Here is a 57,671-nt window from a genome sequence, read left to right as displayed (position 1 = left end):
AGCGGCCAGAACTGCCGCGTTCTTAACAATCTGCTCCTGATATTTTTTGAAATCATCGCTAAGGGCTTCCTTAAAACATACTGCTTTGGCAGCGATAACATGCATCAAAGGCCCCCCCTGAATTCCGGGAAATACCGCGCTATCCACCTTCTGGGCCCAATCCTTTCCGCACAAAATGACACCGCCGCGCGGGCCGCGCAGGGTTTTATGCGTGGTGGTGGTTACGAAATGAGCGTAAGGGACGGGAGAGGGGTGCAGACCTGCCGCAACCAGGCCGGCGATGTGAGCCATATCCACAAAAAGAAATGCCCCCACTTCGTCGGCGATTTCGCGGAATTTGGCGAAATCAAGGAAGCGCGGGTACGCACTGGCGCCGGCTACAATCATTTTGGGCTGGCATTCTTTGGCTACATCTCTCACCTGATCATAATCGATGGTCTCAGTTTGCGGAGATACACCGTAATCCACGAAACGGAAATATTTCCCGGAAAGATTGACCGGACTGCCATGGGTCAGATGCCCGCCATGGTTGAGGTTCATACCCATCACCGTGTCTCCGGGTTTTAACGCCGCGAAATAGACGGCGGTGTTGGCCTGTGCTCCTGAATGGGGCTGTACATTGGCGTGCTCACAGCCGAATAGTGTTTTTAGTCTCTCCCTGGCCAGATTCTCAGCTACATCGACAAATTCACATCCCCCATAATATCTCTTGCCGGGGTAACCCTCAGCGTATTTATTTGTCATGACGCAGCCTTGCGCCGCCATAACTGCTCGCGAAACAAAATTCTCAGATGCTATTAACTCCAGTTTCTGATCCTGGCGGTTTTCTTCCAGGGCTATGGCTTCCGCGATCTCAGGGTCGACTTCTCTAACGTACTGCTCGATATAATCCAATTTTAATTAACCCCTCTCTCGACATTTTTTTTCTAGCATCTTTAATTTTTCTACCCGGGCCTGGTGTCTACCTGCTAGAAATTCGGTATACAAAAATGTTTTCACTATTTCCCGGGCGGTTTCTGCTTTCAGCAGACGAGCCCCGATGGATACGATATTAGCGTCATTATGCTCACGAGCCAATCGGGCCATTTCCGGGGTGAGGCAAACAGCGGCCCTTATTCCAGGTATTTTATTGGCGGCAATGGCAATCCCGATCCCGGTTCCGCAAATCAGTATTCCCGGACATTTTAAATCAAGCACTTTGGCGGCTGCCAGCTCGGCAATGTCGGGATAATCCACTGATGCACCGCTGTAAGTGCCGCAGTCATATATTTCAACCCCGCCGGCGCCGAGCATGTCCATCAGATCAGCTTTCAAATCCACTCCGGCGTGGTCGCTGCCTATAACAACCTTCATGACTTCATCTCCTGTAAAATCATTGCTCATCAAGCCTGCTAATCAGCTTATCTGCTACCCTGATCATCAGTCTCTTAATTTCACTGGCACTCTCCACATATTTTACCGCATCCATTCCAAAAGGGTCGAGTATATCCCGGCCGGTTTCTCCGGCCATACCCGCCAGGGTATCAATTTTCCGCATGTGGTCCGGATATTTGTCCAACATGTACTCACGCTGCGTCGCTGTCATTGTCAATATTATATCCGCTTTCTCCACCAGATCCTGATGTAAGGGCTGGGAACGATGCCCGCTGATGTCCAGGCCTTGCAGCTGCATAGCGTATACCGCCCCGGGGGAGGCCGGCCAGCCCGAACCGGCCGCAAGACCAGCGCTGACAATATGGTATTGCTCGAAATCCGCCCCTTTGTCCTGCAGGATTTTGCTCAACATGGCTGCAGCCATAGGGCTTCTGCAGGTATTGCCGGTGCAAACCAAAAGGATTTTCATAGATTGATCACCTCTAGAACCATAACAGTTTCACAGCCAGTGCAATCAACACCAGGCCTCCGATCATCTGCGCGTAACTGCCCACCAGCCGGTTCAACAGGCGGCCTCCCAAGAAGCCGAACCAGGTCAACAAACCGGCTATAGTCCCCATAGTCAATACTGTGACTAAAAGGGGCATCTGAAAAGTACCCAGTCCAAATCCTACCGCCAGAGCATCCATACTCACCGAACAGCTCAAGAGCCAGATATTGTTCAGGGTCTGGGGTCCTGACGCAGCCCGCCGCTGAGCTGCTTCAGCAAATGAATAGCTGCGGGGGCGGATGTCTTTCAAGCCTTTTAACAAAAAGCTAACCCCGATATATATCAGCACAACCGCACCCAGCCGCTGTGCCCATACCCCTAAAAACCTCCCCGACACGACCCCTAGATACAGGCCCATCAAGGGCATAAAAACATGAAATAAGGCGACCAGGCCGGAAAATTTTATTTCATAACGATAGGATACCCCTTTCAGGCCCAATCCAAGAGCCAGAGAAAAGGCATCCATTCCCAGAACGACTGCAATTATAGCTACTGTGACAAATTGTTCACCCATAATGATAAAAGATTCCTTATGTAAAATAATTCAACTGACCCCTGCGGCCCGTCTGATGCGGTCTGCCAGCGACCGGCCCCAACCGGTCAAATCAGCCGGCAGCGGGGCAAAAATCAGTCTCTGCAAACCCTGTGTTTCAGCCTCGCGGATGATTGAGAATAAATCCCCGCCTTGCACCTTTAAGTTCAATGTATATGCTTTAAGACTATCAGCCATACCCGGAGCGGGATGCTCCCCATAATGCACCAGGGCTGCCGTGCCATGCGGACAGGCCGAAAGAGCAGTCAGAAGCTGTCCCCGATCCTCACAGAGTTCAATTCTTAAGTCCCCGGTTTTATAAGCCTGTTTAGGCCTTGTGACGGCTTCCAGGCGACAGCCCAGAATCGCTTCCAATTCCTCTAAAGGCACGCCTCCCTGGCGCAGGATTTCGGGCTTTTCCCGGCTCAGATCCACGATGGTTGACTCCAGGCCGACATCGGTTGGTCCTGCATCCAGTATGGCAGCAATCTGCCCATCCAAATCATCCATTACATGCCCGGCCGATACCGGGCTGGGTCGACCGCTCAGATTGGCGCTGGGGGCCGCTATAGGGCCGGATTTTTCTATCAAGGCCAGGGCTACGGGATGAGCCGGCATTCGCAAGCCCACACTGTCTTTTCCCCCTAAAACAACTTTGGGGACCCGGGGTGAGGCTGGCAAGATCAAAGCCAGGGGACCCGGCCAGAAGCTCTCCATCAACAGCCGGGCCAGGGGTGAAATAACCGTGACCAGCCGATTAACCTGATCGAGATCGCTGACATGCACCAGGAGCGGGCTCCGGGGTATGCGTCCTTTTACCTCGAAAATCCTCTGCACCGCCTCGGGATTATAAACATCAGCCCCCAGGCCGTAAACCGTTTCGGTAGGAAAAGCCACCAGTTCACCGCGCTTCAGCAAGGCTGCGGCCTCTTCGATCAGTTCTTTTTGTGGCTTTTCTCTATCGATCTTCCAGCGGAGGGTACTCATTCTGGCTTTCCTCCCTGATGACAATCAAGCGGTCTTTGCCTGCCAAATCAGACACTAACTGGCTGCAGCCATACGGGCGGGCCATATCCAGAGCGGCCTGGCCCTGCCCGGCCCCGATCTCCAGCAGCAGATGCCCGCCCGGACTGAGCCGTTTCATCGCTTCTGGCAAGAACCTTCGATAAACATCCAGGCCGTCTCCGCCGGCCAGCAGGGCTAGCTCGGGCTCATATCGGCGGATACCCGCATCCAGGGTCTCATACTCTGCCGCCGTTATATACGGCAGGTTGGCTGTGATGAGGTCGTACTCCTGAGCCGGATCGACCTCGGCGAAAAGGTCGCTCTGGCAAAACTCTATCTGCACTCCATGCCGCTCAGCATTGCGCCTGGCAACCTCGATAGCCGGCAGGGATACGTCTACGGCGGTGACCTTTCCCCCGGCTGAATAATAGGCTAAACTGACTGCAATAGCCCCGCTTCCGGTCCCCATATCACAAATGCGGAGTTTCCTGGCAAGACACAAATCCAGAGCCGTCTCTACCAGGAGTTCGGTCTCCGGCCGGGGGATTAATACCTGGGGGCTGACCTCAAAGCTCAGGGACATAAACTCTTTCTCACCGATGATGTAGGCTAACGGCTCCTGCCTGGCCCTTCTCTGGATAAGGCCGCGGAATCTTGCCCTCTCCTGCTGATTAACCGGCTTATCGAAATAAGTATACAAAAAAACCCGGTCTTCCTCCAGGGCATAGGCCAGCATTATCTCCGCCTCCAGGCGAGCTGCGGCGATGCCTCGGTCCTGAAAATACCGGGTCGTCCAAGATATTAATTCCTTTATTGTCCAATCCTGGGCCACTTACTCCACCTGTTTCAAGCGTTCTGCCTGGTCATGAGCGATCAAGGCCTCAATAATCTCTTTAAGCTGTCCTTGCAGAATAACATCCAGCTTATGCAGGGTCAGGTTAATACGATGATCGGTTACCCTGCCCTGGGGGAAATTATAGGTGCGAATACGCTCACTGCGATCCCCGCTTCCCACCTGGTTCTTGCGGGTGCCGGCGTATTCGGCGTTTTTCTCTTCTTCCAGCATTTCTTTCAGTCTGGCCCGCAGGACTCGCAAAGCCTTGGCTTTGTTCTTGTGTTGTGATTTTTCATCCTGACAGGTCACCACCAGCCCGGTGGGAAGATGGGTGAGGCGCACCGCGGATTGGGTGGTGTTGACCGATTGCCCGCCGGGTCCGCTGGAACAATAGACGTCCACTCTGATTTCGGCCGGGTCGATGTTAACCTCAACCTCTTCGGCCTCAGGAAGCACGGCTACAGTAGCGGCCGAAGTATGAATCCGGCCTCCCGATTCGGTGGTGGGAACCCTTTGTACGCGATGCACTCCGGATTCATATTTCAATTTGCTGTAGGCCCCCTGCCCGTCGATGACGAAGATCAATTCTTTGATACCGCCGATGTCGGTATAATGTGAATCCATAATGTCTATCTTCCAGCCCTGCTCCTCAGCGTAGCGGCTGTACATGCGGAAGAGGTCGTTAGCGAATAACGCGGCCTCATCCCCGCCGGTACCGGCGCGGATTTCCATGATAACGCTTTTGTCATCATTGGGGTCCCGGGGCAGGAGCAATACCTTCAATACAGCTTCCAGTTCATCGCGGGCGGCTTTAAGATCCTCCAGTTCAGTCTCGAGCAGAGACTGAAATTCCTGGTCGTGTTCTTCTTTCAATAGCTCCTGAACCTCCTGGAGCTGTGAGTTGATGGTTTTATAGCGCCGGTATTGAGCAACAATCTCGGTTAGATCTGCATGTGCTTTGGCGACCTTTTGATATTTTTGCTGGTCGGAAATGGTCTCCGGGCGGCTCAAAAGCTCGGTCAGCTCATTATATTTGTCTTCCAGGTTGTCCAGCTTGGAAAGCACTGATATCCCTCCTGATTCAATGAAGGCTTGCGTAAATTGTGCGCCGAAATGCAGGCGGCACAGCCGCCTTCCTTACGCATTTCGTGTGCATCGCGCTGCGAGCGTTTTATCAAACGCCCCTTCAGTAGGAGACCCGACTCACTACTGAAGACAATTATGTTTATCCCATCCACCTACAGAGGTCGGGATCTTAGGGGCGTTTGATAAAGCTCTGGGCGGATTATCCGGTGGCCTGCTCGACCTGGGGCTCTGCCGGCGGGTCTTTGGTTTCATCATCCAGGAGGCGCTGCAAGGCCGCAATGGCCACCTCCATTTGATCATGGTCGGGTTCCCGGGTGGTCAAACGCTGCATCCATAATCCGGGGGCTATTAAAAAATTCAGCCAGCCCTTTCCATAGTATCGCCCGCTCAATTTTAAGAATTCATATCCCAATCCTGCTACAATGGGAAGCACAGCCAGGCGGGACCATATCCGATACCACAGGCTGCCTTCACCCAGCAGGGCAAAAACCACAATCGATATAATCATCACTATCAATAAAAAAGAGGTGCCGCACCGGGGGTGCAAGGATGAATGCCGCTTCACATTATCCACAGTGAGCGGTTCGCCCGCTTCATAGGCGAAAATGGTTTTATGTTCGGCCCCATGATACATGAAGACCCGTGCTATATCGGGCATGCGTGAGATTGCGATCACATACAGAAAGAAAAAGGCGATACGAATAAACCCCTCGACCAGGTTCTGCGCCCAGGGCCCGGCCAAAAAGTCCTGCAAGTAGTGTACAATGGCAGTTGGCAGGACCATAAACAACAGTATGGCCAGTCCAAAAGCGACCACCATAGTGATGAGGATTTCCCAAAAACTGAGTTCATCCTCATCCTCATCCAAAGCCAGGTTGGCCGAATGATTGAGCATTTTTATCCCGACCACCAGCGATTCGATTAAGACGAAGGTGCCGCGAATAAATGGCCATTGAAGAAATGGAAATCGCTTGGCCCAGTCATTGTTGGGCTGTTCGTCCACCTGTATGGTGCCGTCGCTTTTCCTTACAGCAATAGAGGTTCTGGCGGGACCGCGCATCATGACACCTTCGATTACCGCCATACCCCCATAAGGGAACTTTTTTTGCATTTTTCACCACCTGGCAATGCCGAGAACAGAATCAGAGCCTGAAAACGGCTCTGATGTTGCATAGAAAAGAGCAGAGACCCCGTCTCTGCTGCTTGTTATTACCCTAAACCATACTTCTTTTTAAATTTATCCACTCTGCCGGTGGTATCAACCACCCGGCTCTTATTGCCAGTATAAAAAGGATGGCACTTGGAGCAAATCTCCACGCGAATGCCGGATTTTGTGGAGCCTACTTCGAATTCATTGCCACAAGCACACCTAGCCGTGGTTTTGGAATACTGGGGATGTATCTTTTCTTTCATGGTTTCACCTCGCTTCGGGTTGCTTCCTGATAATTGCAGCCATAATCGCTGCAGTAACGATTATATCAATTCTGATTGTAAAACACAAGCGGCAACTAAATGCTCATTCCGGCTTGCCGTCAGGGTCGGGCGGCATTTCCTGTCTATAGCGATAAGTGAAGAACTGCTGCTGGTGGAAGCTGTCATAAGGGGTGACATATTGCTCCACATTTTCGGTTTGAGCCATCTTCTCGAAATAGACGAACATCTTGGCGTCCAAGTTATCCATAACGTGCAGCAGGAAGGCTTCCGGGAAAAGCGGTTTGACCGGGGAGCCATATTCCAGGCTGCCATGGTGACTGAGGACGAGGTGCTTGATCATGTTTTCCAGCATAGGCGGAAAATCATAGCCCTCTGCGCGCATCTTTTGAACGGCCTGGTCTACCAGTTGATATCCCATGACGATATGTCCCAGCAGTTTACCCTCCAGGGTATATTCCGGCACCACCTGCAGCTCATACTCTTTCATCTTGCCGATGTCGTGAAGAATAGCGCCGGCAACCAGCAGATCCCGATTCAGTTCTGGATAGAGTTGAGCGGCGTGCTGACACAGCTTGACCACAGCCAGAGTGTGTTCCAACAGTCCGCCCATATAGTTGTGATGGATGCGTTTGGCCGCTGGCGTGGTGCTGAAGTCGGCGATGCATTGCGGGGTTAATATCGTCTGAAGCAAAAAGGATAAATGCGGGTCGGCAATAGATTCCACCGCCTGTTTCAATTCTGCCATCAAGGTTTCACGGGGAACGGGGGCCGCCAAAAGGTAAGCGGAAGGATTCTCATCGAGAATCTTGATGCGTTTGGCGGTAATCTGCTGACGGTTGTTGTACAGGCTGGTATCGGCTTGCATACCGATCACCACTCCTTTATGCAAATCTCCTTGCACCTGGCAATTGTCCCACACCACCACCTCGATCGAGCCCGAGCTGTCCGCCAGCCGCAGGTTGATAATATCCCGGCCGTTTCTGGTTTTACGCTGATTTTTCTCGGCAACCATGTATTTGCCCCAGAACTGCGCTCCGGATGCTAAACTGGCGACCTCTTTGCTGGTATATGGCCCGGGGATGCTCATGCAGTAATCCCTCGCTTTCAATTCCTAATATTTGTCAACCTCATGGGTATAAGATCCCAGCCTTACTGCAGGGGCTTCCCTTTGCAAGGTCGCAATCATAGAGGTTATGCCTATTCCGGCGCTCTTAAACCCCATATGCTGATCGATCACGTCCGGGTCGATATTGAGGTTGCGCATTTGAATCATGTCAACCGGATTCTCCTCCAGAAAACCAAGCAAGGCCTCAACTTCCTGAGGCTGATCGGTAAATCCCGGCAGGACCAAAAGATTAAGCGAAACCTGAATGTTTTGATCCAGGGCGGCTTTAATGGAGTTGAACACCTGCCCCAGTTTATAGTTCTGGGGGCGATGGTAAAGATTATAGTTTTCTTCCACCAGGGAGAATATGGTCACCCTGATGGCATCCAAGCCGGCCTTAAATATCTTCTGGAGCTGTTTATGATTGCCGCCATGTGAATTGATATTAATGGTGCCACCCGGGGTTTGGAGACGCATGCGACCAATGGCCGGGGCTATCAAGTCGGCATTGAGGGAGGGTTCGCCTTCGCACCCCTGCCCAAAGCTGATTATGGCCCGGGGCGCGTTTTTGAGGTGATTGACTCCCAGTTCCACAATCTCATCAACGGTGGGCACAAAACCCAGGCGATGCTGAGGCGAATCGGCCTCACCATGCTGCTCCGATATGCAGCCCAGGCAATTGGCATTGCAGGCCGGGGTGCTCGGAATGCCCGCCTCCCAACGCTGGTAAAACATATTCTGTGCGGTGAAGCATCCGTATTGCAGGGAACATTTGGCCAATTGACGCAGGATGCGATTATGGGGAAATCTCCTCAGCATGCGGTGGATACGCCGGCTGAGCTGTTCGGTGTTATAATACCGCGGGTGCCAGGAATGATGGCGGTCGCTCTGCACTGCCGCCGCATAGACCTTATCACCCCGAAAACCTACGGCAGTATACCCCAGAAGAGGAATGACTCCTCCTTGGGCCCGGGGTATACAGGCCGGCAGCAGGGTGCGGGTAAAGCCTTGCGGGAGCAATGCGGCCACAACGCCCGCTCTTTTCCCGGGGCAGCCGGGATCACTGTTCAGGCACATGGCCTGGTTGTCATTTTCCAGGCCCACCGGGAAATAACCGGGTATATTTACCAGGGATGACCCGGAAGGAAGCGGAATCATTTCACTCTGCTCCGGAATCACCCAGCTGTTTCCGCTCCGCCCTAACATGGCTAAATCAGGATGCTCCATCCATTCCCCATTCTCATTGCTGTACATTACATAATACATATTGGTTGCGAATTTCCTCTCCGGCTGACTATAACTAGTAATAGCCTATCTCAAATCTACCCATAAAAAAAGCCCCCATATGGGGGCGTGATATTTAACGCAGTTAACGCAATTGGCTTAGCGGATTAACCGTTTTTCCGTTAAGTTTAACCTCAAAATGCACATGGGGTCCGGTAGTTCGTCCGGTGGTGCCTACCAGGGCAATAATCTGTCCTTTGCGAACCCTCTGATTTTTATGAACCAGAATACTCTGGGCATGTGCATAGAGGGTCTCCCTGCCATCATTGTGGCTGATAATCACGGTTTTTCCGTAGATGGGTTTGGTGCCGCTGAAGATAACGATTCCATCAGCAGCCGCTTTGATGGGGGTGCCGGTTTCCTGAGCAATATCCACGCCATGATGAAATCCTGATTTTCTCCAACCATAAGCTGAAGTGACCTCACCGCTTACCGGCCATCCAAAAGCGGCAAGATCGATGCTATAGCCCCGGGAGGGAGTACTGCTGGCAGCAATGCTGTCTGCCTCGAAGCCGGGGATAATCAATACATCTCCGACCTCTAGCTGGTAAGGATCTTTGCCCTGGTTGGCCATGGCTAGAGCCTCTACACTCACCTTATACCTGGAGGCCAGCAAAGATAAGGTGTCCCCTTTCTTCACTGTGCAGGTTGAAATCGGTATTTTCAAGGTTCTGCCTACAGTCAGCAAATCATCCTCATCAAGGTTGTTCATCAATAAGAGCGCATCTAAATCAACATGATATTCCCTGGATAATGCCCACAGGGTATCGCCATTTCTTACCACATGATCCCTGCTGCTACTGAGCCCGGTTTCAGGCTCTGCGGTAGCTGCAGACATCCACGGTAGGAAATCCCCCGGACAGAGTGCAGCCGCAACCGGGCCCACTACACTGCCCAGAAAGATAATGCCAACCAGCAGTGAGCTGATCCATTTCCTTTTCATAGTACACCTCGCTTTTGAAGACCAACAGTCAACATATACCATAGTCTCCACATAAGCCAAGGCATTTATTCATCCATATTTGAGAAACAACTACTCAGATGGGATTTTTTCCTTATTTTAGTAGGATTTTCGGGCATGGTCGGTTTTTCCAAAAACCAACGGAGCCGCTCGCAACAAGTCCTTATTGGTCTTGGTTTTTTTCATGGTATCTAATATCATCTGCATGGTTTCAACCGGATTATAATCACTGAACATGTTGCGCAGATTCCACATCAGTTCTAACTCTTCGCCGCTCAGCAAGAGCTCTTCTTTTCTGGTGCCGGATCGTTTGACATCGATGGCCGGGAATATACGCCTTTCGGCCAGCTTTCTTTCCAGTACCAGCTCCATGTTGCCCCGGCCCTTAAATTCCTCAAAAATGACCTCGTCCATCCTCGAACCGGTTTCAACCAGAGCCGTGGCACAGATAGTCAGGCTGCCTCCCTCTTCGATATTGCGCGCCGCCCCGAAGAAGCGTTTGGGTTTATCAAGCGAGGCCGGGTCAATGCCGCCGGATAGTGTCCGGCCGCTGGGAGGCACCACCAGGTTGTGGGCTCGGGCCAGCCTGGTGACACTGTCCATGAGAATAACCACGTCTTTTTTATGTTCCACCAGCCGTTTGGCCCGTTCCAGAACCATGTCGGTTACTTTCACGTGGTTTTCCGGAGGCTCGTCAAAGGTAGAAGACACCACCTCCGCTTTGGTGGAGCGCTGCATATCCGTAACTTCCTCAGGGCGTTCATCTACCAGCAGTATGATCAATACGACATCCGGATGATTTTCGCTGATGCCCTGGGCAATTTTCTGCAGCAGGATGGTCTTGCCGGCTTTAGGCGGAGCCACGATCAGACCGCGCTGTCCCTTGCCGATTGGCGCAATCAGGTCGATGATGCGGGTGGACAGCTCGCGCTGTACGGTCTCCAGGTTCAGCCTTTCGGTCGGATACAGGGGGGTTAAGGCATCAAAATGGATTCTTTTGATAGATTCTTCTGGCGGGAAGCCGTTAACGCCCTCCACCTTGAGCAAGGCAAAAAACCGCTCATTATCCTTGGGAGATCGTACCTGACCACTTACATGGTCGCCGGTACGCAATTCAAATTTCCTTATCTGGGAAGGTGAAACATAAATATCGTCCTGACTGGGCAGGTAACCAAACGGCCTCAGGAATCCATATCCATCCGGCATAATCTCCAGAATTCCCTGAGCCTGCAAGAGCTGATCGGAATGGGTTAAGGCTTTGGTAATCTCGAATACCAATTCCTTCTTACGCAGCTTGGAATATCCGGCCAGGTTCAAATCCCGGGCAATCTGGTATAACTCCAACATATTTTTGTTGTCCAGTTCGGAGATATTCACCTTTTCTTCCCGTTGTCCTCCCTTCATACCAACATCCTTTCATTTACATAATCTACTACTTATCGGTCAACACCAATAATAAGTCCTTAAAAACTCAATTATAGCCATCACAAGTGAATGTTCCGCTCTGATTATCTACAGTTGGACCAACCGACATGATATTATGAGGGTTTGTTCATCAGATTGAAGCCCCAGCACGTCACGCTGGGCGAAGGTTGAGATAGCACTTTTGATAAGCCTCTGCCAGATATTATCCCATAAATTTAAACGGATAATCCAATAAATCGCAAAATTTACCGGCTTAGTCCATCCTCAGCTTAATACGATTATCTCTGAATAATGGTTTTTTATCAAGATGATGCTCGGCAATAATACGGCGAATGGTTCCTGACAGGCTCCTCATCACCAGCGTATCGGTAGTGGCCCGCCGCTTATGGTAGCGCACTCCTTTAAGCAAAAACGATCCGGTGATACCGGTGGCTACAAAAATAACGTCCTCTGATTTGACCAGGTCGTCAATGGTAAACACGGTGTTGATATCCTCTATGCCCATTTCCTTGCAGCGCCGGATCTCTTCAGGCGCTTCAGGGCCTTCAGGCGTTAAGCGGGCCTGAAAATCGCCGCCCAGACACTTAAGCGCGGCCGCGCTGATCACCCCTTCGGGCGCTCCGCCGATGCCCAGCAGAATATCGACTCCGGAATCTTCATAGGCTGCAGCTACAGCCGGCGAAATATCTCCGTCGGTGATCAGGCGAATGCGGGCTCCGGCCTGGCGGACCTGTTCCACGATGTGTTCATGACGGGGACGGTCCAGAATAACCACGGTTACTTCGCTGATCAGTTTATGCAAGGCCCGGGCCACTTCTTTCAGATTCTCCTTGACCGGCGCGTCCAGGTGAACTCGGCCTTTGCATTCCGGTCCCACCGCTATTTTGTCCATATACATGTCAGGGGCATGCAATAGAGATCCCCGGGGAGCAGCCGCCAGGACTGCAATCGCTCCGACGCCGCCTTTGGCTACGATAGTTGTCCCTTCCAGGGGATCAACGGCAATGTCAACTTCAGGAGGCACACCCATTCCTACCCGCTCGCCTATGTACAGCATGGGGGCCTCGTCCATCTCCCCTTCGCCGATCTTGACAATGCCGTCAATAGCAACAGTATCAAACATAACCCGCATGGCAGTTACTGCAGCATCATCAGCGGCTTCTTTATTGCCTTTGCCCACCCAACGGGAAGCTGCCAGAGCGGCAGCCTCGGTGACCCGGGCAAATTCCAATGCTAATTCCCTCTCCACAATCTTTACCCCCTGCCTCAGATTCTAAAAAACCTGCTTCCAATCATTCATAAATTTATCAATACCGGCATCGGTCAGCGGGTGCTTGATCATCTGTTTGATCACCGCATAAGGAACCGTTGCTATATGGCAGCCGGCGCGGGCTGAAGCGGTAACATGCATGGGATGCCTGATACTGGCTGCTATAACCTCGGTGTCTAACATGTATTGATCCAGAATCTCGATCAAGTCCTTCAGCAATGCCATCCCATCATAACTGATATCATCGACCCGCCCTATAAACGGGCTCACATAACTGGCCCCGGCACGAGCCGCCAGTATGGCCTGGTTGCACGAAAAGACCAGGGTGGCGTTGGTGTCAATCCCTTCTTTGTTCAGGCTGGATATGGCCCTGAGCCCAGCTTCAGTGAGAGGAATCTTCACCACCACATTGGGATGTATCTCAGCCAACTGCCGCGCCTCCTGCATCATGCCCGGATAGTCCAAGGCGATGACCTCGGCGCTGATGGAACCATCCACCAGATTACAGATCTCGCTGATCACCTGATGGTAGTCGCGTCCTTCCTTGGCTACCAGGGTTGGATTGGTGGTGACTCCATCAAGAAATCCCAGGGAATGTATTTCGCGTATTTCGGCGATATTCGCTGAATCGATAAATATTCGCACTTGCGCCTCCTTTTTCTAGATCCTGCCACTGCTTCCAAAGACCCTCATTTTATCGCGGATAATGTTTACAGCCGCTTCGCGAGCCGGGCCCAGGATCTGGCGGGGATCGATTTCATCCGGTTTATTTTCGATAACCTCTCTCATCGCCCCTACGAAGGCTTCTCGGATATTGGTATCGATGTTAACCTTGCGCACCCCCAATGAGATGGCCTGGCGCACTGCCTCATCCGGCACCCCGGAAGACCCGTGCAAGACTATGGGGATGTTCACCAGGCCTTGAATGGTGGCCAGGCGCTCAAAATCAAGCTTGGGCTCGCCTTTGTATTGCCCATGAGCGGTGCCGATGGCTATAGCCAGGCTTTTTACGCCGGTCTGTTCTACAAAATAGCGGGCTTCCTCGGGATCGGTGTAGGTGGCTTCACGCATGCTTACATGAATGTCATCCTCGGTTCCGCCTATTTTCCCCAGTTCAGCTTCTACGGATACCCCTATGGGGTTGGCGATCTCCAGTATTTTTTTGGTGGTAGCGATATTATCCTCAAGACTCAACTTGGAGCCGTCATACATCACCGAACTGAACCCGCTGCGGATGCACCTTATCACCTGATCGAAGTCGGTGCCGTGATCAAGGTGCAGGGCTACCGGAACCGGACTCTTCTCTGCGGCAATTTTGACCATTCCGGTAATATAATCCAGGCCGGCATACTTGATGGCGCCCTGGCTGGCCTGCATGATTACCGGAGATCTCTCCAGCTCCGCAGCCTGGATTATGGCTTGAACGATCTCCATGTTATTGGCATTAAAAGCACCTACCGCATAGCCTTCCTTCTGGGCATGCTCCAACAGGGTATCAACCCCCACCAGCGGCATATTAATCACCTCGTTGTAAATTATTGAACCTGTTCTGCACTTACCATTTGCTGCACTACCTGACGTAGATTCATTATGTCAAAAGGCTTGGTAATACACCTTTTTACCCCGGCATCAAGAGCTTTTTTAATAACATCCATCTCCCCGTAGGCGGTCATCATAACGATGGTCAATTCAGGGTGATTTTCAAGGATTTTTTGCGAGGCTTCCAGGCCGTTCATATTAGGCATTTTCATATCCATTAAGATAATATGGGGTGTTATACTGTCAATCTTGGCAATGGCTTCTAACCCATCGGAGGCCGTATGGACAATCCAGTCGTCCTTCTTGAATAGTTCTTCTAATAAGCGGCGCACTCCCTTTTGGTCATCCACAATCAATATTTCATGGCGCATTTCAGCTACCCCTCCCCCTACATGAACATATATTTACAATTCTGCATCGATGATGAACATCCTTCTAAAGCAGAGGTAAAGAACTCAAAGCCAGGCCGCCGATGATCAGCAATAACGCCCCGATCAAGAGAAATGATGCCATCGGCAACAAATATATCAAGACCGCCTGCCCGGTAGTCAAGGTTAAGGCCTCACGCACTGCCAGAACCTGCAATCCTATCACCCATAAACCGGACAGGAGATACAACAAGGCGCCCACGCCGGGCAGGTCCAATAAAATTGCGGCATAATATAAAGCCGGGCCCAAAATGCCGGGAAAAACCGCAAAGCCCAGGCAGCTCAAAACCGCTTTGCCATTGCCGTACCCGTAAATAATCTCTGCCAGCAGGGAAAACAGACCTGCGGAAACAAACCATATCACAACTGCCGTAACGGCCCCCAGGCTCGCCAGCATCCATGAAGCGTATCCTGGCAATCCTAATCCGTTCTGACTGATGGCGCTGCTGGCCTCCTGCAAAAGATAATTGGCGAAATAGACCCCTATAAAAACCAGGAAGCCCGCCAACAAAGGCCGTGTGCGGGCTAATTCCCGCATGGTGCCCTGCGGTTGAAAGATTAATCCGTAAAGCACATCCAATATGGTCAAACCCAGTCCCCCTAGTTAATAATATAACCTGGTAGTTGGCTGATTACCCAGGAAGGTGCTCTCCAGGCTGGTAACCAGGCGTTTCCACATGTCCTGCTGGTTGAGCACCTCAATAGGAACTTCTCCCTGTATACCTGCCATGACTTTGGCCTGCTCGATCGCGTCATAGTAATCTCCCAAACTGTCCACTAACCCCAAATCTCTGGCCTGGGCTCCGGTGAAAATCCTTCCGTCGGCCAGGGGCATCAATTGTTCACGGGTAATTTTGCCCTCGCGGCCTTTCACCACTTGATCAATAAATTGCTGATAGGAGTCCTGTACAATACCCTGTAATATTTGTTGTTCTTCTGGAGAAAGATCGCGGAAAGGAGATCCGATATCCTTATGCTGGCCGCTTTTGATGACCACCTCTTTAACCCCAAGCTTTTCGTACAGTCCTTCGATGTTCTGCATCTGCATAATAACCCCGATGCTGCCTGTTAAAGTGGCGGGGTTGGCCATGATATGGTCCGTGCTGCAGGCGATCCAATAACCGCCAGAGGCGCACACATCCCCCATCGAGGTTATAACCGGTTTTCCGGTCGCCCTGAGCTTATCAAGCTCCACCCCGATTTCTTGTGAGGCTACAGAGGTTCCTCCGGGGCTGTCGACTCTAAGCACTACCGCTTTGATATCCTGACGGGCTGCTGCCTGGCGGATGATAGCCATAATGTCTCGGGCGCTGGCAGTAGTGCCCTGCAGGAGATTTGACGTGCTGGTACCGGTAATGGTGCCGGAAACCTCAATAACCCCGATTTTGCCAATGCTTTTTAAACCGGCCTGGGGCTGGCTGATGCTCTGAACTGCCATAATCAACAGGATAAGCAGAAAAACCAGTATTAATCCTATCACAATCCTCTTCTTCACCGTCAACCTCCTCTTCTCAATGACTGTTGACTGCAGCCTTATACTGTACTCTGCTATGAATGCGTTTAATTGCCGGTGAAACCAGGGATTTTTTGGCCGGCAGGGATACTTCCGTTCCCACCCCGGCTTCCAGATCAGCGGGCAGTTCCACCAGCGTAAGCTGCATGAATACTTTGCCGGCCACCGCACAGGGATGGCCCTGTATATACACCCGGGCGGTAAACCTGGAGAAACGCAGCCAGGCCAACAGCATCTTTATGGCTCTTTTTAAGGCGTCTAGCCCCCCTGCCGGCGGATTGGACACATCTACCGCCACCCCGTCAATGAAACCTGCCGGCAAAACTGCAATGCGGGCCGCTCTCCGTAGGCGATAAGTTCTGAAGTATCCCATATAACTGCCCGCCGGGCGCTCATTGAGGGAAATGATGCGGGTCTTGTACTGAAACGGATCCCGGAGCGTGATCGGTTTAGGCATCTTACCGACTGGATACTGTCCCGAGAGCAGTGTTCCAATGCGCACCGCGTCCAGGTGCATCTCCGGAAACCGCAGTGTCGCCGCACTGTTGGCACAATGCTTTATAGGAATATTATAACCCCTTTCCTCCAGGCTTCTGACGGTTTGCATAAAACACTCATACTGCTTTAAAGTAAAATTAGGGTCGCTGGCACCCGCATGAGCCATGTGAGTATATATCCCTTCAATGTATATGTAGGGATTGCGACTTAATGCCTCACAAACCTTAATGACCTCCTCATAAGAGAGGCCAAAACGGTTCAGACCGGTTTCAAGCTTAAGGTGAACCGACAGCATGATTTGTTCAGTCTGGCTGACCTGAGCGGCCAGGACAGCGTCATCCGGGCCGGAAATCATCACCGTAATCTGTGCCCTGATAGCCTTTTGCAGTGAGGCCTGGTCCGCCAGTGGACTGAGCAGCAATATGGCTTCCTCTAATCCAGCTTCACGCAACTGCAGGGCTTCATCCAAAAAGGTGACCGCAAAATACTCAACCCCGTTATCTGCCAGGAGGCGGGCGGTTTCCACCATGCCATGCCCGTAAGCATTGGCTTTTACCACTGCAATCAGTCTGGTCTGTTCTGACAGCAGCGAGCGCACTCCGGTTAGATTATGGAGTATGGCATCATCATCAATCTCTACCCATTTGTCGTGCATAACTGTATCAGTCGCCCCCCTGGCCTGCAAGACCGCGTCTGCGCCCTAAATAAACCGGCAGCATCCGGGTCCACAGCCAATACCAAACAGGCCGGTAGACGAAATCCCATTCACCTACAAATTCAGTTAATACCCCGTTAAATCCTTTTTTAAAACGATACAGTCCGTATAAGGGGTTCTCTTCATCCAAATCGCCGGATACCCCTCGAAAATCATACACTGTGCATCCTTGCGCTTTGGCCCAGCGGATCATTTCCCACTGCAAAAGGTAATTTGGCATTACATTGCGGTGGCGGTTGCTGGACGCGCCATAAAGATACCAGGCCTTGTCGCCCAGAATAAAGGCCAGGGTTCCGGCCACGATTTCCCCCTGATAATGGGCCAGAAATATGCGGGCATAACCATTGGCGATCATATGATCCCAGATAGATTCGAAATACGAATAGCCTCTTATCAGGAAATGATCCCGTTGGGCAGTCTCCTCCAATATGGAGTAAAAAACCTCTAAATCTGTCCGTTCTTCAGCCTGAGTGACGGTGACTCCTTTTCTTCCCGCCAGTTTGATATTGTAGCGCCATTTTGGGTGCATATCAGCCAGCAGTTCAGCCGGCTCGGGGGTAAGATCGAGGCGCATCACATAGTTGGGCTGCACTCCTTCGAAGTTGAGCCCCGACAGTTGACGCTGAAAACCGCAGGCAGACAGCATTTTGGCATAGTTCTGGTTCTGGGCCGGGATATCGGGGTCGATTTTCACGAAAATTGCCCCCTCGCGGCGGGCAATCTGCCTGGCAGCTGCAAATAACAGCCGGTGCTCTTCGGCATTATCCTGATCGGCCACAGGGCCGCGCGGGGAGTAAAAAATGGCGCGTTTAACCAGCGGGATGGGCAGGGTGCGTTTGAGGATCAGCATAGCTGCCCTGATTTGTCCGTCCTTTTCCAGGACCAGTCTTATCGGTTTCCAGCCGGTCAGATTCTTCACCTGCCCCCATTCCCATAATTGCAGAAAATGCCCTTTGGGATGCTGGGCAATGAAACGATTATAGCTGGCTTTATCCTTGGCCTCGATAATTCTGGTTTTGTACATCTGTTTCCCCTTCAGAGATGCTCAACACTATTCTTGCCAGGATAATTGGCAGGTATCCATCCGGATATGAACAGAGGAATTAGCAAAGCAGACTTTCTCTAGATTGCCGGTATTTGAGGCTGTTTTCTATCAACCCCGTAAACAAAGGATGCGGCCGATTGGGCCTGGATTTGAATTCGGGGTGGAATTGACAGGCCACAAAATAGATGTGGTCGCTTATTTCGATAATCTCAACCAAACGCTTATCAGGAGATAGGCCGCTGATAATCATACCGTGCTTTACCAGTTCATCACGATATTCATTGTTAATCTCATAGCGATGGCGATGCCGTTCCTGAATCACCGACTGCTGATAATGATGATGGGTTGTGGTGCCGGCTGCGATGTGGCAGGGATAAACCCCCAGGCGCATGGTTCCGCCTTTGTCTTCGACATGCTCCTGATCAGGCATCAGATGCACCACCGGGTGCGGACCATTGGGGTCAAATTCACAGCTGTTGGCCCCTTTAAAACCGCACACATTGCGCGCAAATTCAATCACCGCGCATTGCATTCCCAAACAAATACCCAGGAAAGGAATCTGCTTTTCGCGCGCATACCGGGCGGACATGATCTTGCCTTCGATGCCCCGCTCGCCAAAACCACCCGGAATGAGTATGCCGTCCACATCCGCCAGCAATGGTTCCGGGCCTTCCTTCTCCAGCTGTTCAGCATAAATCCACTTGATCTTGACATCGCAGTTAAACTGAAAACCGGCGTGTTTCAATGATTCCACCACGCTCAAATAAGCATCCGGCAGCTCCACATATTTGCCCACCAGACCGATAACGACCTGCTTGTCCATATGAAGGATTTTATCCACCATGGTTTCCCATTCCGCCAGATCGAGCGGACCGCATTCCAAGCCGAGCCGCTTTAGCACCTGGAGGTCAAGCCCCTCTTTGGCCAGCATCAAGGGGACTTCATAAATAGAAGAAGCGTCTATGAGCTGGATGACTGCCTCCCGGTCCACGTCGCAAAACAAGGCGACTTTGGCCTTGAGATCCATGGAAAGCTCCTTCTCAGTGCGGCACACCAGTATGTCGGGTTGAATCCCGATACTCCTCAATTCTTTTACACTGTGCTGGGTGGGCTTGGTTTTTAATTCCCCGGCCGCCTTGATGTGCGGCACCAGGGTAACGTGAATGTATAACACCCGGTCTCTGCCCAGATCGAACTTCAGCTGCCGAATGGCTTCCAGAAAAGGCAGAGACTCGATGTCGCCCACTGTCCCGCCTATTTCGGTTATTACTACATCGGGCCCTACAGCTTTTTCAATCAGCAAGACCCGCTCTTTAATTTCGTTGGTGATATGCGGAATAACTTGAACCGTCTGTCCCAGGTAATCCCCGTGTCTTTCTTTATCTATCACCGCCTGGTAGATGCGTCCGGTAGTACAATTGGAAAGGCGGGTAAGGTTCTCGTCCACAAAGCGCTCATAATGCCCCACATCAAGGTCGGTTTCCGCTCCATCCTCGGTTACGTAAACCTCTCCGTGCTGGTAAGGGCTCATCGTGCCCGGGTCTACATTAATATAGGGGTCAAATTTCTGTAAAGCTACTTTAAGTCCCCTGCTCTTCAACAACCTTCCCAATGATGCAGCCGTGATTCCCTTACCTAGCGAAGAAACAACGCCCCCTGTTATGAATATGTACTTGGTCACTTTCCCGATCCCCGCTTTCCCTGGTGTGGTTCGAACTACCCATTCTTATGAATTGTACACCTCTTTATCATTTAAGGTCAACTGCCGGGATAGTCCAGCACTACAACGCCAGCCGATTCATGGAGGTCCTCGGCGCTGACCTGCAGAGAAGGCCTTTTGACAGTTTTTTCGAATTGGCCGGTAAACCTCTCCAAAGGATCCAGCTCGAAGCTGAGGTGTTTAGTTTTATAATGCATAGGCACGATGATGACAGGGTTTAGTTGTTCCGCCACCACTCTGGCCTCCTGGGCATCTATGGTGTATATGCCCCCTACCGGAAGAAGCAGAATGTCCACATTGCCAATGGCCTCTATCTGCCGGGGCTCAAGGATATGGCCGAGATCGCCCAGGTGTACAATATCCAAGCCCTCCGCAGCGATCTTGTAAATGATATTCCGCCCCCTTTGCTGACCCTTCTTGCGGTCGTGAAAGCTCTCCATGCCTTCAATGCGAATCTGGCCGATTTGGAAAACCCCGGGTTGCGAGATGATGCGGGGATCGCCCTGCAATACCTGTACAGCATTATGATCCCAGTGCTGATGGCTCACCGTGGCGATGTCAACCGGCTGACGATACTCCTGATAACCCAGTTTCTTCTCAAAAGGATCGGTTATAATCCGGCCCAGGGGGCTGTCGATCAAAAACGAAGCATGGCCCAACCAGTTTATCATCATAAGCTATTCCCTCCTGGTGGCCCGATTGACGTGGTAAAACCAGTAGCCTTCACTCTGGTAAATAAGACGGTTGTCAAGATTCAAGCGGGTGTAAATGGAGGTCAGGGTCCCGATGTCAGTCTTTCTCCCCATCTTTTCGGCAATCTCGGTGATCAGCTGCAGATAGTGCATCGGTTCCCCATTGACAGTGAGAATCTCTACAGCCCAATCAGCTTCACTCTTTTTGCGTGTTTTCATGCTATACCTCCTACATGTGCTCCGGGGCTGTCACCCCGATAATGGACAACGAGTTGGCAATAACTATTTGGATGGCTTTCATCAGGTTTAAGCGCGCGGTTTGCAGAGCCGCATTTTCTTGCAGAACCCGGTAGTGGTTATAGTAACTGTGAAATAAAGCAGCCAGATCCAGGGAATAACGCGCGATACGGTGCGGCGCCAGGGTTTTGGCGGCAACCTCCACCTCCATGGGGAACTCGGCGATTTTTCTCAATATAGCGATCTCTTCGGCCTGGTTAAGCACCGCAATATCTGGCGTTTCTCCTTGATCCCATTTTACACCGGCGGCCCCAGCCTGGCGGAATATGCTGCAGATGCGGGCGTGAGCATACTGCACATAATAAACCGGATTTTCCAGGCTCTGCTGTTTGGCCAGTTCCATGTCAAAATCCAGGTGGCTGTCGGGGTTGCGCATCACAAAGGAGAAACGCGCCGCATCCCTGCCGACTTCTTCGATCAGTTCATCCAGTGAAACCGTAGTTCCGGTGCGTTTTGACATGCGCACAATCTGCCCGCCCCGGTACAAGCGCACCAGCTGCATCAAGATCACGTCCAGCTGCGCGGGGTCATATCCCAGTGCGGCCATGGCTCCTTTCATACGGGCCACATGGCCATGATGGTCGGCTCCCCATACATCTATGACCCAATCAAAGCCCCGCTCGAATTTATCTTTATGATAGGCGATATCGGCTGCAAAATAGGTGGGGAGTCCGTTGGCGCGGATGACCACCTCGTCCTTTTCATCACCCAATAGAGTGGTCCTAAACCATTGAGCCCCGTCCTTCTCGTATATGTAGCCTTTTTGCCTCAGTTCCTCGATCACGGCCTTGACCTGTCCGCTCTCATGCAGCGTTTTTTCACTGTACCACAAATCATAGCTGATGCCAAAGCTTTCCAGGGTGTGGCGGATATAAGCCAGCTTCTCTTCCAGGGCCATAGCCACCAGTCTCTGCTGCCGTTCCCGGGAATCTAATTGCAGGAGGCTGTCTCCTTCCCGGGCCCTGATGCTCTTTACCGTATCCACCACGTCCTGGCCGGCATAGCCGTTTTCCGGGAAGGTCACATTTTGCCCGCTAAGCTGCAGGTACCGGGCTTCAAGGGATTCCGCAAATATTTCAATCTGATTGCCGGCATCATTGATGTAAAACTCACGTTCCACGTCATAGCCGGCATAATGGAGCACGTTGGCCAGGGTATCGCCGATAGCTCCGCCGCGGGCATTGCCCATATGCAGGTTTCCAGTGGGATTGGCACTGACGAATTCCACCTGAACCCGTTTACCGTTGCGGGGGGCCGAGCCATAGGCCTCTTTCATCCGCATCACCAGGGCCGGGATCTTATATAGCCAATCGGAGCGCAGGTACATGTTTATAAATCCAGCCCCTGCCACAGCTACCTGGTCGAGATGCGAAAGAGCCTGCCGGTCAAGGTGGTCAACTATAATCTGGGCAATTTCACGGGGCGCCCGGCGGGCCGATTTTGCCATCAGCATGGCCGCATTACAGGCAAAATCCCCATGCCCTTTTTCCCGCGGCACTTCAATCACAAAATCGGGGATAAAATCAAAAACAAGGGCTTGCTCAGCCCGGGCCTGATTCAATGCTGATATGATCATGCTTCGCAAAGCGGATTTGATCTCCTCAATGGGGTTCATGAACGACCTCCTCAGTGCTTTATTTACCACATATATTCTACCTTATCCGGGCACAAACTATAAACAGGTGACTCGGCCAATTTTTGAGCAAATGTCCTGAAATTATTCAAGGAGGCTAAGGAAATGCGCTTAGATAGGGGTAACCGGTCAATTCTGGCCTATTTCCGCGATGAAGGCGAAGCTGCCAAAGCGGCTCAGGTTTTAACTCGACATGGTTTTCAAGACATATCTGTAGATACCATCGTACCGGTTCCGGGCAGAACGGTTTACAGTACCCCGGCAACCAGCTTAACCGCCCTGGTCCTGGGATCAGGACGGGCCCGTCAGGGCCATCATCAAATCCTGCTGGGATCCGATCCGGATGTCAGCGGGATGGCAGGCTCATTTGGTTCTGATCAGGGAGGCTACAACCATATCCTGACCATGACAGCTGACAACGATCAGGCCGATATCGCAACCAGGCTGCTGCGCGAATGCGGAGCCCTGGTGTAATCACAGGGACCATCTGGAAAAAAAGCTGCTCATATCGCGGTGTGCTTCCTGATTGATAACCTGTTTTAAATCCGCTGTTGAAGCCAGCTGGTATTTATATTTGGCCAAATAGCTGCGCAAGATTTTTTGCACCTTGTCATGGCCCAGCTCCTCCTCCAGTGCCCACCAGAATGATTCCCCGCCCTGGTAGGCCACGGAATGGTATTGATCGGGTCCGGAAAATTCAGGCAAAGCCCGATCCAGTTTCATGGCTTGAACGGCCATCGGCGTAGACGAGGTTGTGGCTTGCCGGTAGTTCAGGTACAATGAAGCGCTGTAACTGGCCAGTCCTTCATCCAGCCACGGTTCATCATACTGGTCGTTGCCCACCATTCCATACCACCATTGGTGGGCGATTTCATGAGCCAGCAAATTTCCTAAACCCGGGCTGCTCAGTTGGTTCTCGGCCACATACACCACCCCTGCGTATTCCATACCGGCAAATCCATGCATCGGCGCCACCACCAGGTTTAATTCGCCGTAAGGGTATGAGCCCCACATGCAGTTGAAATACTCCAGAATTCGCCCGGCTTCCGCTAGCATCTGCTTTCCCTCCTCCTTCAGCCGGGGAGGGACATAACAGTTCAAGGTTGTGTTCTGGTGCTGCTGTTGCAGTTTTTCATAACCGGAAACGGCGGTCAGGGAGAAATCCCGCACCATTTCAGCTTTGAAGAGATGGTTTTCCCGGCCGTTATCCAGGGCCAGGCCGGCGATTTTCTCCCCGCTGGTTAACAACTGGTAATGCTGCGGAGCGTTAATGCGTACCAGATAATTAGCCGCGCTCAGACAGAAGGGATCGCCAAAGGGAATATTGGTCGGCAGGCACCAGCCGTCAGCGGTCAAAGTGTTTAAGACCGGATAGATATGTCCCAGCATAAAAATCCCGTCCCGGGTCCCGTAGCGATATCCAACCCGAGGCACCTCGGCCAGCCAGGATATCCTTATATCAATCTCCTGCTCGGGCAATAATTCGCGGAGCAGCATGATCTTCAAGGAGATGTCCTCCATCAGGAACTCGCTGTTCTCTCCGTTGACCTGGATCTGCTTGACCTGCATCCCCCCCCGGGAAAAGCCCTGAGAATAAGCTGCAGCCGGCGCAGGGCTTAAGCCTTTGCTCTGGAAGGCCTGAGGATATACCGTCAGCCACAATTCCCCCAGAACCCCGCCTGAGGAATTGACGGTGCTGATCAAGGATTGGCCATAAACGGTGCGGTTTAAAGTATCCAGATACAGATCCATTTGATAGCTGGTTTTCTCGGCCCGGGGAAAAGTATAAACCGGCTGCTGCTGACTTTTGCCGGGATCCCACAGGTCTGAACGGCTGTTAAAAGGCAAAGCCGCCCCCACCCCTGCCGGCCACAGGTAACATACCGCCAGCAGGCAGAGAAGAGCAATGATTACAATTGTAAAAGTCCGGTTTCTTGTCATCGGTGTTTCACCGCTTTCGTTATAACTACCTTTTGATCAACCCGGCGGCTATTTATAAAGTACGATATTTTCCCGGTAATCCTGTTGCAGATCCCTTTCCAGAAAGCTCAAGAAACGAATCAGCATAGCTGAGGCTTCAGCCCGGGTCATGACCTGATTGGGATGCACCCGATTGCTGCTGTCTCCGGCCAAAAGTCCGATCTGGCGGGCCATGTAAACGCTGTCTTTGGCCCAGGCCGGGATTTCGGCATCATCGCGAAACTGGGTAAAAAATCCCGGGGCGGGAGCATTGTATTCAAATCCCAGACCCCGCACCAGAATGGTAACCGCCTGCGCCCGCGTCAGGGATGAATCAGGCAGGAAATAGCCGCCAACCCCTTGCACCAGTCCCCGGTTAATAGCTTCTTTTACATATTGGTAGTCAGGATTACTGCTCGGCACATCCTTTACCAGCGAAGCCTCGGAGGCGGCCTTGCGGGTCCGTACCAGGCCAGTTTTCTGGGGCTGTTCCGGGCTGATATTACAGGACCTCATTACCGCACGGGTGAAGTCCATACGGGTCATAGGGGCATCTGGCAGGAAGAAGGGCGAGGTCCCCTGAAAAACATTGAGGGAATAAAGCTTTTTGATATCCTCCTCGGCCCAGTGCCCGCCTAAATCGCGGAACTTGGGTAAAATCAAGCGTTCGATATTAGGGAGCATGGCCTGATGCAGATCTATCTCACCGCTTTCCCGCTGGTATTCCCGGGGAACGCCGTCCTTCATTCGTGGCAGGTCATACTGGCAGCTGGACACCATTTCCCGCTTTTCTACCGTCATATGACCACCCGGGAAACTGGACAGAGAAACCTCGTTGGGGGAGTAATCCAGGCTTTTGCGCAAACTGTCGGAGGCGATTACCCGGACTGTGCCCGCCCAGGAGAAGCCGCCCCGCTTTTCTTCATCACCGGGAGAAGGCAGCAGCTCAGACTGCAGATTGTAGTCCAGTATCTGGGTTTCGGTCTTGCCCCAGAAATTGCTGTAGCCCACGGCTCCTCCGCTGATATCCACTATCACTGTGCCTTCATCTTTATTAAGCATATAAACCTTGCGGGCCGCGATGGTCCCCGAAAAGAAATCCGCCGCCGGACGGTTGTCCACCACATCCGAACGGGAGAATTGATAATCCTCCAGGGTGAAACGATCCTCCCCTAAAACCACAGTTTCCCGGTAGCTCTTTATGCCGGTTGCTCCAGTAGTCTGGCCTTGTGGGCTGAAATTGGTGTAAGCCGATTCGTAAGTAACGCGCCGGTCCAGGCTGCCCTTCAAGGCAGGGTCGGCCGGCTTCAGATCAAATTTGTAACTCACTGTACCTTTGACGTCACTTATTTTTTCACTGCTGGTGAAAGAGCCTTTAAATAAGACCGGCTCTCCGGAAAGGAACACCACTTCCTGATATTCATATTCATTATTTACGCCGCCGCAATAATCAGGAGGCGCAGCCCAGACCGGCTGTAGAGGGGTCATTAAAAGCACAACTACCAGTAAAGCTAGCCATCTTTGCATAATACCGCTCCTAAAGAGATTATATTTTAGTTTATCGAGATACGGCCGTGATTACTTGACAACCGCACAACGAACGTAGAAATCATCCCGGACCAGATAGAGACGGTCTCCTGGTTTGAGCTGGTGGGCCGAGACAGGCTGTCCGTTTTTAATGATCAAAGCATCTGCCGTGCTCAGTCTCAGGGACTGACTCTTGAGCATCCACTGCCGGTTATGATTGCTCCAGTCATAGCCGTCTCCCAGAGTGATGCTCCAGCCTATAAGGGGATCATCCACCACCGTCGATATGGTTCCGGTACTGACCCGCAATGAATCCAAATCGCCTTTATCCGGCTCTACAGCCATACCTATGATATGATCACTGTCAGTATAAACATAGCCGTACCAATCCTTGAGGTCATGATCCTCGCTGTACTCGCTTGCTTCATCCACCGCGTAGGAGCCGGCCAGGAGTTCTCCAGTTTCCAGCCAGTTGCCTGTTTCGGTGTCATAAACCCGACTGTCGCTGCCATAATAAAGCTGCACCTCATCTCCGGCATCTGCAAATAAATTATTCTGCAGCTGATATGGATTTTTAAGCCACAAGCTGTCCTCGGTAATCAGGTCGATACGCCCGTAATACAGCCTTTGCTGGCCCAGGCTGGAATTGTTGAGAGCCTGGTCAAGTATGCAGACGATGTTGCTCAAGGACTGCCCCAGCCAGCTGTCAGCAATGACCAGGGCGCTGCTCCCGCTGCTGAGCACGCTTTTATCCTGCAGGCGTCCGTCCTTTATTATGACGGTGCCTTCACCCATCATGAAATTCTTCTGATTTAACTCAAACTCCCCGCTAAAAAAGTTCACCCGGTCAAGGCGGCCATTATAGGTGTACTCGGTATGACCTTTAAGGATCAGCCGCTCGATTTTTTCCTGTCCCATAACCTGTTTGGTCAAAAGGTACACGGTTTTACCGCGGTAGTATTTCAGATTGGCGGTCATGATCCGGTGCCCGCTCAAATATACGGGGAGGTCACCGCTATAGGCAAAAGACCTGGCCGATTGGGCAGGCTGCCAGGTCCCGTTATGGAAGGCTTCCACTTCTGAACAGGACAATATGCCTTCCAGGGGATTAACCAGTTGCAAGGTGGCACGATACAGCTGGCTGACCAGAATGGATTTGCCTTCAATTTCCATGCGGCTGATCAGTGCACTGTCGAGGTCGTCAAAATGGAGTATAACCCGGTCGCCCACATATAAAGCATTTAAAGGCAACGCCACTCCGTTCTTGGTGACGGTGGTAAAAGGAGCTAAAGTATAATGCCCCTGCAGACCGGTATCCTCCATAACCGTGATTTGATCTCGGTCAACAGCAGTAACCAGCCCTATTACGGTCAAGCTTCCCGGAGCTATATATCCCGGATGAGGGGTGGAAAAAGCCTCCAGGCTGATTAATCGCGAACCTTCAGCAGCCACGATCACCTCCAGCCCGGGCTGCAGATCAGACCAGCCAACGGGGATGCCGTCGATGGCAAACGGCGCCGGGTCAGGCACCGACAAGCGGTAGAGAGCCCCGGAATAATCCTCAACCAGGAGGTTGGCGGCCCCGGAATCGGACTGGGGATTCAATTCCATCAAATAACCTTCGATTACAACCACGGTATCTGCCGCCCAGGTTCCTTGAACCCCCCCGGCAGACAGCAGCATCAATGCCATCATAAAGATTGCTATCCGTTTAACCATAACCCCTATCCCCTCTTTCCGAGAATGCCGTATGTTCCCAGGCTATCAAGACTGATCCATCCCCCGGCAACTTCACCCTCCAGCGGTACCCAGGCTCCCTGATAAGTATCCAGACGGCAGGGCATGACCTTTCTTAACTGGCGCAGCTGTGCTTTATACTGATCGTATGACAGCAATAATGCGAAACTGCCGGAGAGATTATCAACCCTACTTTGATTTACACCCTGATAGAATTGAGCTTCAATGCTATACGGCGTCGACAGTAAATTGCTTGATACCGCTCCGGTTTGAGGAGCAGCCGGGGCGATCTTTAAACGAATCCCGGCATCATCCTGCCGGGCGGCCGTCCTGACCTGATGAGTATTAAATACAGCCGGGCTGACGCTGATTTCAAAGTCCCGTCCGCGAATGCGCAGATCGGAACTGCTGTTGCGGCTGATCAAAGCGGCCGGAATAGCTACTTCAACCTCTGTGGCTCCAGCCAGCTGCCCCTGGGTCAGGTCAAGAAACCAGCCTCTGGAATCATCCCTGGTTCCGATGCTATAAAAGACCTGGTTGCCTTTGCGCACCGTCTGGCTGTATTCCCCCGGACTGCCGTCGCTGTCCGGGTTGCCCGCCTGTGATCCGGTACGCACCCGGTTGCTCTTCATGGAGGGCGGCGAAGAGCCGAAGTCTCCAACCGCAGTTACTACGAATTGATAGCTGCGGTTTGGCTTAAGACTCTGATATACGAATGAGGTCAACCGGGTCGAGCCTATGTATTCGCGTTCATTATCGATCAGCACATAGATCTCATACTGGGAAGCATCCTTCACCGGGGTCCAATGAACCTTGATATAGCGGTCACAGTCAGCGTAAGAATCGTGGATTATTTCCGCTGTTACCTCCCCGGGAGACGGTAAGCTGGGGAGATCATAAGGCAATTCCAGAATATCACTGGCCCCCCCGTCAGGATTCTTTACCAGTAAACCGCCGCTGCCGATTGCCCCTCCGGGTGCGGTAACCAGGAGGGTGTCGGGACTTAAAACCTGGGCGGCCACCGCCTGCCCGGACTGCAGGTAAAAAGGCTCGCTTTCCCGGACGTTGCGCCCCTCGACAGTTCGGCCTACAGTACGATAAAGCGGGCTTCCCGCAGCAGCAGAAGCGCTTTCTGCCAACACCGGGTTAAATATCACCACCGCACCCGGTAAAAACCCGCTGCCTTTAATTGTTATCTGTTGTCCCCCCAGGATCGAAAGCTCGGTGATGCGGGTATTTCCCACACTATCCCAAACCGTTGCCGCCTCAGGTTCGCTGATATAAGTATAAGCACCAGCCAGCCAGGCCACGGTTCCGTCCGGATTTTCCAGCTTAACATCAACCGTCCCCGGGCTCCCCGGAACGGTTATCACCCGGCAGGTTTTATAATCCAGGAGGCTGACATCGCCGTCAGGCACCTTTACGGAGCCGAAATAAACCTCCAGGGAATCATCGTAACCATCGATACTGCTGCGGAAATCACTTCCGGCGATAAGCACTGCGGTACCGCCGCTGGCTGGCCCCATGGCCGGGGAAAGTGAAGTCAGGCCGGGGCTGCTCTCACCGCTGGTAAACTGCAAGTAAATGCTCGTTTCCCCGGGTATCTGGTCTGAGGCAGCGGTGCCCCCGTCCTGATTGACAACCACCACCCGGTATAGGTTGCCGACGGCCGTTTCCGCTGCCAGCGGCATAACGAAGCTGAGCTTTCCGGGGAGTTCATAGTCAATGTCCTTAGACTCTATATTGAACAAATCTCCCACCTGAATGCGGGCCCCTTCGCGGAAATCCTGGCCTAAAACACTGATCACCGCCCGGGATCGATAATCCATTTTTAATATGCGCCGGCTTTGACCCCCGATTGTAATGACCTGGGGTTCGTTGCCATCGCGGGTGATGTTCACGATCTGAGGATGACTGTCGGGGTTTTTATACTCGTACTGAGCCTGGGCCTGGCTGCCGTCAGGGTTATAAAGCCTGACCGCCACCACCCCTATGGTATAGTAGCTGGGGGTTTTCACCGCCAGCTGACGACCGGAAAGCATCTCCACCTGCGGGGCATAACCCCGCTCCACTACAAGGCGGCGCTCCTCCACGCTTACTTTGAGCAGCTCATAACCGCCGTATGAAGTATTTTCATCGCCTTGCAGCCGGAGTTGTCCCAAATCGATATAAACCGGAGTGTCATCATAGGGATAAACCTGCTCAAAAACCTGGCCTTTTTCCTCCACCCTGAGCTTTAATGTATTCCCGGCCTGGTATTCCACGGTTAAGCCTCCTGCCAACTGTACTGTCGCTAAGCCATTGTCGATCCGGCCGGAATTGGGCTGATCGCTTGGAATACTGCGATTATCGATACTGCCGAAACGAACCGCCGGCATGTTGAGGGTTTCGATACTGCCATCGTGCAGAACAGTAATTGCAGTGCTGGCGAAACCGCTGCCGAACATCTCCAGGTATTGACGGCCTTGCTTAGGGCCCTGGGCGGGCACCAGACTGGTGATGCGGGGGGTTAAAGCCTCATAGTTGTAGTTCACCGTGTTGCTGATACCGGCATCATTGTTGAGCAGATAAACCTTGGCCGTTCCAGCGGCAGCCGACGGGGTGAGCACTTTCACATAACCCCGGGCAAATTCCACGATACGGGCTCTTTCTTGCCCAAAATAGATGCGGGGCAAGATGGGTGAATCGTAGTAATGATCATACTGGCTGTGATTGATAGCTACCGGCGCTCTCCAATCGGTCAGCGGATCGTCTATGTCAATCTCACTGTCCCAACGATTATTGTGGTTAAGGTCGCTGAAAGGCTCGTTTGGGTCTCGAATCTGGTTGCGGTTGGCATCATCATAGGGTTCAAAATAACGAAAATCGCTGCCGGTGATTTCCACCACCTCCTGGCCGACCCCGCTGCCCTTTGATGGTGTCAATGCCGTGATAAAGGGGTGGCTGCTGGGAACCACATAGGTGAATCCCTGTTTGACCCCGGCACTGCCCCCGTCCGGATTAACGATGACCACCGGCACCGTTAAGCGGTCAGTGCTTTTATCCTGGCGCAAATCGCCGGGATAAGCCGGAACCTTTACGGTAATCATGTCGCCGCTGCTGTTTACCTGGGTATCGGCAGCTTTGATTTCCATGCCGTTGATGAACACTTTGACCTTGGTATTGCCGTTATCCTCGAACTCCCGGCCCTTAATGTCGATAGTATAGCCGCCCTGGGTGGAGCCCTGATCAGGTTCGATTGCGGTGATCTCCGGACGGGATAAAGGCATTTTATAGTAGTAGAAGCCAGCCTCATCGACCCGGCTGTCCTTTTTGGTATCAGGATTAATGACAGTCAGGTCGTAGTACCCGTCCGCCTCCAAGACTGGCACCGTAAACAGCAGGGTTTCGCTGTCCACAACCTCTACCCGCTTGCCGATGAAATGATTGCTGCTGTCCACCTGGTAGAGGGTCTTAATATCCAATCTCAAAGGGGGACTGCCGGCAATCTCCCATGACGACCCAGACAGGGTGAGCAATGCCCTGAAGCCGTTGGATAGCACTGCTTCCACCTGCTTGTCGGGATTTACTTCCAGTTTATAGGTCAGGTCTGAGCCGTTGCTGAGCGTGATTTCCCCGTTATGGGCCCTATCCAGGGTGAACAGCTCCTTGCCGGGGCTGTTAGCCTGCAGGAGCACGGCTTGATAGTAATCGGCCAGTTCCAGGTACGAAGCCCCGCCTCCGCTTTGAATGCGCAACAAAGGCTGTTCGTTATTGACATAATTTCGCAATTCGATTTTATTGGTGACGGGATCGCGGTTGTACTGGTTGATTTCCCGCCCTTCCATCATAACCCGGGTGCCGATCAGTTTCAGCGGGCTGCTCTCTCCGGAAGATGGCTCCGGTTTAAGGAAATTATCCCCCTTAACCATAACCAGGGTTCCGGTTTTGCCCAGTTTGGGGGCAAAATTGGATATTTTGGGGTTGGTATAGGTAAGAACATAGGTAAATAAAGCTGTATCCATAGCTCCTTCGGGATTCATGACCTGCAGCTGGGTCTCCCCTTCACGCCCGGGCGGGGCTTGCAGAGTGATTCTCTTGCCGTCTTCCTGGCGTGAAATCGGGCTTATTTCCCAGCCGTCGATGAATACCGTGACCCCGCTCATGAAATTGCTGCCTGCTATCTCGATGCTTTCACCGCCGTCAACTGTGATGGCATCAGGGTTGACCCCGGTGATGACCGGCTGGCGGCTGGCTTCAGGGTTGACAAAACTGATAAAATCGGGGCGCTGGGCTGATAGTCCGGGATGGGGGGAATTTTTGATGGGATTGGTCACCTTTAAATAGTTTTTTCCCAGGGTGTTCAAACTGGAATCAGCCGGAATCATGAACAAAATCCTGGCTCCTAATTCATTGCCCTCGGTTCCGTCCACCTCCCGGCCGTTCTTGTCGAATACCCGGACGTAAAGCTCCGGCTGGGTGTTCTTGTCCAGGAGCAGCTCCGGCCCCAGCTCAAGGATGGGATAGCGCAGTATTTCCTGTCCCTGAGCGTCGATGAAACGGGTTACCGCAAAGTTATTGCCGGTTATGGCGGCCATCCGGTCTTCAGGCACCACATAATGCCCTCCGGAAGCGATGACTTGAATCCTATCCGGGCTCATATTCACAATTTGCGGCTGAATTTTGCTGGGGATATAGGTGTAGCCATTGCTCAACGAGGCCCTCTCGGTAAAAACGATGGTCTTGTCATCGGCTCTGGTAAGTATGGTCTCGGTCTCCACCACAACATCCTTGCGGGGATCGGTAACAGCATCGGCTACCTGCGCACTGTGTACCGTGACGATATCCAGGTCGGCATTAAAACTCACTTCATACCCGGAGCCGTCAGCCCGGGGTAGAAAAGTAGCCTGATCCCCAATGATAACCTTCAACTTGCGCTGTACCTCTTTGATTGGTGTTCCCCGGTAAGTTCCAGGACCATAAGTGAGCAAAAGCTCTTTAGAGTTGACCGGGGGATCAGGGGTTAGAATGGTGGTTTCATCAGGCACGAATTCGGGTATATTCAGGGTTCCAAAAAATTGTCCGCTGACGGTTACCCGCGAACCCGTATCCGGTCCGGAAGCAGGCTGAACACTGAGGATGACCGACTTGATATTGGCATCGATCACCGTATACTTCTGATACTGCGGCTGCCCAACTATAAGCTCTTGAACCACTTGATTCATGGGATCGAAACCGAAAGCCACCGGATTGGTTAAAACCACGTAATATTCCCCTACCGGCAGGTTGGGAACCTCTACGGTAAGGATGTCCATATGGTTTACATTGCTCTGAAAAGTGCGGTTTTTACCCTGGTTAACGCTTGTGTACGGATCAGTTCCATCAATGTTTTTTAGAAAAAACACCTCATAGGTATTGAGCTGGGGGTGCGGGGCTTGAAAGATCAGCTTGGAACCTGCTTCGCCGCGGTTGGGGTACATCTCCAGTCCTTGGACAGATATATCCTGAACAAAGCGGAATTGATTCAGATAAGTATGTTTAATTGTGATCTCTACAGTTCTATTTATCCCCGGTCTGAGTTCATAACTTGAGGTTTCGGTCTTTTCGAATATCAGGTTCTGCAATCCCAAGGCACCGCCGGGTTTAGGAATAGCCACTTCACTGTCACTGTCGAAACAGCTTTTGTCCAGGGCGGTATAAGCGCCTTCATGCTCATAGCCGGCGCTGAGTCCCGGGGTGTATTTGACCGTACTGAGGTTGGTGCCGGAAATGTGCAGGTCATCCAATCCCACCCGGACTTTACGGTTTACCCCGGATAAACCGGGCATAGATCCTTCGTTAAGGGCAATGGAGAGCCCCTCGATGACCAGATAATTGCCGGTTTGATCCTGATTAATATTGAACTGCAAGAGTCCCTCGGAGTTATTGATGCGGTTCTTTAATTCCTGGTAGCCACTGCTGGTAATCATGCCTACCGAGGCATCCTTAAGGTATTGACCGGTAATCAACACCCGGCGTTGTTCCAACTGCCTTTCGGCATTATAAACCTTAAAAACAGTAATCGTGTCTATGCTGTAATTCTGGGGGTCAAACGCCTGAAGCGGTTTTAATCCATAAGAAAAAAAGCTTAAAAAGGCTATGAGTCCTACCAGGACTCTGATGGCGATTTTAATATGGGTTGCTTTCCTCAAGCTTCTGTCTTGCATTGGCCCCTCCTCCAGTAATTAAGCCTAAATACCACCAATCCCTCCCTAATAGTATCGATTACTCTCAGGGCCGACTTTAAGCTTTGAGTATAGCGATTTACCATGTTTAAACCTCTATAAGGACAAAAGACTCTTGCTAAGAGCGATCCTGCCCTGGCTCCGCTGCCACCTCCTCAAATGCTACTACCACCAGGGGGTCAAATTGAGTACCGATGGCTTTTTTGATTATCGCCAGGGCCTGGTCATGATCATAGGCCTCCTCCTCATCCGCCAGCCTGGTGAGGGCGTCATATATGTCAGCCACTGCGATTACTCGGGCCGCCAGGGGTATATCGGTGTGCTTCAGGCCTAAAGGGTAGCCGCTGCCGTCATAGCGTTCATGATGATGGCAGACCGCTGATTTTACGGCTGCCAGGGATTCTTGGGCCGGGATCATCTGCTGGCCTAAAGAAGCATGGTCCATTTCGGCCTCATCCTCCGGGGCGGCCGTCCACCTGCCGATATCATGCAATAAGGCCGCGTAGACCAGTTGCTGCAGCTCTTCTGTTGTCATCCCCAGACGCTGGCCGATAAGGCGGCTGATGCGGGCTACCCGCCGGGCATGACCTATAAATACGGGTTGATGGCTTTCCATGGCTTGAACAGCCGCCCCCAGTAGTGTTTCACAGCGTTGCTGTTCCTGCTGCTTAAGCTCAACCCGGCCAAACACGACCCCCAGATGATTCAGCAGGGCTTCCAGCACCGTCTTCAGATTCCTAGGGCCGACTTGCGGCGGTATATTGATCATAAACAAAGCCTGGAGATTGAGGCTGCCTAATGGCACTACGGCCAGATTCTCAATCCCGGCAGGCAACTGGATATCTTCTTCTCCCCGCCCATATATAATCAGGGCCCGGCTCTCTTCCAGGCTTTGCCGGGCTAAGCGGGAAGCTGGTTCCCACTCTGTGATGGGACCGCTCTGCCCCGAGAATGGATAACGGTATAGTGTAGCCCTGGGAAACATTCTATTAAGAATCTTTTCGACTTGCTGTAGAGCCTCCTCCCCATCGGGCTTAAGGTGCAATTCTGCAATCCCGCTGATAACCCTGCCCTGTAAATTAAGGGTCTGCAGGTTTTTGAAATAGGCTGCTCCCGAAACTGTTACCGCCAGCCCCAGCAAAAAGAACAACAGGGCTGTGGCCAACTGGGGCAGCTGAACAGTCCCGGCTATGGCCACCAGCAGGGCGGTTCCGGCCAAAGCGGCGATTATATAGGACTTCAGGTTCATAAGCCATCACTCTTTCCGTCACTATTTCTGGTATTGATTCTTATTATAATCCACAATCTTTCTCAAGATATAGCCTTGCTCATAAACTGCCTCTAGCCCAGGTTAAATGGAATTCATCTTCATATCTGGTATAATAGCCCTAGCAAACGTGAAAGGAAGATGTTATGACTACCAAACCGGTTGTTACAATCGAAATGGAACATGGCGCCATTATCAAGGCCGAACTCTATCCCGAAACGGCCCCTAATACGGTCAATAACTTTATATCCCTGGTGAAAAGCGGTTTCTACGACGGCCTCACCTTTCACCGCGTTATCCCCGGGTTTATGATTCAGGGCGGCTGTCCCCAGGGTACAGGAACCGGCGGGCCGGGCTACAGTATTCAGGGCGAATTCGCAGCCAACCGCATTAAAAATGACCTGCGGCATGATCGCGGGGTCCTGTCCATGGCCCGCAGCCAGCATCCAGATTCTGCCGGCTCCCAGTTCTTTATCATGGTGGCAGCGGCGCCTCATCTCGACGGACAGTACGCGGCTTTCGGCAAGGTCCTGGAAGGGATGGAAGCGGTGGATGATATTGTCGCCCAAAAGCGGGACTTCCGTGACCGGCCTCTAAACGACCAGCGTATAAAAGCCGCTCAGGTGGATACCTTCGGAGTGGAGTATCACCCGGTTGAAAAGAAATAACGGTCAGGGGAAAAGCGGCCGGTTTCTTTTATGATACCGGCCAGCCCTAACCCCACTCCGCCAATCATCTCAAGAGATAGTCTACAGGAGGACTGTAATGAACAAACAACCTGTTTCCCGGACCTGTTTTTTATGCGGCCGGGAAAATAATATCGGTCTGAAAATGGTGTGGTTCAATCACCCCGAAGAGGGAAAGGTCCGGGCCGTACTGGAAATCCCGGAACACTTCAACGGCTATCCCGGATTCGTTCATGGTGGCATTGTTGCCGCTATCCTGGATGAAACCTCAGGCCGGGCGATAATGATCGATGGTGGGAATGACCGCCTCTTTGTTACCGCCAGCCTGGAGGTTAAATACCGGCACCCGGTGCCGACCAATACACCGCTTACGGTTACCGGCTGGGTTATTAAGGGGGGCAGTATGCGAGCCAAGGTTGCTGCAGAGATTTGCCTTGAGGACGGAAAATGCCTGGCGTCCTGCAAAGCTACGATCTTGAGGCCGCCGCAGGAATATTATGAGCTGTGGAACTGGCAGCAAGAGAAGGAACATTGGAAAGTTCCAGAGGATTGATGGAAGTTATGAATCCCAGACGTTATGGCCGCGGCTGGTTTAGCCACGATTGCACCCGGCACCCCACCGCTTGTTGAGGATGGGTCTGATGCAGAATGATTTCGCGCCCCACATCGCAGCCTTGCTTTCTCAGATACCGGGCCACCGTGTCTTCAGCTATATCGGGGCGGTTATTCTGCTGGCTGAGGTGGGCCAGGAAGACCCGCAATCCAGGTTTCATTTTTATCTGGGCCAGGATTCGAGCGCTGTGGTCATTGGAGAGATGTCCCCTGCCGCTGCTGATGCGCTGTTTGAGGAAGCCCGGATAAGGTCCTTTGGCTAACATCTCCCGATCATGGTTAGCCTCCAGCACCGCCACATCCGCCCCGGAAAGAGCGTCAACGACTGTTTTGGTTATAGAGCCCACATCGGTGGCAAAAGCCAGTTTGCGCTGGCGGTAATGAAAGGTAAAACCTACCGGATCAACGGCATCATGGGAGATGCGGAAGCATTCCAGGTCCACCGGGCCAATCTTCATGGTATCGTCGAGTAAACAGCAGCATCTGCCGGGAATGTTGTCTCTGAAGGGAAGCCTCTCCCAGGTCTTGGCCCGTGAATAAACCGGGATCTGAAAGCGGCGCGCCAGGACTTCGACCCCTTTAATATGGTCGCTGTGTTCATGGGTCAAGAGGATGGCATCAATCGCCCTGACATCGCTCCCCACCGCTTTGAGCCCATTGGCGATACGCCGGGCGCTGATGCCCGCATCGATCAGGATAGAGGTGGAACCGAATTGAAACAGGGCGGCATTGCCGGTACTTCCGCTAGCCAGTATATGTATCTCAATCATTAACCTTTCCTCTTTAGCTGGAATTCCCCTTAACCAGCAGCCTTCCACCAGGTAATTCCATAATAAGCAATCGAACCCCTCACAATCTAATATGTTAACATAATCAGCCTGACTTGCCTATCCTTCATCATCACTCCCGTACCCATTTTGCAGCCGGCGGGCAATGTAAAAATTTTGTCATTTCCCAGAGTCCTTCTTTCTAGTAAAATATTCCTGCAGATATGATAAACTGGATGAAATTTCCTCCGGGCGGGAAGCCCGGTTACGCCTTATTTAGGAATTCAGGGCTAAAGGAGGGATAAATCTCAAGCTAACCGATATGGGAGGCATATCTATGAGAGATGGGAGGACTTATTATGTTTGACAAGCGGATTCATTCAGGTTGGATTGTGTTATTAATGCTGGTTTTCGCCTTCTCAGCCTTGGCAGCAGGCTGCAGCCAGATTGGCGAAAAGGCCACTGAAAAAGCCCTCGAATCGGCTTCTGGCGGAGAGGTCAAGGTGGATCTAAATGACGGCGAAGTCCAAGTGGATTCCAAGGATGGGAGCTCCTCTTTTAAGACCGGTGGAGACTTGACCTGGCCGAAGAGTATGCCGGCTGATGTTCCACAGTTGAACGGAGCCAAGATCTCAAACGTCAGTGAAGCCAAAACTACAAAGGGCCAAACCATTATGGTCTGGTATGAAGAAATCGGCAATGTTGACCAGATCAATAAATACAAAGCCGACCTGGAATCGAACGGCTGGACCATAGCCACGACCACCAATACCCCGGAGGGTACATATATAATGGCAGAAAAGACCGGTTGGGCTTTGAGCGCCACTTTCAGCACCGAAGACGGCAATGGCGTCATTGCTGCAGCTCAACAAAAAGAATAACGCCATCATAAAGCGGGCCCTGGTGTCACTGCCAGGGCCCCTGTTTTTATAGTAATCGAACCACTATGGTTTTAGCCGCCAAATCCCCACAGCGCTGCTGCAAAGGGGTTTTCCATATAAGTACAGCCCCCACCAGGCAGAAAAACTGGATGTCGACGATTCTCAAGAGATTGCGCAATAAGGCGGCAAATATCCCTATTTTGGAACCATCCTGACCGACCACCTTGATCTGCGCGATCAGCTTGCCGGGGGTAAAGCCCAGCAGGCCTTCAAAAGCAGTATAATACAACACCATTAGTCCAAAAACGGTCAATAAAGCCCTGCTTTGCCCCACCCAGAACGCGGCGGAAACAAGGCTTTGCCAGGTAAATGTCAGGCTGGCCGCCTGAGGCATCCAAAACCCTATGATAGCAAGAATGACTACCGTGTCCAAAACACCGGCGATAGCCCGGTGTACAAACCCCACCAATACCAGCCCCTCCGGGGTTTCCCTGACCTCATTCTTGACAGGGCACTCCTGCTCCAACAGGCCTTCATTTAGCATCCACATCAATCGCGACCCGCAAAACCGGCAATAGAAATTGCCCTCTCTCCAAACGCTTCCGCATATCGGGCAATACTCGGGCTGCTGTACCAACAAAGACTCATAACACTCCGGGCACTCCGTTAATCCTTGGGGAATCCTCTCTCTACAAAATGGACAACGCATCCTCCTTCAACCCCTCCCGGTTTTGTCTTAGGCTAACTATATGCCTCAAACTTTAAGCCTCATTCTATAAAAATCTTGTTCTTGGGAAATATTGATAGTAAGCAAGACTACTGGCTAAGGAGGCTTTATGTTGACACAATTGGATCGCAGCGGTAGATTCCTGGCGCAGGCCGGCCAATCCATAAGCGAAGCCCTTGACTGCGCTCAGTCAGCACATCAGAGTGTAATGCAGGCCCAGATCGGACTGACCATGCAGGAGATCGAATATGCCCAAAACCGGGTTCATGAAGCATTGCTTCGCATCTATCAAGCCCAGCAATTTGTCAGCCCTGAAAATGAGCACCTATCCGCCCAGCTGCAGATCGAACACGATCGATTGCTGCAGGAATATCAGCTATTTAAATAAATAATGAGCACAGCCTTCTTTCTCTGCGCATCCTAAAGCGTGGAGCGGCCTTTTGCGGCCAGTAGCCCATCATATCATCTATAATAACATAAACAAACCCTGGATTCCTGCGATTTACATGACCTCAAATAAGACCTGGCATATCATGAAACTGCCTGATTCTGGACTGCACCTATATGCAGCCCGAAAACAGTCCTTCTTTCCCCGGCTATTGGGGCGGTTTCCAATAATGCCGGATAAAAGCGTCCCTTCCCGAAGCCAGACGGTAGCTTTTGTAATGCAAGGGATTCTTTTCGTGATAGCCTTGGTGATAATCCTCGGCGGGATAAAAGGCTTCGGCCGGCAAAACCTTGGTCACTACTGCAGATTTAAAGCGGCCGCTCCCGGCCAGTTGTTTAACTGAAGCCAGGGCAGCGCTCTTCTGAGCCTCATCATGATAAAATATCGCAGTCCGATAGGATTCCCCGCGGTCATAGAATTGCCCCCCGGCGTCGGTGGGGTCGATTTGCTGCCAGAATATCTGCAGGAGTTCTTCATAACTGACCTGGGCCGGATCATATAAAACCTGCACGGCTTCATAGTGTCCGCTTCCGCCGCTGCATACCGTCTCATAACTGGGGTTTTCCAAATGACCTCCGGTGTATCCGGAAATCACCTCGGTGACTCCGGGATGGTTTAGAAACGGCGGCGCCATACACCAAAAGCATCCCCCGGCAAAAGTAGCCACACCCGGGACCGGTTTAAGTTCCCTTTCCATATTTCAAAACCCCTTTTAGAATATATTGCCCCACCGGGGTATTTTTCCTTCAGAATGAAAATAGGAGCCGGGCTTGTGTCCGGCCCCCTTGTAGCCCTTTTTAAAGGGTCTTGGCAACTCCGGTCAACTTCTCCGCCATCTGGGCCATCTCCATCACGGAAGCAGTGATCTCTTCAGTAGATGCGGCTTGCTCCTGGCTCTGCTGTACTGTACCCTCTGAAGCCGCAACTGCTTCTTTCACGGTGCTGTCTATCTCCCGGATCAGTTTGCCGATTTCATCGGCGGTTTGTTTGGATTGGTCCGATAGCTTGCGGATTTCTTCGGCCACCACTCCGAATCCGCGTCCGTGTTCTCCTGCCCGGGCTGCTTCAATTGCCGCATTCAAACCCAGCATCTTAGTCTGGTCGGCCACGCTCTTAATAAAGCCTAATATCTCACTGATACTGGCTGAATTATCCTGAACAGCTCTGATATGCTGGGCCAATTGGCCTTCGGTATGGGTGATTTCGCCGGCTGATTCGGCAATACCCTGCATGGCTTCGGCGATTTCTGCGGTGGTCAGGCTTAATTTGGCTGCCATTTCCTGCAGATCACGGGCCAGATTTCTGGGGGTGGTAATGCCAAATGATCCAACCAGCTCGCCGCTGTCCTCGTCAAAGAGGGGGATTCCCAACATACGCATATTGCCGTACTTCTTGGTAGCGATATCCACCTGGGTCTTGCGCCGGGCTCTGATAGTGGCTGAGCCAGTGTCTCCGTCCTGCAGAGGGGTTCCGGCTACAAACTCCTTGAGGTCGAATTTGTCAGAGCCCATACGATGTGTGACCTTCTCCAGGTCCGTCACCCCCACCCAGGCTCCTTCTGGCTGAGATTCAATGATGATAGGCGCAAAGATGTCAAATGCCTTGGCAACCGGATGCAGCTTGGGGGCAAATACCCCACAGGCGCCTATCACCGGTTTTTTCTCATCCTCAGCCTCGAAAATCGGCATTACCCACACATACAGGCGTATGCCATAGACTTTTTCATCAACCGCTTGAGAAATAGCGCGTCCCTGACTGATACAGCGCTGAATGGGTCCGTCCTGATTAAGGCGCTCCCCGACACGAATACCGGCCACGTTGATATTATGGTTCTCCACAAAGTCAAAACGTTCCAGGTCAGTGCTAAAATAGATCACTCCGTCCCGTCCATAGGTTTGCACCAGAAACGGTGCGGTGGTGCGAAAGGCTTGCTTTTTGCTGCGCGCCCGGTTTAAAACCTTTTCATGCTCTTCTACGAAGGTCATCATTAGATTGGCGGCGGCAGAATCCATCAATGTGGCATGATCGGGCTTGGCAGTCATCACTTGTTCGCGCACCCGGCCATTTCCGGTGGCTTCAATGATAATGTCCAGTGCCGGCAATTGCAGCATCTCTTTTAAATCTGAAAAGGCCGGTATCCCCAGTTCCTGTGCCAGCCGCATACCGGGAGCCGCCGGGTTTACATCACAAATACCCAAAACCCGGAATGTGTCGATACCGTGGAATGACCTCAGGATGGTACTGCCGCCCATCCCTCCCCCTACGATCACTATGTTTGTCATTATAGTCCTCCTCCCGCTTTCTCCTTCTCTTTTTTAAAGCCCATACTCCCGTATTTCTGATCAACTTCTAAAGCCTGCAGTTTATCTTGGCAAGATGATTTCTAATCTTGGTGAATATGGCATTTGTTAATGTCAGTGGTGATACGGTTCGCCGCGTAGTATTTTAAAAGTGCGGTATAATTGTTCAACCAGTATCAACACCGCCATTTGGTGCGGAAAGGTCAGCCTGGAGAGTGATATCCGCTCGTGAGCAGCTTCTATTACTCCCCTGTCCAGTCCGTAAGCACCGCCGACTACAATGTTAATCCGGGATTTGCCGCTCAGCATCCATTGCCCGACCCTGGCTGCCAGTTCCGTAGAACTGCCGGCCTGTCCCTGCACATCACATAATACCAGGTATTCCCCGGGAGCGATCTGCTGCAGGATGCGCTGCCCCTCTTTCTGTTTTACCTGAATGATGTCTTGATCGCCAGGCCGGGCCGGGGCCTTTTCCTCAAAACCAGTTACAAGTTCCACATTGCTGTATGGGGTGAGGCGTTTAACGTACTCTTGAATTCCGGCCTGATAAAACGGTTCCCGAATTTTCCCTACGGAAATTATACGTATTTTCAAAACTGCACTGCTCCCTTTAAAAGGCCTGTGGCCAGGATCTTCTCAGGTGGTTATCCTTCCTGGAGTACCACTGGAACGGTTATCACCTGAGCCTGAGACAGGTCGCCCCCCACCAGACGCAGCAGTTTAACTTCTATGCTCTGCCCCACCTTGCGGTTAGCGATCTTCTCCTGCAGCTCCAGGCCGGTTGCCACATCCTCATTATCGATGCTGATAATTATATCGTAAGATTTGATTCCAGCTTTAGCGGCCGGGCTTTTAGCGACCGGTTCCACCACTACCCCGGATTGGCTGGGAAGGCTGAAATGCCGGGCTTGTTCTCCATTTATCTCCCCCAGAATTCTTATCCCCAGAAAAGGGCGTATCACTTTGCCATGACGCTTGAGCTGATCGATCACTTTTTGCACCTGATTGGAAGGGATTGAAAAACCCATGCCTTCAAAACCGGCTTCGACGATTTTTACGGTGTTGATACCCATCAGCCGCCCATCCAGGTTGACTAAAGCCCCGCCGCTATTGCCCGGGTTGATGGCTGCATCGGTTTGAATCAGGCGAAAAGCGCTGCCTTCCTCGGTAGCCAGCAAGCGGTTAAGGCCGCTGACGATTCCAGCCGTAACCGAACGAGCAAAACGCAGACCCAGGGGATTGCCTATTGCCACTACTTGCTGGCCGACTACCAACTGCTCGGAATCTCCAAAGATGATGGGCGAAAGCTTGCCATCCACTTGTATTTTAATCAGAGCCAAATCGGTCTGGGGATCTGCGCCAATAAGCTGAGCTTCCTTTTCATTTCCGTCTGCCAGGGTAACGGTTATGCGATCGGCCCCTTTGATCACATGGTTATTGGTGACGATATGCCCTTCAGAGTCAATAATAACGCCGGATCCGGTGCTCTCAACGCTGATTTGATCATAAACATCCCCTTGTTGCTGAAAATTATTGATGCCCACAATCGAAGGGCTTACTGCAGCCGCCACCTCACTGATGCTCCCCTCCGTCTGCTGTGGAACGACCGTTGGCTGGCTATTTCCCAAACCAGTGTATAATAGGGTAAATAGCAGCAAACCGGTGCAAAAACAGCCGGCAAAGACCAGCCAGATTTTTACTCCCACTTCTTTCATCAACGAATCACATCCAATCCCTGCTTTTTTTCCCTATAGCTTGTGCTGCTGAGAACTAATTATTCCATGATATCTGCCCATAAAAAAAGAGGCCTTCAGGCCTCTTCAGCTTGTTGATAAAGTCAACAAGCTGGGCAGAGCGAACGACGGAAGCGAAGAGCAAGGCGCTCAATAAGACCGCGATTGAGGCGTACAAATAGTACGTTGATTGAGCGGACCTATTGAGCAACGCAGTTATTCGCTTTTGTCGACGGTCTGAAGAGGCCTGAAGGCCTCTGGGCTGATATGGTTATAGCAATGTGCCCGGATTTAATCAGGGGGGAAATTACTCGGTTCGCACCGCCGCCCCCAGTCTGGTCAGCTTCTCGGGCATCTTCTCATAGCCCCTGAAAATATGGCCGGCATCGTCGATTATGGTCTCGCCCCTGGCGGCCAGGGCGGCCAAAACCAGGGCTGCTCCAGCGCGCAAATCGGTGGCTTTCACCCGGGCGCCGCACAAAAGGGGCTGCCCCTCTACAATAGCGGTATGGCCCTCTACCTTAATGTTGGCGCCCATGCGCTTCAACTCATCAACGATCTGGAAACGGTTTTCAAATACATTCTCCACGATGACGCTTGAGCCCTGACTGCGGCATAGCAGGGCCATCATCTGGGACTGCATATCTGTGGGGAAGCCAGGATAAGGCAAAGTCTTGATGTCTACCGGATGGATGTTTTCCCCTGCCCTGACCAATATGCCCTCATCGCATTCCTCAACATAGGCCCCGGTCTCCTGCAGCTTGGCGATAACCGGATGCAGATGAGTGGGGATGACGTTTTGCACCTTTACTTCCCCGCCGGATATGGCAGCAGCAACCATATAAGTTCCGGCCTCGATCCGGTCAGGTATGATGGCGTAGCGGCAGGGCTTCAGCTGTGAAACCCCCTCAACTTTGATCACATCGGTTCCCGCTCCCCTGATGCGGGCCCCCATGGAGTTGAGAAAATTGGCGAGATCGACGATTTCCGGCTCCTTGGCCACATTCTCGATCACACTCATACCCGGGGTGCGGCTGGCCATCATGATAATATTTTCGGTGGCGCCGACGCTGGGGAAATCCAGATACACCCGGGCTCCCCCCGGTTTATGGCTTTGAGCGTATATATAGCCATGTTCGATCTGGGTGATCGCCCCCAGGGCCTGTACACCCTTAAGATGCAGATCCATAGGCCGGGAACCGATATCACATCCGCCCGGCAGGGAAATCACCGCTTCTCCCTGGCGCCCCAGCAAGGCGCCCATCAAGAGATTGGAGGCCCGGAGTTTTTTAGCCAGTTCGTAAGACGTGGTGCGGCCAAGCAACCCTCCGGGGACCAGTATAGACAGACTGTCGTCAGAGTTCCACCTGGTGTCGGCCCCTATCTCGTTGAGGATCTGGGTCATCACTTCAACATCCCGGATGCGGGGCAGATTGTCCAGTATGGTCTCACCTTCCGCCAGGATGCTGGCCGCCATCAATACCAGGCCGGCATTTTTCGCGCCGCTGACGCGCACCTTGCCAAAAAGAGGATTACCTCCAGTTATAATCATCCTGTTGTTCAAACCTTACACCCTCTAATCCATTCTTTTTCCAAAGCCGTGAGCATTTCATCCTCAAAGCGTTCATAACTCAATCCCAGGGTCTTCTCCACCGTTCCATCGATTTGATAACCATCACCCAAGTCATTGAGGATCTGCCATATGGCAGCTTCTCCGTAATGATCGACAATATACTCCACTATCTGTAAAGACTGCCAGTAAGCTACGCTTTCTTCCAGGCTGTCAAAGTCTTTATCCAGCTGACGCAGCGAATACAGGGCGACCTCCCTGTTCCTGACCGCCGGACTGGCAAATTCAAATCCGGTCAGGTGCTTTTCCACATACTGGGCTATGCCTTCGGTAAGCCAGCGTGAGTAATTCCCCTCTGTGACCTCATCCACCATAAGATGCGCGTATTCATGATAAACCGGACCTTCCCGGATAAAGGCCTCCTGACTGGGTTCTTTCAGCCATTCCCCAGGCGATAAGACCCGGATCGATCCTCCCCAGTAGACCCCCATGGCCTTGGCGTTTTTGTTCCATCCAAAACTTTTGGCCAAGCTGGCGCTGTCGGGATAAATAATCAAGGTAGTTCGCTCTGGAGGCTGTTCCCCGAACATGCCGCTTACCGATTGGCGGGCATCTTCTGCCACAGCGGCCACCATAGGGGCATAGGCCTCATCAATAGGCAGATATTTAACGTCAAAATGCTCCGTGCTGGTAACCTCATATTGAGAGGTGCTCAAACGGATTTCCTGATTGACCATAAACCTTTGCAGAACATGGCTGTTCTTGACCAAAATCATAATAATGATAAATACAGTAATTAAAAGCAGGGGCACCTTGACCCCATCAAATCTAACGGACGACAAAATTCCCACTCCCCTCGCATCCCATTATACTATGCCGGTCTTGGGGAATGACAAGACAAATCCTGGTGCTACTCCTTTAAATACTCAGTAATTGCTACCCCTGCCAGAGCCCCGTCCCCAACTGCGGTGGCAACCTGCCTTACCTTTTTGGAACAGATGTCTCCAGCCGCGAAAACACCGGGCATGGAAGTCATAAGCTCTTCATTGACCACGATATAACCGCTGTCCGTCTCCAGGCGGTTCTCAAGAAAGCCAACGGCCGGCACCATGCCGATACTGACGAATACGCCTTCGACCGGTATGGTTCTGATGCTGCCATCGTTGACATCCTTTACCAGGAGCTGTTTGACCCCGCTCTGATCGCCCTCTATCCCCTGGACCACCTGGTTAAGCTTAAGAACAATACGCTCATTGCTGTGCATTCTTTCCACAAGAGCCTGATGGGCACGGAAGCCCTCACGGCGGTGTATAAGATAAACCTCTGAAGCGATGCCGGCCAGGTATAAGGCTTCTTTTACTGCTGAATCTCCGCCCCCGACCACCGCTACTGGACTATTCCTGAAAAAGGAGCCATCACAGGTGGCACAGTAGGAAACCCCTCTCCCCAAATACTCCTGCTCTCCAGGGACCTGCAATTCCCTGCGCCTGGCTCCGGTAGCCGCTAAAACCGCTCGCGCGGTCAACTCTCCACAGCGGGTTTTTACCAGGATGCCTCGACTTGACCGCTCGATATCCAGGACCTCATCATAGCGGATCTCGGCGCCGCAGTTTTCGGCCTGCTGCCTAAAACGGGCCATCAGCTCGCTGCCATTGATGCCTTCAGGAAAACCGGGATAATTCTCAATAAGATCGGCAATGCCGGCATTGCCGCCTACCATAGCTGCTTCCAAAACCAGGGTAGACAATTTAGCCCGTCCGGTGTAAATCGCCGCAGCCAACCCGGCCGGTCCGGCACCGAGGATTATTACATCATACACTGGGTCTGCCTCCTTTTAGTACACAAAATATAAAAACCCCGGCCAGAGACGGCCAGGGTGAATTATTTATCATTACTTCAAAACACTCAAGGGGTTCACAGTTGAACCGTTGTACATCACTTCAAAATGGCAATGGGGACCGGTACTGCGTCCGGTGCTGCCCAGGGTAGCGATAACCTGCCCCCGGGATACCTTTTGCCCCACAGATACATTGAGGCTGTTGCAATGCGCATAACGGGTAGAATAGCCATTGCCGTGGTCGATGACGACGCATTTGCCATACCCGCCATTCCAGCCAGCGGATACAACATACCCGCTGCCTGAGGCCCGCAGGCTGGTACCGGTTTTTCCGGTAATATCGATAGCCGGGTGTCCTCCCCGATAATACTGGCTGATAGGCCCGTAAACCGGCCAATCCAGGACGCCTTTGCTGATGCCGGAACTGCCGCGTGATGCCACCTGTACCACCTGATTGCCTTTGACCAAAACCCGGGCTACCGGATTCTTGAGTATTTCTTCACTGGTAATCTCTCGCGCTGCGATGACCCCATTCTTTTTGACCGCCTGGTAGGTGATCTTCTTTTCTCCGTCACTGCCCTGTTCTCTTACTCTGACCGTAGCCGGCGCGCTGGCATCCACAACCACCTGGGTTTCATAAGGAATGGCCTCCACCTTTTCGCCCTCAACCTGAGCGACTACGGTGAGCAAGGGTTTAGTCTTGACCACAATCAATTCCTGACCCAGGCTTAAATTTTCTGAAGCAAGGTTGTTGGACTTTTTGATTTCATCCACATATGTATCATTGCGCCGTGCAATCAGCCACAGGTTGTCGCCTTCCTGCACTATGTATTTCTCGGGGTTGAGAGTACCGGTCTTGATGAGATCATAGGCCTGTTCGCGGGTACAGATCTGATCCAGCGCAACCCTTTCCTCGACTACCTCGACCTGTTCTTCAAATCCCAGCTGAATGAGCTTTTCGCCTTGATCAACACTTCCAAACTCGCCCTTGAATTGTTCCACCAATTGCCGGGCTTCGTCCTCATTCACCAGACTGACTACAGCCTGGCCGTTTACCATGATAGTTGTCGCAACGGCGTTAAAGTCAACCTTCTGTTCCAGCAAGGCCGCCAGCTGTTCGGCGCGAACCAGCTTGGAGGAAAGAGCAAAAACCTCTTTGAATTCCACTTCATTGCTCATCTCCAGGTCAAAACCCACCTGGCCTTCTTTATCTATTTCCATTTGCGTCAGGGTTTGTAGGACTTCTTGGCGGGATGCTACCAGAAATTGGGTTTCACCATCAACGATTACGGCGATGGCGGAGGCTTTGGCGGCAAGTAGCCACATACAAGAAAAGATCATAAAAGCCAAGGTAATACAGCTAGCTGGCACGAGCTGCTTCCGTTGTCGTAAATAAGCAATCATGACAAAATTCTCCATAGTTTTTTATTTAGCGTTATCTATATTCTATGCCTGGTACTATTTTTCCTGCTTTTTTGATCATGTTTTTCCTATTCGCCTATAATAATCCAGGAAAATCGAAGCCTCCACCCGCTTGCGGTGCATCTCGCAACTCACCGGATAAGGCTTGTTCAAATCACCATTCTGCAGATAGGCCTGCGCCAGGCAGCCGCCCCCGCAATAGTATCTGGCCCAGCACCGGACGCATTCCTTATCATGAACCTGGCATGTCGAAAAACGTTGTTTAATGCCGTAATCAATGTCTCCCTGAACAACGTTGCCCATCAAAAAACCGGCTTCTCCCACCAACTGGTGGCAGGGATACAGGTCCCCTTCCGGAGTGACTGTAAGGTATTCCACCCCGGCGCCGCAGCCGGTCAAGCGCTTAGCCAGGCAGGGTCCTTTCTGCATATCCAGATTGAAATGGTAGAAGTGCACCGCCTGTCCCGATCGGGAACGCTCCATCAGAATCTCGGTCAGGCGCTCGTATTCTTGCTTTACCCGGGGGAGGTCAGCATCCTGAATGGCATATCCGTTGTCAGGCCCTACCGCCGGCTCCAGGGAAAGCGCTGAAAAACCTAATTCCAGCAGATGCCGGCAATCTTCCGCAAAATCCAGATTCTGCCTGGTGAAGGTGCCGCGTACATAGTAAGAGACTGGATTTGCCGCCACCATGGCCTTAATTTTGGGGACAACCGCAGCATAGCTGCCTGACCCGTCTTTTAAAGGACGGTATTGATCGTGCACCCTTTGACGTCCGTCCAGACTCAAAATCACCCCGATTTTATTGGCTATTACCCACTCTATAATATCTGTATCGAGCAAGAGGGCGTTGGTCGTTAAAGTAAAAGCGAACTCCTTGTTATGAATAGGTTCTAAAGCCCGGCAATATTGAACCAGTTGCTGCAACATCCCCGCCGCCAGCAGCGGCTCCCCGCCGAAAAAGTCGATCTCCAGGTGCCGGCGCCCTTTGCTGTGAACGATCAGGAAATCCACCGCTTTTTGAGCTACATCAAAACTCATCAATCCGGGTTTCATACCAAAGTCGCCCTGTGCGGCGAAACAGTATTTACAATTCATATTGCACAAATGGGCCGCATTCAGGCACAATGCCTTGAGGACCATCTGGCCGGTGTCCACCCGCACCGCATCCAATTCGGTAAAAAGCGCTCCCTGTTGATGCAGCTGTTCAATCTCCTGCCAGACTTCATCCAGGGTGTGGGCGGGCAATTGATCTGCCAGTCTTTCCCGGGCTTGCCGGCAATCGCCATGGGTCTCCATAAGAGCGGCCAGCAAAAGATAGGCAGGCTGATCCAGGACGTGAACCGCGCCGCTGTTCACATCGACCGCAAAATAATCATCTTTCCAGGGAAATACATGCAGGTTGGCCTTGTAGTCATAATCTTGCCAGAACAGAAGACGATCCCTCCCACCGCGGCCAGCAAATTATAGGCACGTCAAAACAGGGGCTTTGCCCCTGTTCATGATCAAGCTATGCTTCCTGGCGGCACACCTGATTGCCCACGGTGCAGGATGTTTTACATGCGGATTGGCATGAAGTGGCACATTCGCGGCAGTTGGTGGTATTTTCAGACTTTTTTATACTGGGCTTGATGATGGTAGCGATATGTTTATTCATGAATGGATCCTCCCCCTATTACAATAGAAAAAATCTCGGGACCAGCTGTGCTGAAATCATTGCCCCGGCCACGCGGCGCCAATTTTTATCCATGTTTCAGCCGGTTCTTAATCAGCTTTCCCACAGCATCAATCTAACAGGGATATTCTATAATATATGGCCGGGTTTAGTCAATTATGTCAAACCTGTCAGCACCCGGCGGGCCTGTATTCTGTTTTACCTTCCAGGAACTGCGGATGAGTGCATCATGATACCTCGCCCAGCCGGTTATGATCAGCGCTCTTTAGTATCTGCTGCACTACAACGCCGGCTTGCTGCTCGGGAGGCACCTTGATACCGTTTACCAGCTCCCCTCCTACCAGGACGAAACTCCTGGCTTTTGCTTTGATCTCGTCGAGGTTCACGCAGCAAACCGGGCACCCGCCTACAACCAGACCCACATCCGCTCCTTGTTCTGTAAGCTCAAGCGCAGTGTACTGTTTTAATTGGCTCACAACTTCGTTGACCAGCTTTTTGCGATTAATAACGGGATTGCAGCCGCCGCAGTACTTGATATACAACTTCATAACTTCCCCCTCTGCAATGGACCAAATCCAAACAGAAGCAAAAGGGAAGGGGCATGCCCCCTCCCCTTTTTGCTCCCGCAGCGTTTTCAACGCCCACGGTGTTTACCAATCTATGTCAGGATTCTCCCTTACCCCGCATAGATTTTCAGCCAGTTCCTTACGGTGTTCCATATCCACCAGCCGGGTGATCATGATTCTCTGGGCCTGAGGCGACCCGGCCCCGTGCATGGACTCGGTCAAATAGCCCACTGCGGCTGCTCCCTGGGTCAGGTTTTCAATCAGCCGGGCCATGCGCTGCCGGTGTTCGACCGGCACATCATTCCGGGTGGTGGAATATTTCTTGACCAGAGGTCCGATGTCCGGGTTGTTGAAATCCTTTTCAGAGGGCATGGTAACAAAGTAGCCGCCTGCTATATCCTGGGCCAGCCGGGCGATCTCATACGGAAAACGGGTTACATTCTGCTTGCAGATATTGGCCAGAAGCTGGTCGATCAGATAGTTTCCCGCCGCAGTCTTCCTGCCCTCGGCTGAACAGGCAATCCCGCAGCCATACAGGGTCTCGTTTAAGTGGCACATCTCCACCAGTTTGTCTTTGATATGGGAAGCCTTGGAGGCTCCCTGATAATCGGCGATCGCCTTGGCGGCGCCGATCAGGGTGTCGCCTACCCCTACTTTACATCCGCCATAACTCTGGCGATGGTAACCGGCGAATCGCTCCACCACCATAGTGCTGAAATCGGTTTCTCCATCCATAAAAACCCTTTCCCAGGGGACAAAAACGTTATTGAAAATGGTCATTACTTCCTGCCCGCCAAAATGGATATTGCCGATATCCACCTTTCCGCCTTCCAGTTTGCGGGTATCGCTGGCCTGCCGGCCGTAAACATAGATCATCCCCGGCGCGTCCACCGGAACTGCGAAACATACTGCCCAGTCTTTTTCGTCTTCCTTGAGGCTGTTGTTGGGCATAACCAGTATCTCATGTGAATTTATCATCCCGGTCTGGTGCAGCTTGCAGCCCCGCACCACCAGTCCGTCTTCCCGTCTTTCCACCACATGCAGGTAAGCATCGGGGTCAGGCTGCTGTGCGGGTGATTTGCTGCGGTCGCCCCGGGCATCGGTCATGCAACCGTCTACCACCATATCGTTCTCCTGCACGTATTCCAGGAATTTGACGAAGCGCTGATGGTACTCGGTTCCATAAGCCTGGTCGATTTCATAAGTGGTGCTGTACACGGCGTTGAAGGCATCCATCCCCACACAACGCTGGAAGCAGGAACCGGTCTTCTGCCCCATCAGTCTCTGCATTTTGACTTTTTTGATCAGATCTTCAGTACTCTGGTGCAAATGGGTGAAACGATTGATCTTTTGTCCGGTCAGGTTGGAGGTTGCAGTCATGATATCCTCATATTCCGGATCCAAGGCCAGTTTATAAGTCATAGCCACAGAATTGATCGACGGTCTGATAATGGGATTATCCACATAGTTCTCAACTTTTTCGCCGAACATATATAATTCAATATTTCTTGATCTAAGATCATCCAGGTATTGTTGCGCTGTCTTCAAGGCCATTTTTATCAAACCCTCCCCATTTTTCCATTATTCCTTCAGGATATACTCCATGCCTTGGCCGATCATGACCGCTTCGCCCTTCTGATTAACACACTTGGTCTCCAGTTTGACCATGTGCTTGTCTTCCAGCTTTTCTATAATGGTTGCGGTGGCGGTAATGGTGTCGCCAATATATACCGGCTTGAGGAATTTGATGTTCTGATTGGCATAAACGTTGCCAAAGGTAGCCATGGTAACCGTGGTGGAAATAAGTCCTGCCACCATTAATCCAGGTACGATAACATCCCCGAAGCGTGTAGTCTTGCTGTATTCCTTGTCGATGTGAATGGGGTTCATATCCCCGGTTAAACCAACCCAGAGAATAACATCGGTTTCGGTGATGGTTTTGGTAAATGAAGCGGAATCGCCTACACTCATATCTTCCCAATGCTTGATTTTTTCGCTGTAATTCATGTTCTGCTTCCCTCCGCTTAACGTAAAATGGCGTTGCCTATGACTACTCTCTGAATCTCGCTGGTTCCCTCATAGATTTCGGTTATCTTGGCATCCCGCATAATTCTTTCCGCCGGATAATCGCGGGTGTATCCATAGCCTCCATGAATCTGCACAGCTTGATTGGCCGCCCGGTTGGCGGTTTCCGAAGCTTTGAGCTTGGCCATGGCGGCATCAGTTCCAAAATCCAGACCCTGGCTCTTTCTCCAGGCGGCGTCGTAGGTTAGAAGGCGCGATGCCTTGACTTCCAAAGCCATATCGGCCAGTTTGAACTGTATGGCCTGCAAAGCTGAAATAGGTTTGCCGAATTGCACTCTCTGTTTTGCGTAAGCCAAGGCTAATTCGAAAGCCCCCTGGGCTATGCCTACCGACTGGGCAGCGATACCAATTCTTCCGCCATCCAGTGTTTCCATAGACATCTTAAAGCCTTCGCCTTCTTGGCCCAACAGGTTCTCTTTGGGAATGCGGCAGTCTTCAAAGACCAGGTCGCAGTTCTGCGTGCCCCTGAGCCCCATCTTCTTTTCGAATTTGCCGAAAGTGAATCCCGGAGTTCCTTTTTCAACTATGAACGCGCTGAAAGCTTTACTCCTCATTTCTTTGGGCCCGGTGCGGGCAAACACTACATAAGTATCTGCGGCTCCGGCATTGGTTATAAAAATTTTCCTTCCGTTCAATATATAGTTGTCTCCATCCAAAACAGCTTTACAGGTCATGGCAACAGCATCAGAGCCGGCACCGGCTTCGGTAAGACCAAAGGCCCCCAATTTCTTGCCTTCGACCAGAGGAACCAGGTACTTCATCTTCTGCTCTTCAGTTCCCCACCTCCATATCGGCCAGGCCCCCAGGCTAACGTGGGAGGAAAGGGTGTCGGCGGCCGAAGCGTCCACCCGGCCCAGTTCTTCCACGGCGATAGCATAGGCCAGATAATCCATGCCGGCCCCGCCGTATTTTTCCTCGAAAGGTATTCCGGTAAGTCCTAGTTCGCCCATCTTCTCGTAAATGGAGCGATCGAAATATTCTTTTTCATCTCTATCAACAACTCCGGCAGCCAGGACTCCTTCGGCGAAATCCCTAACTGATTGTCTAAGCATTTCATACTCTTCACCCAGTTTGAAATCCATTTATCAATTCATCCTTTCTGTTTGTTGGTACCAGCATCAATGTCTTAGGCGCCGTAGTACAGTATTTTGGCTTCCGCCATGATTTCATCTCTGAAATCAGGATGGCTTATAGCTACCAATGCTTCAAGTCTTTCCAGGTTGGTCTTGCCTTCCAGCATGGCAATTCCGTATTCTGTAACAATGCAGCTCACTTCATTGCGGCTGGTAGTTACCGCTGTTCCCCGTGACAGCGCGGGCACAATGCGGCTGACTTTACCCTTGGCGGCGGTTGACGGCATGGCGATGATAGATCTGCCGCCCCTGCTGAGGTGAATACCGCGGATATAATCCACCTGTCCGCCTACCCCGCTGTATTGTTGGCCAGCCAGCTGATCAGCCGCTACCTGTCCCAGAACATCAACCTGCAAAGCAGAGTTTATGGAGACCATGTTATCGTTCTGACCGATAACATAGGGATTGTTTACGTAATCTTCCGAGTGCATCTCAATAAAGGGATTATCGTTTACCCAGGCATAAAGCTCTTTACTGCCCATCATAAAGGTGGAGACGATCTTGTTCTTATGCAGTGTTTTCCGCGAGCCGTTGATCACACCCATTTCCGTAAGGTCCATTACCCCATCGGAGAACATCTCGGTGTGAATCCCCAGATCATGCTTGCCCTTGAGATAAGACAATATTGCGTCAGGAATAGCTCCGATTCCCAGTTGCAAGGTATCCCCGTCTTTGATCAAGGTATTGACATAGCTGCCTATGGCGTCTTCCACTGCGGTGAATGGGGCCCGCTCTATACCCATCAATTCCCGGTTGCTGTGAACAAAGTAATCGATCTCACTGACATGCATAAAGGAATCACCGTGGGTTCTGGGCATGTGCTCGTTAACCTCGGCAACAACTATTTGGGCCTTTCTAGCCGCAGGCAGCGTGTAGTCCACCGAAATTCCCAGGCTGCAATAACCATGCGGGTCCGGCGGGCAAACTGTTATTAGTGCTACATCTACCGGTATAATCCCATTTATAAACAACGCCGGAATCTCTGATATAAATCTGGGTAAATAATCGGCCCGGCCGCTATTGATAGCCTGCCTGGTATTAGGGCCGCCGAACAGGGACACATGGCGGAAACTCGGCTCCATTCCGGGTTGAGCATATCTGCACTCACCCATACCTATTCTGTGCACTACTTTGACGTTTTCCAGTTCGGCGTACCTGTCGCTCATGGCCCCGGTCAATGACCTCGGTTCACCACAAGCGTGGGCAACCACTACCGTGTGGCCCGATTTTATACAACGCACAGCTTCTGCCGCTGTACAGGTCCTATCCTTATAATGCTCCTGCCATTTCATACCTCACCCTCCAGTGCCAAAGGAAATACCTGTTTAAGAAAATGTTTATATTGAGTTAAAATGGGGTCCCGGTCCTGGTAATGATTTTTGCTGCAATTCATCCCTGGAGAAGAGGGGGGACAGCCTTGGGCTGCTTTCCAGAGCTGCCGGGACCCCCAGTTGCCCTCAATATTTAGTTTTGTTTATTATCCGCCTAGTCTTCCCAGATGGCGAAGGCCCTTACCGGGCTGCCGGTTAAGCCGACCCATTTAAGCGGGAACATAGCATAATAGAAGTCCTTGTGCCGCGGGATCTTGGTGATATTCACCAGGCTCTCGGTATGGATTACCTCTCTTTCGGCATGAACCGAATGGTTGGGATAATCCAGATCAGCAGGGGTATCCAGGCTGGCGGCATCAGTGCCGATGTTCAATAAGCCTTGATCCAGAAGCCAGGTAGTAGCCTCTTCATCCAATCCCGGATATTGGCTCAGATAATAGAACGGATCGGTCACACCATACGGCTCGATCCCGGTCCAGTACAAGAGACTCATGCCGGGCTTCAGGGTTACTTCCGCGGCATCCAGGCCTTTCTTGACAGCATCCAGGGTTATATGGGTGCGGTTGGGCACAAAGGATAGGTCAATCCAAGCCGCCGGGGTGATCAACTCCTGCAGGGTGATCTTGTCCACTGATAAATGTGATTTATTGGGATCAAAATGGTAAACCGCATCAACATGGGTGGAAGTGTGGTCGCAGGTTATGATCCCTTTCACCCCAAAGCCAAGTTTATAGTTGCTCTTGTCGCCCAGGCTGAATACAGTTTCTTCATGAGTCTTGTGCCACCAGAAGTCAGTTTTCATATGGCCGGGATAGACCGGGATATCCGGACTGATATCCTTGCCTAAGTCCAGGAAATTAAGCTTTTTGCCCATAAATTCGACTACATCGATTTTTACGTTGTTTTCACTCATGATAAACCCTCCGATTAGATATAATTAAAAATTCAAAGGTCATGCGGTCATCAGGTATTGACTGTGATTAAGCCGTTTGCGGCTGCATCTTGGCTCTTTCCGCTTCAAGTTCCATATCAATCTGTTCCATGGTTTTTCCTTTGGTCTCCCGGGCGAAATAGAACAAGACGCCCTGGATGACAAAACATGCCGCCAAGAAGAGGTACACTGAACCGATGGCATCGGCGGTTGCCTTGGGGCTGACCAGGTTGGATGAACCGGCGAAGAAGGCAACTACCATGGGGCCGATCAACTTGCCGATGCCGCCCATGCCGTAGGCAGAACCCATACCAGCGGCGCGCAGCTGAGAAGGCCATACTTCGGAACCATAGGGTCCTACCAGGGCGAACCCGCCGTCAGCAAAGAAGTAGATGCCGATCATGCACAGCCAGAACACTGAGATCCCGCCGATAAAGTTCCCGGTGTTGAAGATTGCGATAACCAGCATGGTAGCGGCACCAGCTCCCAGTATCATTCCACTGGTGCGGCGGCCCAGGAAGTCGGACATAAAGGCCCAGAACCATCTGCCTATAAAGCCGCCCAGGGTAACGAATATAAAGTATTTGGCAGCTTCCTGCGGAGTCCGGCCCATGATCAAAGCTAGCAGGGCAGGGCCCCACATGGTGAAGCAATAATAGCCGCACTGCTGAGCAATGTTGGTTCCCCAGGTAGTTATGATACTGCGGGGATACTTAAAGAGCTCGCTCCAACTTTGTTTAGCCACCGGCGGCAGGTCGTCGACCCATTGGTCCTTTTTACCCGTGGCCTGGCGGAAGTCATGGTGTTGCCCGGTAACCCAATCAACTCCGGCCTCAGCCTCGTCAAACCGCTTGTTGCTGATAAGCCAGCGGGGAGATTCCGGAACCCAGATCCTAATTAACAGGCATAACAGGGCGGGAATCAATCCTACCAGGAACAAACCTCTCCAGCCGATAAAGGGGGTTAAAAAGGCCGCGCTGGTGCTGGCAATCATAGTGCCTATGGGAATGAAGGAAGTCACAATTCCGCTTACCCGACCGCGGTACTTAGAAGGCACAAACTCCTGCACCAGGGGCAGGTCAACACAGTATAAGCCGCCCAAAGCCAAACCGGTCAGGAAGCGCAGCGCTACCAGGAACAGCCAGTTCCCTTCGGGAACAAAGTACATCAAACCGGTCATTACGGCGCTGAATAATATGGTAAAGATAAATATCGGCCTGCGTCCGATTTTGTCTGCGATATAACCAAACGCGGCCGCGCCTATGATAGCCCCGAACCCGGAAGCCAGCAGAATAGCTGCTGAATGGCTGTAGGTCAGGCCCCAGGGAACCAT

At 51.9% G+C, this 57,671-nt stretch carries 54 protein-coding genes (1 of these 54 running past the window's edge); 5 read left to right on the top strand and 49 right to left on the bottom strand.

The features are described from left to right. The 25 genes from B3W37_RS04020 to argS all read right to left on the bottom strand — a co-directional run. A protein-coding gene (locus B3W37_RS04020) for a serine hydroxymethyltransferase (RefSeq protein WP_483174854.1) crosses the window boundary here: on the bottom strand, positions 1-894 show its 5' portion. It extends 354 nt beyond the left edge of the window; only the first 894 of its 1,248 coding nucleotides appear in the window; the start codon lies at positions 892-894; the stop codon falls past the left edge of the window. Positions 895-900: 6 nt separating this feature from the next. Then, the gene (rpiB, locus tag B3W37_RS04015) at positions 901-1,353 is read right to left on the bottom strand and encodes a ribose 5-phosphate isomerase B (protein WP_481041711.1); all 453 of its coding nucleotides are present in this window, start codon (positions 1,351-1,353) and stop codon (positions 901-903) included. Between the two features lie 19 nt (positions 1,354-1,372). Next, positions 1,373-1,843 (bottom strand): low molecular weight protein arginine phosphatase, encoded by a 471-nt coding sequence (locus tag B3W37_RS04010; protein WP_483174853.1) that lies wholly within the window; start codon positions 1,841-1,843, stop codon positions 1,373-1,375. A gap of 13 nt (positions 1,844-1,856) precedes the next feature. After that, positions 1,857-2,438, bottom strand: coding sequence for a manganese efflux pump MntP (locus tag B3W37_RS04005; RefSeq protein WP_483174852.1), 582 nt, complete (start codon positions 2,436-2,438; stop codon positions 1,857-1,859). Positions 2,439-2,468: 30 nt separating this feature from the next. After that, entirely contained in the window at positions 2,469-3,443 is a 975-nt protein-coding gene (locus B3W37_RS04000) for an L-threonylcarbamoyladenylate synthase (protein ID WP_483174851.1), read from the bottom strand. Beyond that, complete coding sequence (gene prmC / locus B3W37_RS03995) at positions 3,415-4,293, bottom strand: peptide chain release factor N(5)-glutamine methyltransferase (protein WP_483174850.1); 879 nt, start codon at positions 4,291-4,293, stop codon at positions 3,415-3,417. The genes B3W37_RS04000 and prmC overlap by 29 nt, the downstream gene beginning before the upstream one ends. Beyond that, on the bottom strand, positions 4,294-5,361 hold the full coding sequence (prfA, locus tag B3W37_RS03990; protein ID WP_481041721.1) for a peptide chain release factor 1: 1,068 nt from the start codon (positions 5,359-5,361) through the stop codon (positions 4,294-4,296). 220 nt (positions 5,362-5,581) lie between these two features. Continuing rightward, positions 5,582-6,493 carry a DUF1385 domain-containing protein gene (locus tag B3W37_RS03985; protein WP_483174849.1) on the bottom strand — a complete coding sequence of 304 codons (912 nt, stop codon included), beginning with the start codon at positions 6,491-6,493 and terminating at the stop codon, positions 5,582-5,584. 98 nt (positions 6,494-6,591) lie between these two features. Then, positions 6,592-6,795, bottom strand: coding sequence for a 50S ribosomal protein L31 (gene rpmE, locus B3W37_RS03980; RefSeq protein ID WP_481041725.1), 204 nt, complete (start codon positions 6,793-6,795; stop codon positions 6,592-6,594). A 103-nt stretch (positions 6,796-6,898) separates the two neighbouring features. Then, positions 6,899-7,924 (bottom strand): 3'-5' exoribonuclease YhaM family protein, encoded by a 1,026-nt coding sequence (locus B3W37_RS03975; protein WP_483174848.1) that lies wholly within the window; start codon positions 7,922-7,924, stop codon positions 6,899-6,901. Between the two features lie 3 nt (positions 7,925-7,927). Beyond that, entirely contained in the window at positions 7,928-9,175 is a 1,248-nt protein-coding gene (locus B3W37_RS03970; protein ID WP_483174847.1) for a radical SAM family protein, read from the bottom strand. Positions 9,176-9,290: 115 nt separating this feature from the next. Continuing rightward, entirely contained in the window at positions 9,291-10,148 is an 858-nt protein-coding gene (locus B3W37_RS03965) for a peptidoglycan DD-metalloendopeptidase family protein (RefSeq protein ID WP_481041731.1), read from the bottom strand. A gap of 117 nt (positions 10,149-10,265) precedes the next feature. Beyond that, positions 10,266-11,570: a transcription termination factor Rho gene (gene rho, locus B3W37_RS03960; protein ID WP_481041733.1), complete on the bottom strand. Its 1,305-nt coding sequence runs from the start codon at positions 11,568-11,570 to the stop codon at positions 10,266-10,268. Between the two features lie 274 nt (positions 11,571-11,844). After that, positions 11,845-12,840: a class II fructose-bisphosphatase gene (glpX, locus tag B3W37_RS03955; protein WP_481041735.1), complete on the bottom strand. Its 996-nt coding sequence runs from the start codon at positions 12,838-12,840 to the stop codon at positions 11,845-11,847. Positions 12,841-12,864: 24 nt separating this feature from the next. Further along, positions 12,865-13,506 carry a fructose-6-phosphate aldolase gene (gene fsa / locus B3W37_RS03950; protein ID WP_481041737.1) on the bottom strand — a complete coding sequence of 214 codons (642 nt, stop codon included), beginning with the start codon at positions 13,504-13,506 and terminating at the stop codon, positions 12,865-12,867. 15 nt (positions 13,507-13,521) lie between these two features. Further along, complete coding sequence (locus B3W37_RS03945; protein ID WP_481043044.1) at positions 13,522-14,376, bottom strand: class II fructose-1,6-bisphosphate aldolase; 855 nt, start codon at positions 14,374-14,376, stop codon at positions 13,522-13,524. 20 nt (positions 14,377-14,396) lie between these two features. Next, positions 14,397-14,771, bottom strand: a complete 375-nt coding sequence (locus tag B3W37_RS03940; RefSeq protein WP_481041739.1) for a response regulator — start codon at positions 14,769-14,771, stop codon at positions 14,397-14,399. A gap of 64 nt (positions 14,772-14,835) precedes the next feature. Then, on the bottom strand, positions 14,836-15,417 hold the full coding sequence (locus B3W37_RS03935; protein WP_481041741.1) for a YIP1 family protein: 582 nt from the start codon (positions 15,415-15,417) through the stop codon (positions 14,836-14,838). 15 nt (positions 15,418-15,432) lie between these two features. Next, complete coding sequence (gene sppA, locus B3W37_RS03930) at positions 15,433-16,323, bottom strand: signal peptide peptidase SppA (protein WP_481041743.1); 891 nt, start codon at positions 16,321-16,323, stop codon at positions 15,433-15,435. A 16-nt stretch (positions 16,324-16,339) separates the two neighbouring features. Next, a complete protein-coding gene (gene alr, locus B3W37_RS03925) occupies positions 16,340-17,494 on the bottom strand; it encodes an alanine racemase (RefSeq protein WP_483174846.1) in 1,155 nt (384 codons plus the stop codon). 7 nt (positions 17,495-17,501) lie between these two features. Beyond that, complete coding sequence (locus B3W37_RS03920; protein ID WP_483174845.1) at positions 17,502-18,578, bottom strand: lipid II:glycine glycyltransferase FemX; 1,077 nt, start codon at positions 18,576-18,578, stop codon at positions 17,502-17,504. Between the two features lie 79 nt (positions 18,579-18,657). Continuing rightward, the gene (locus B3W37_RS03915) at positions 18,658-20,280 is read right to left on the bottom strand and encodes a CTP synthase (protein WP_481041749.1); all 1,623 of its coding nucleotides are present in this window, start codon (positions 20,278-20,280) and stop codon (positions 18,658-18,660) included. Positions 20,281-20,357: 77 nt separating this feature from the next. After that, complete coding sequence (locus tag B3W37_RS03910; protein ID WP_481041751.1) at positions 20,358-20,993, bottom strand: MBL fold metallo-hydrolase; 636 nt, start codon at positions 20,991-20,993, stop codon at positions 20,358-20,360. 3 nt (positions 20,994-20,996) lie between these two features. Further along, on the bottom strand, positions 20,997-21,230 hold the full coding sequence (locus tag B3W37_RS03905) for a DNA-directed RNA polymerase subunit delta (protein WP_481041753.1): 234 nt from the start codon (positions 21,228-21,230) through the stop codon (positions 20,997-20,999). A 10-nt stretch (positions 21,231-21,240) separates the two neighbouring features. Beyond that, on the bottom strand, positions 21,241-22,923 hold the full coding sequence (argS, locus tag B3W37_RS03900) for an arginine--tRNA ligase (RefSeq protein WP_481041755.1): 1,683 nt from the start codon (positions 22,921-22,923) through the stop codon (positions 21,241-21,243). 123 nt (positions 22,924-23,046) lie between these two features. Here argS and B3W37_RS03895 point away from each other — a divergent pair, with 123 nt between their 5' ends. Continuing rightward, positions 23,047-23,415 carry a hypothetical protein gene (locus B3W37_RS03895; RefSeq protein ID WP_481041757.1) on the top strand — a complete coding sequence of 123 codons (369 nt, stop codon included), beginning with the start codon at positions 23,047-23,049 and terminating at the stop codon, positions 23,413-23,415. Here the strand turns inward: B3W37_RS03895 and B3W37_RS03890 are convergent, their stop codons facing one another. The 5 genes from B3W37_RS03890 to B3W37_RS03870 form a co-directional block, all read right to left on the bottom strand. Beyond that, positions 23,416-24,882, bottom strand: coding sequence for a M1 family metallopeptidase (locus B3W37_RS03890; RefSeq protein ID WP_483174843.1), 1,467 nt, complete (start codon positions 24,880-24,882; stop codon positions 23,416-23,418). 48 nt (positions 24,883-24,930) lie between these two features. Then, positions 24,931-26,427 (bottom strand): S-layer homology domain-containing protein, encoded by a 1,497-nt coding sequence (locus B3W37_RS03885; protein WP_483174842.1) that lies wholly within the window; start codon positions 26,425-26,427, stop codon positions 24,931-24,933. Positions 26,428-26,478: 51 nt separating this feature from the next. Then, on the bottom strand, positions 26,479-28,146 hold the full coding sequence (locus B3W37_RS03880; RefSeq protein ID WP_483174841.1) for a hypothetical protein: 1,668 nt from the start codon (positions 28,144-28,146) through the stop codon (positions 26,479-26,481). Positions 28,147-28,151: 5 nt separating this feature from the next. Further along, positions 28,152-34,349: an IPT/TIG domain-containing protein gene (locus B3W37_RS03875; RefSeq protein ID WP_483174840.1), complete on the bottom strand. Its 6,198-nt coding sequence runs from the start codon at positions 34,347-34,349 to the stop codon at positions 28,152-28,154. 136 nt (positions 34,350-34,485) lie between these two features. Beyond that, positions 34,486-35,616: an HD-GYP domain-containing protein gene (locus B3W37_RS03870; protein ID WP_481041767.1), complete on the bottom strand. Its 1,131-nt coding sequence runs from the start codon at positions 35,614-35,616 to the stop codon at positions 34,486-34,488. A gap of 164 nt (positions 35,617-35,780) precedes the next feature. On the opposite strand from B3W37_RS03870, the gene B3W37_RS03865 reads away from it, so the two are divergent. Both B3W37_RS03865 and B3W37_RS03860 read left to right on the top strand, forming a co-directional pair. Further along, entirely contained in the window at positions 35,781-36,302 is a 522-nt protein-coding gene (locus B3W37_RS03865; RefSeq protein ID WP_483174839.1) for a peptidylprolyl isomerase, read from the top strand. Positions 36,303-36,399: 97 nt separating this feature from the next. Then, the gene (locus tag B3W37_RS03860) at positions 36,400-36,873 is read left to right on the top strand and encodes a PaaI family thioesterase (RefSeq protein ID WP_481041771.1); all 474 of its coding nucleotides are present in this window, start codon (positions 36,400-36,402) and stop codon (positions 36,871-36,873) included. A 22-nt stretch (positions 36,874-36,895) separates the two neighbouring features. Here B3W37_RS03860 and B3W37_RS03855 read toward each other — a convergent pair whose 3' ends face one another. Beyond that, positions 36,896-37,702 carry an MBL fold metallo-hydrolase gene (locus B3W37_RS03855; protein ID WP_481041773.1) on the bottom strand — a complete coding sequence of 269 codons (807 nt, stop codon included), beginning with the start codon at positions 37,700-37,702 and terminating at the stop codon, positions 36,896-36,898. 356 nt (positions 37,703-38,058) lie between these two features. On the opposite strand from B3W37_RS03855, the gene B3W37_RS03850 reads away from it, so the two are divergent. Next, positions 38,059-38,580: a hypothetical protein gene (locus tag B3W37_RS03850; RefSeq protein ID WP_481041775.1), complete on the top strand. Its 522-nt coding sequence runs from the start codon at positions 38,059-38,061 to the stop codon at positions 38,578-38,580. Positions 38,581-38,626: 46 nt separating this feature from the next. Here the strand turns inward: B3W37_RS03850 and B3W37_RS03845 are convergent, their stop codons facing one another. Continuing rightward, positions 38,627-39,130 (bottom strand): RDD family protein, encoded by a 504-nt coding sequence (locus tag B3W37_RS03845; RefSeq protein WP_481041777.1) that lies wholly within the window; start codon positions 39,128-39,130, stop codon positions 38,627-38,629. A gap of 286 nt (positions 39,131-39,416) precedes the next feature. Between B3W37_RS03845 and B3W37_RS03840 the strand changes: the two genes are divergently transcribed. Then, positions 39,417-39,695, top strand: a complete 279-nt coding sequence (locus B3W37_RS03840) for a hypothetical protein (protein ID WP_481041779.1) — start codon at positions 39,417-39,419, stop codon at positions 39,693-39,695. Between the two features lie 208 nt (positions 39,696-39,903). Here the strand turns inward: B3W37_RS03840 and msrA are convergent, their stop codons facing one another. The 17 genes from msrA to B3W37_RS03755 form a co-directional block, all read right to left on the bottom strand. Further along, a complete protein-coding gene (gene msrA, locus B3W37_RS03835; protein WP_481041781.1) occupies positions 39,904-40,452 on the bottom strand; it encodes a peptide-methionine (S)-S-oxide reductase MsrA in 549 nt (182 codons plus the stop codon). A 100-nt stretch (positions 40,453-40,552) separates the two neighbouring features. After that, the gene (locus B3W37_RS03830) at positions 40,553-42,037 is read right to left on the bottom strand and encodes a methyl-accepting chemotaxis protein (RefSeq protein ID WP_483174838.1); all 1,485 of its coding nucleotides are present in this window, start codon (positions 42,035-42,037) and stop codon (positions 40,553-40,555) included. A gap of 132 nt (positions 42,038-42,169) precedes the next feature. Beyond that, positions 42,170-42,649, bottom strand: coding sequence for a 23S rRNA (pseudouridine(1915)-N(3))-methyltransferase RlmH (rlmH, locus tag B3W37_RS03825; protein ID WP_481041785.1), 480 nt, complete (start codon positions 42,647-42,649; stop codon positions 42,170-42,172). A gap of 50 nt (positions 42,650-42,699) precedes the next feature. Continuing rightward, on the bottom strand, positions 42,700-43,770 hold the full coding sequence (locus B3W37_RS03820) for a S1C family serine protease (protein ID WP_481041787.1): 1,071 nt from the start codon (positions 43,768-43,770) through the stop codon (positions 42,700-42,702). A gap of 325 nt (positions 43,771-44,095) precedes the next feature. Beyond that, positions 44,096-45,340, bottom strand: coding sequence for a UDP-N-acetylglucosamine 1-carboxyvinyltransferase (gene murA, locus B3W37_RS03815; protein ID WP_481043046.1), 1,245 nt, complete (start codon positions 45,338-45,340; stop codon positions 44,096-44,098). A gap of 8 nt (positions 45,341-45,348) precedes the next feature. Then, positions 45,349-46,200, bottom strand: coding sequence for a peptidase MA family metallohydrolase (locus tag B3W37_RS03810; RefSeq protein ID WP_481041789.1), 852 nt, complete (start codon positions 46,198-46,200; stop codon positions 45,349-45,351). A gap of 68 nt (positions 46,201-46,268) precedes the next feature. Further along, positions 46,269-47,177: a thioredoxin-disulfide reductase gene (gene trxB, locus B3W37_RS03805; protein ID WP_481041791.1), complete on the bottom strand. Its 909-nt coding sequence runs from the start codon at positions 47,175-47,177 to the stop codon at positions 46,269-46,271. A gap of 72 nt (positions 47,178-47,249) precedes the next feature. After that, positions 47,250-48,521, bottom strand: coding sequence for a peptidoglycan DD-metalloendopeptidase family protein (locus B3W37_RS03800; protein WP_483174836.1), 1,272 nt, complete (start codon positions 48,519-48,521; stop codon positions 47,250-47,252). 153 nt (positions 48,522-48,674) lie between these two features. Further along, positions 48,675-50,018, bottom strand: coding sequence for a thioether cross-link-forming SCIFF peptide maturase (gene scfB / locus B3W37_RS03795; RefSeq protein ID WP_483174867.1), 1,344 nt, complete (start codon positions 50,016-50,018; stop codon positions 48,675-48,677). A 109-nt stretch (positions 50,019-50,127) separates the two neighbouring features. After that, on the bottom strand, positions 50,128-50,274 hold the full coding sequence (scfA, locus tag B3W37_RS03790; protein WP_481041794.1) for a six-cysteine ranthipeptide SCIFF: 147 nt from the start codon (positions 50,272-50,274) through the stop codon (positions 50,128-50,130). A gap of 245 nt (positions 50,275-50,519) precedes the next feature. Then, on the bottom strand, positions 50,520-50,840 hold the full coding sequence (locus tag B3W37_RS03785) for a hypothetical protein (protein ID WP_481041796.1): 321 nt from the start codon (positions 50,838-50,840) through the stop codon (positions 50,520-50,522). Between the two features lie 102 nt (positions 50,841-50,942). Further along, entirely contained in the window at positions 50,943-52,412 is a 1,470-nt protein-coding gene (locus tag B3W37_RS03780; RefSeq protein WP_481041798.1) for a 4-hydroxyphenylacetate 3-hydroxylase family protein, read from the bottom strand. A gap of 27 nt (positions 52,413-52,439) precedes the next feature. Then, positions 52,440-52,865, bottom strand: a complete 426-nt coding sequence (locus B3W37_RS03775; protein ID WP_481041800.1) for a MaoC family dehydratase — start codon at positions 52,863-52,865, stop codon at positions 52,440-52,442. A 17-nt stretch (positions 52,866-52,882) separates the two neighbouring features. Beyond that, positions 52,883-54,025 (bottom strand): acyl-CoA dehydrogenase, encoded by a 1,143-nt coding sequence (locus B3W37_RS03770; protein WP_483174834.1) that lies wholly within the window; start codon positions 54,023-54,025, stop codon positions 52,883-52,885. Positions 54,026-54,069: 44 nt separating this feature from the next. Beyond that, a complete protein-coding gene (locus B3W37_RS03765; RefSeq protein ID WP_483174833.1) occupies positions 54,070-55,368 on the bottom strand; it encodes an acetyl-CoA hydrolase/transferase family protein in 1,299 nt (432 codons plus the stop codon). Positions 55,369-55,561: 193 nt separating this feature from the next. Next, positions 55,562-56,320, bottom strand: coding sequence for a cyclase family protein (locus tag B3W37_RS03760; RefSeq protein WP_481041806.1), 759 nt, complete (start codon positions 56,318-56,320; stop codon positions 55,562-55,564). A 67-nt stretch (positions 56,321-56,387) separates the two neighbouring features. Beyond that, positions 56,388-57,671 (bottom strand): MFS transporter (locus tag B3W37_RS03755; protein WP_483174832.1); only part of this gene is annotated, 1,284 nt, incomplete at its 5' end.

It is taken from the genome of Syntrophomonas sp. UBA5494, assembly GCF_002426325.1.
The sequence above is the reverse complement of the archived record's forward strand: the minus strand, read 5'-3'. Positions and strand labels throughout refer to the sequence as shown.

Excerpts from the sequence above, each read along its gene's own strand:
- rpiB (WP_481041711.1), bottom strand. The coding sequence starts at position 1,353 with ATGAAGGTTGTTATAGGCAGCGACCACGCCGGAGTGGATTTGAAAGCT.
- B3W37_RS04010 (WP_483174853.1), bottom strand. The coding sequence starts at position 1,843 with ATGAAAATCCTTTTGGTTTGCACCGGCAATACCTGCAGAAGCCCTATG.
- B3W37_RS04005 (WP_483174852.1), bottom strand. The coding sequence starts at position 2,438 with ATGGGTGAACAATTTGTCACAGTAGCTATAATTGCAGTCGTTCTGGGA.
- B3W37_RS04000 (WP_483174851.1), bottom strand. The coding sequence starts at position 3,443 with ATGAGTACCCTCCGCTGGAAGATCGATAGAGAAAAGCCACAAAAAGAA.
- B3W37_RS03985 (WP_483174849.1), bottom strand. The coding sequence starts at position 6,493 with ATGCAAAAAAAGTTCCCTTATGGGGGTATGGCGGTAATCGAAGGTGTC.
- rpmE (WP_481041725.1), bottom strand. The coding sequence starts at position 6,795 with ATGAAAGAAAAGATACATCCCCAGTATTCCAAAACCACGGCTAGGTGT.
- B3W37_RS03970 (WP_483174847.1), bottom strand. The coding sequence starts at position 9,175 with ATGTACAGCAATGAGAATGGGGAATGGATGGAGCATCCTGATTTAGCC.
- B3W37_RS03965 (WP_481041731.1), bottom strand. The coding sequence starts at position 10,148 with ATGAAAAGGAAATGGATCAGCTCACTGCTGGTTGGCATTATCTTTCTG.
- rho (WP_481041733.1), bottom strand. The coding sequence starts at position 11,570 with ATGAAGGGAGGACAACGGGAAGAAAAGGTGAATATCTCCGAACTGGAC.
- B3W37_RS03945 (WP_481043044.1), bottom strand. The coding sequence starts at position 14,376 with ATGCCGCTGGTGGGGGTTGATACCCTGTTGGAGCATGCCCAGAAGGAA.
- B3W37_RS03940 (WP_481041739.1), bottom strand. The coding sequence starts at position 14,771 with ATGCGCCATGAAATATTGATTGTGGATGACCAAAAGGGAGTGCGCCGC.
- alr (WP_483174846.1), bottom strand. The coding sequence starts at position 17,494 with ATGCACGACAAATGGGTAGAGATTGATGATGATGCCATACTCCATAAT.
- B3W37_RS03920 (WP_483174845.1), bottom strand. The coding sequence starts at position 18,578 with ATGTACAAAACCAGAATTATCGAGGCCAAGGATAAAGCCAGCTATAAT.
- B3W37_RS03910 (WP_481041751.1), bottom strand. The coding sequence starts at position 20,993 with ATGATGATAAACTGGTTGGGCCATGCTTCGTTTTTGATCGACAGCCCC.
- B3W37_RS03905 (WP_481041753.1), bottom strand. The coding sequence starts at position 21,230 with ATGAAAACACGCAAAAAGAGTGAAGCTGATTGGGCTGTAGAGATTCTC.
- argS (WP_481041755.1), bottom strand. The coding sequence starts at position 22,923 with ATGAACCCCATTGAGGAGATCAAATCCGCTTTGCGAAGCATGATCATA.
- B3W37_RS03895 (WP_481041757.1), top strand. The coding sequence starts at position 23,047 with ATGCGCTTAGATAGGGGTAACCGGTCAATTCTGGCCTATTTCCGCGAT.
- B3W37_RS03890 (WP_483174843.1), bottom strand. The coding sequence starts at position 24,882 with ATGACAAGAAACCGGACTTTTACAATTGTAATCATTGCTCTTCTCTGC.
- B3W37_RS03885 (WP_483174842.1), bottom strand. The coding sequence starts at position 26,427 with ATGCAAAGATGGCTAGCTTTACTGGTAGTTGTGCTTTTAATGACCCCT.
- B3W37_RS03880 (WP_483174841.1), bottom strand. The coding sequence starts at position 28,146 with ATGGTTAAACGGATAGCAATCTTTATGATGGCATTGATGCTGCTGTCT.
- B3W37_RS03875 (WP_483174840.1), bottom strand. The coding sequence starts at position 34,349 with ATGCAAGACAGAAGCTTGAGGAAAGCAACCCATATTAAAATCGCCATC.
- B3W37_RS03870 (WP_481041767.1), bottom strand. The coding sequence starts at position 35,616 with ATGAACCTGAAGTCCTATATAATCGCCGCTTTGGCCGGAACCGCCCTG.
- B3W37_RS03865 (WP_483174839.1), top strand. The coding sequence starts at position 35,781 with ATGACTACCAAACCGGTTGTTACAATCGAAATGGAACATGGCGCCATT.
- B3W37_RS03860 (WP_481041771.1), top strand. The coding sequence starts at position 36,400 with ATGAACAAACAACCTGTTTCCCGGACCTGTTTTTTATGCGGCCGGGAA.
- B3W37_RS03855 (WP_481041773.1), bottom strand. The coding sequence starts at position 37,702 with ATGATTGAGATACATATACTGGCTAGCGGAAGTACCGGCAATGCCGCC.
- B3W37_RS03850 (WP_481041775.1), top strand. The coding sequence starts at position 38,059 with ATGTTTGACAAGCGGATTCATTCAGGTTGGATTGTGTTATTAATGCTG.
- B3W37_RS03845 (WP_481041777.1), bottom strand. The coding sequence starts at position 39,130 with ATGTGGATGCTAAATGAAGGCCTGTTGGAGCAGGAGTGCCCTGTCAAG.
- B3W37_RS03840 (WP_481041779.1), top strand. The coding sequence starts at position 39,417 with ATGTTGACACAATTGGATCGCAGCGGTAGATTCCTGGCGCAGGCCGGC.
- msrA (WP_481041781.1), bottom strand. The coding sequence starts at position 40,452 with ATGGAAAGGGAACTTAAACCGGTCCCGGGTGTGGCTACTTTTGCCGGG.
- B3W37_RS03830 (WP_483174838.1), bottom strand. The coding sequence starts at position 42,037 with ATGACAAACATAGTGATCGTAGGGGGAGGGATGGGCGGCAGTACCATC.
- B3W37_RS03820 (WP_481041787.1), bottom strand. The coding sequence starts at position 43,770 with ATGAAAGAAGTGGGAGTAAAAATCTGGCTGGTCTTTGCCGGCTGTTTT.
- murA (WP_481043046.1), bottom strand. The coding sequence starts at position 45,340 with ATGATTATAACTGGAGGTAATCCTCTTTTTGGCAAGGTGCGCGTCAGC.
- B3W37_RS03800 (WP_483174836.1), bottom strand. The coding sequence starts at position 48,521 with ATGTGGCTACTTGCCGCCAAAGCCTCCGCCATCGCCGTAATCGTTGAT.
- scfA (WP_481041794.1), bottom strand. The coding sequence starts at position 50,274 with ATGAATAAACATATCGCTACCATCATCAAGCCCAGTATAAAAAAGTCT.
- B3W37_RS03785 (WP_481041796.1), bottom strand. The coding sequence starts at position 50,840 with ATGAAGTTGTATATCAAGTACTGCGGCGGCTGCAATCCCGTTATTAAT.
- B3W37_RS03780 (WP_481041798.1), bottom strand. The coding sequence starts at position 52,412 with ATGGCCTTGAAGACAGCGCAACAATACCTGGATGATCTTAGATCAAGA.
- B3W37_RS03775 (WP_481041800.1), bottom strand. The coding sequence starts at position 52,865 with ATGAATTACAGCGAAAAAATCAAGCATTGGGAAGATATGAGTGTAGGC.
- B3W37_RS03770 (WP_483174834.1), bottom strand. The coding sequence starts at position 54,025 with ATGGATTTCAAACTGGGTGAAGAGTATGAAATGCTTAGACAATCAGTT.
- B3W37_RS03765 (WP_483174833.1), bottom strand. The coding sequence starts at position 55,368 with ATGAAATGGCAGGAGCATTATAAGGATAGGACCTGTACAGCGGCAGAA.
- B3W37_RS03760 (WP_481041806.1), bottom strand. The coding sequence starts at position 56,320 with ATGAGTGAAAACAACGTAAAAATCGATGTAGTCGAATTTATGGGCAAA.